General features: G+C 66.7%; 49 protein-coding genes and 2 pseudogenes. 32 read left to right on the forward strand and 19 right to left on the reverse strand.

Features of this window, described 5'->3' with window-relative positions:
• Nucleotides 1-364, forward strand: a 364-nt coding sequence (locus ACRDU5_RS02940; protein WP_526612718.1) for a DUF732 domain-containing protein, incomplete at its 5' end; no start/stop codon positions are given.
• A gap of 11 nt (nucleotides 365-375) precedes the next feature.
• Here ACRDU5_RS02940 and ACRDU5_RS02945 read toward each other — a convergent pair.
• Entirely contained in the window at nucleotides 376-1,158 is a 783-nt protein-coding gene (locus ACRDU5_RS02945; RefSeq protein WP_526612719.1) for a hypothetical protein, read from the reverse strand.
• Between the two features lie 56 nt (nucleotides 1,159-1,214).
• Between ACRDU5_RS02945 and ACRDU5_RS02950 the strand changes: the two genes are divergently transcribed.
• The gene (locus ACRDU5_RS02950) at nucleotides 1,215-1,622 is read left to right on the forward strand and encodes a RidA family protein (RefSeq protein ID WP_526612765.1); all 408 of its coding nucleotides are present in this window, start codon (nucleotides 1,215-1,217) and stop codon (nucleotides 1,620-1,622) included.
• Here the strand turns inward: ACRDU5_RS02950 and ACRDU5_RS02955 are convergent.
• Nucleotides 1,571-1,936 (reverse strand): annotated as a pseudogene (locus tag ACRDU5_RS02955) (DUF952 domain-containing protein). The gene ACRDU5_RS02950 and the pseudogene ACRDU5_RS02955 overlap by 52 nt on opposite strands.
• 131 nt (nucleotides 1,937-2,067) lie before the next feature.
• Between ACRDU5_RS02955 and ACRDU5_RS02960 the strand changes: the two are divergent.
• Together ACRDU5_RS02960 and ACRDU5_RS02965 are read left to right on the forward strand one after the other, a co-directional pair.
• On the forward strand, nucleotides 2,068-2,259 hold the full coding sequence (locus ACRDU5_RS02960) for a DUF7455 domain-containing protein (protein WP_526612720.1): 192 nt from the start codon (nucleotides 2,068-2,070) through the stop codon (nucleotides 2,257-2,259).
• A 55-nt stretch (nucleotides 2,260-2,314) separates the two neighbouring features.
• Complete coding sequence (locus ACRDU5_RS02965; protein WP_526612721.1) at nucleotides 2,315-3,307, forward strand: YhjD/YihY/BrkB family envelope integrity protein; 993 nt, start codon at nucleotides 2,315-2,317, stop codon at nucleotides 3,305-3,307.
• On the opposite strand, the gene ACRDU5_RS02970 is transcribed toward ACRDU5_RS02965, so the two are convergent.
• Nucleotides 3,297-3,533: a DUF3039 domain-containing protein gene (locus ACRDU5_RS02970; protein WP_526612722.1), complete on the reverse strand. Its 237-nt coding sequence runs from the start codon at nucleotides 3,531-3,533 to the stop codon at nucleotides 3,297-3,299. The genes ACRDU5_RS02965 and ACRDU5_RS02970 overlap by 11 nt on opposite strands.
• A 59-nt stretch (nucleotides 3,534-3,592) precedes the next feature.
• Between ACRDU5_RS02970 and ACRDU5_RS02975 the strand changes: the two genes are divergently transcribed.
• The 3 genes from ACRDU5_RS02975 (at nucleotide 3,593) to ACRDU5_RS02985 (ending at nucleotide 5,928) form a co-directional block, all read left to right on the forward strand.
• Nucleotides 3,593-4,009, forward strand: coding sequence for a DUF3099 domain-containing protein (locus ACRDU5_RS02975; RefSeq protein ID WP_526612723.1), 417 nt, complete (start codon nucleotides 3,593-3,595; stop codon nucleotides 4,007-4,009).
• Nucleotides 4,010-4,156: 147 nt separating this feature from the next.
• A complete protein-coding gene (locus ACRDU5_RS02980; protein ID WP_526612724.1) occupies nucleotides 4,157-5,116 on the forward strand; it encodes a sigma-70 family RNA polymerase sigma factor in 960 nt (319 codons plus the stop codon).
• Nucleotides 5,117-5,235: 119 nt separating this feature from the next.
• On the forward strand, nucleotides 5,236-5,928 hold the full coding sequence (locus ACRDU5_RS02985) for an iron-dependent transcriptional repressor DtxR (protein ID WP_526612725.1): 693 nt from the start codon (nucleotides 5,236-5,238) through the stop codon (nucleotides 5,926-5,928).
• Here ACRDU5_RS02985 and ACRDU5_RS02990 read toward each other — a convergent pair.
• On the reverse strand, nucleotides 5,909-6,934 hold the full coding sequence (locus ACRDU5_RS02990) for a DUF4192 family protein (protein ID WP_526612726.1): 1,026 nt from the start codon (nucleotides 6,932-6,934) through the stop codon (nucleotides 5,909-5,911). The two genes, ACRDU5_RS02985 and ACRDU5_RS02990, sit on opposite strands and share 20 nt — an antisense overlap.
• A 92-nt stretch (nucleotides 6,935-7,026) precedes the next feature.
• Nucleotides 7,027-7,764: a hypothetical protein gene (locus ACRDU5_RS02995; RefSeq protein ID WP_526612727.1), complete on the reverse strand. Its 738-nt coding sequence runs from the start codon at nucleotides 7,762-7,764 to the stop codon at nucleotides 7,027-7,029.
• Between the two features lie 144 nt (nucleotides 7,765-7,908).
• Here ACRDU5_RS02995 and sthA point away from each other — a divergent pair, with 144 nt between their 5' ends.
• The 3 genes from sthA (at nucleotide 7,909) to ACRDU5_RS03010 (ending at nucleotide 11,130) form a co-directional block, all read left to right on the forward strand.
• The gene (sthA, locus tag ACRDU5_RS03000; RefSeq protein WP_526612766.1) at nucleotides 7,909-9,315 is read left to right on the forward strand and encodes a Si-specific NAD(P)(+) transhydrogenase; all 1,407 of its coding nucleotides are present in this window, start codon (nucleotides 7,909-7,911) and stop codon (nucleotides 9,313-9,315) included.
• A 110-nt stretch (nucleotides 9,316-9,425) separates the two neighbouring features.
• Entirely contained in the window at nucleotides 9,426-10,400 is a 975-nt protein-coding gene (locus ACRDU5_RS03005; protein ID WP_526612728.1) for a proteasome assembly chaperone family protein, read from the forward strand.
• A gap of 43 nt (nucleotides 10,401-10,443) precedes the next feature.
• The gene (locus ACRDU5_RS03010) at nucleotides 10,444-11,130 is read left to right on the forward strand and encodes a PhzF family protein (RefSeq protein WP_526612729.1); all 687 of its coding nucleotides are present in this window, start codon (nucleotides 10,444-10,446) and stop codon (nucleotides 11,128-11,130) included.
• A gap of 11 nt (nucleotides 11,131-11,141) precedes the next feature.
• Here ACRDU5_RS03010 and nrdR read toward each other — a convergent pair whose 3' ends face one another.
• Together nrdR and ACRDU5_RS03020 are read right to left on the reverse strand one after the other, a co-directional pair.
• Complete coding sequence (gene nrdR / locus ACRDU5_RS03015) at nucleotides 11,142-11,606, reverse strand: transcriptional regulator NrdR (protein WP_526612730.1); 465 nt, start codon at nucleotides 11,604-11,606, stop codon at nucleotides 11,142-11,144.
• Nucleotides 11,607-11,768: 162 nt separating this feature from the next.
• Entirely contained in the window at nucleotides 11,769-12,227 is a 459-nt protein-coding gene (locus ACRDU5_RS03020) for a LysM peptidoglycan-binding domain-containing protein (RefSeq protein WP_526612731.1), read from the reverse strand.
• 209 nt (nucleotides 12,228-12,436) lie between these two features.
• Here ACRDU5_RS03020 and lexA point away from each other — a divergent pair, with 209 nt between their 5' ends.
• On the forward strand, nucleotides 12,437-13,153 hold the full coding sequence (gene lexA, locus ACRDU5_RS03025; protein ID WP_526612732.1) for a transcriptional repressor LexA: 717 nt from the start codon (nucleotides 12,437-12,439) through the stop codon (nucleotides 13,151-13,153).
• 6 nt (nucleotides 13,154-13,159) lie between these two features.
• On the opposite strand, the gene ACRDU5_RS03030 is transcribed toward lexA, so the two are convergent.
• Together ACRDU5_RS03030 and ACRDU5_RS03035 are read right to left on the reverse strand one after the other, a co-directional pair.
• Nucleotides 13,160-15,118, reverse strand: coding sequence for an LGFP repeat-containing protein (locus tag ACRDU5_RS03030; protein WP_526612733.1), 1,959 nt, complete (start codon nucleotides 15,116-15,118; stop codon nucleotides 13,160-13,162).
• Between the two features lie 145 nt (nucleotides 15,119-15,263).
• Nucleotides 15,264-15,350 (reverse strand): annotated as a pseudogene (locus tag ACRDU5_RS03035) (hypothetical protein); the annotation flags it as partial.
• 32 nt (nucleotides 15,351-15,382) lie between these two features.
• Between ACRDU5_RS03035 and ACRDU5_RS03040 the strand changes: the two are divergent.
• From ACRDU5_RS03040 to mbp1, 3 genes are all read left to right on the forward strand, one after another.
• Entirely contained in the window at nucleotides 15,383-16,042 is a 660-nt protein-coding gene (locus ACRDU5_RS03040) for an alpha/beta fold hydrolase (RefSeq protein ID WP_526612734.1), read from the forward strand.
• Entirely contained in the window at nucleotides 16,039-16,551 is a 513-nt protein-coding gene (locus tag ACRDU5_RS03045; protein ID WP_526612735.1) for a hypothetical protein, read from the forward strand. The genes ACRDU5_RS03040 and ACRDU5_RS03045 overlap by 4 nt, the downstream gene beginning before the upstream one ends.
• 92 nt (nucleotides 16,552-16,643) lie before the next feature.
• Nucleotides 16,644-16,886 (forward strand): microaggregate-binding protein 1, encoded by a 243-nt coding sequence (gene mbp1 / locus ACRDU5_RS03050; RefSeq protein WP_526612736.1) that lies wholly within the window; start codon nucleotides 16,644-16,646, stop codon nucleotides 16,884-16,886.
• 45 nt (nucleotides 16,887-16,931) lie between these two features.
• Here mbp1 and hflX read toward each other — a convergent pair whose 3' ends face one another.
• Genes hflX through ACRDU5_RS03075 form a run of 5 tightly spaced genes read right to left on the reverse strand, consistent with a single transcriptional unit; the run spans nucleotide 16,932 to nucleotide 21,768 of the window.
• Nucleotides 16,932-18,347 (reverse strand): GTPase HflX, encoded by a 1,416-nt coding sequence (gene hflX, locus ACRDU5_RS03055; protein ID WP_526612737.1) that lies wholly within the window; start codon nucleotides 18,345-18,347, stop codon nucleotides 16,932-16,934.
• A gap of 46 nt (nucleotides 18,348-18,393) precedes the next feature.
• Nucleotides 18,394-19,266, reverse strand: coding sequence for a diaminopimelate epimerase (gene dapF / locus ACRDU5_RS03060; protein ID WP_526612738.1), 873 nt, complete (start codon nucleotides 19,264-19,266; stop codon nucleotides 18,394-18,396).
• Between the two features lie 4 nt (nucleotides 19,267-19,270).
• Complete coding sequence (gene miaA / locus ACRDU5_RS03065) at nucleotides 19,271-20,188, reverse strand: tRNA (adenosine(37)-N6)-dimethylallyltransferase MiaA (protein ID WP_526612739.1); 918 nt, start codon at nucleotides 20,186-20,188, stop codon at nucleotides 19,271-19,273.
• Nucleotides 20,185-20,874, reverse strand: coding sequence for a class III extradiol ring-cleavage dioxygenase family protein (locus ACRDU5_RS03070; RefSeq protein ID WP_526612740.1), 690 nt, complete (start codon nucleotides 20,872-20,874; stop codon nucleotides 20,185-20,187). The genes miaA and ACRDU5_RS03070 overlap by 4 nt, the downstream gene beginning before the upstream one ends.
• Nucleotides 20,875-20,883: 9 nt before the next feature.
• Nucleotides 20,884-21,768 carry a DMT family transporter gene (locus ACRDU5_RS03075; RefSeq protein ID WP_526612741.1) on the reverse strand — a complete coding sequence of 295 codons (885 nt, stop codon included), beginning with the start codon at nucleotides 21,766-21,768 and terminating at the stop codon, nucleotides 20,884-20,886.
• 164 nt (nucleotides 21,769-21,932) lie between these two features.
• Here ACRDU5_RS03075 and ACRDU5_RS03080 point away from each other — a divergent pair, with 164 nt between their 5' ends.
• Nucleotides 21,933-23,264, forward strand: coding sequence for a DUF349 domain-containing protein (locus ACRDU5_RS03080; RefSeq protein ID WP_526612742.1), 1,332 nt, complete (start codon nucleotides 21,933-21,935; stop codon nucleotides 23,262-23,264).
• Here the strand turns inward: ACRDU5_RS03080 and ACRDU5_RS03085 are convergent.
• The gene (locus ACRDU5_RS03085; RefSeq protein ID WP_526612743.1) at nucleotides 23,261-23,890 is read right to left on the reverse strand and encodes an Rv2732c family membrane protein; all 630 of its coding nucleotides are present in this window, start codon (nucleotides 23,888-23,890) and stop codon (nucleotides 23,261-23,263) included. The genes ACRDU5_RS03080 and ACRDU5_RS03085 overlap by 4 nt on opposite strands.
• Nucleotides 23,878-25,374 carry a tRNA (N6-isopentenyl adenosine(37)-C2)-methylthiotransferase MiaB gene (miaB, locus tag ACRDU5_RS03090; RefSeq protein WP_526612744.1) on the reverse strand — a complete coding sequence of 499 codons (1,497 nt, stop codon included), beginning with the start codon at nucleotides 25,372-25,374 and terminating at the stop codon, nucleotides 23,878-23,880. The genes ACRDU5_RS03085 and miaB overlap by 13 nt, the downstream gene beginning before the upstream one ends.
• A 148-nt stretch (nucleotides 25,375-25,522) precedes the next feature.
• On the opposite strand from miaB, the gene ACRDU5_RS03095 reads away from it, so the two are divergent.
• From ACRDU5_RS03095 to ACRDU5_RS03110, 4 genes are read left to right on the forward strand one after another with little or no spacing between them, the layout of a single operon-like run.
• Nucleotides 25,523-26,251 carry an amino acid ABC transporter ATP-binding protein gene (locus ACRDU5_RS03095; RefSeq protein ID WP_526612767.1) on the forward strand — a complete coding sequence of 243 codons (729 nt, stop codon included), beginning with the start codon at nucleotides 25,523-25,525 and terminating at the stop codon, nucleotides 26,249-26,251.
• A 15-nt stretch (nucleotides 26,252-26,266) separates the two neighbouring features.
• A complete protein-coding gene (locus ACRDU5_RS03100) occupies nucleotides 26,267-27,082 on the forward strand; it encodes a glutamate ABC transporter substrate-binding protein (protein ID WP_526612745.1) in 816 nt (271 codons plus the stop codon).
• Between the two features lie 24 nt (nucleotides 27,083-27,106).
• Nucleotides 27,107-27,787, forward strand: a complete 681-nt coding sequence (locus ACRDU5_RS03105) for an amino acid ABC transporter permease (protein ID WP_526612746.1) — start codon at nucleotides 27,107-27,109, stop codon at nucleotides 27,785-27,787.
• Nucleotides 27,784-28,665, forward strand: coding sequence for an amino acid ABC transporter permease (locus tag ACRDU5_RS03110; RefSeq protein ID WP_526612747.1), 882 nt, complete (start codon nucleotides 27,784-27,786; stop codon nucleotides 28,663-28,665). Before ACRDU5_RS03105 ends, ACRDU5_RS03110 begins: the two co-directional genes overlap by 4 nt.
• Before the next feature lie 43 nt (nucleotides 28,666-28,708).
• On the opposite strand, the gene ACRDU5_RS03115 is transcribed toward ACRDU5_RS03110, so the two are convergent.
• From ACRDU5_RS03115 to recA, 3 genes are read right to left on the reverse strand one after another with little or no spacing between them, the layout of a single operon-like run.
• Entirely contained in the window at nucleotides 28,709-29,545 is an 837-nt protein-coding gene (locus ACRDU5_RS03115; protein ID WP_526612748.1) for a TIGR03560 family F420-dependent LLM class oxidoreductase, read from the reverse strand.
• Nucleotides 29,546-29,570: 25 nt separating this feature from the next.
• Nucleotides 29,571-30,104, reverse strand: a complete 534-nt coding sequence (recX, locus tag ACRDU5_RS03120; RefSeq protein WP_526612749.1) for a recombination regulator RecX — start codon at nucleotides 30,102-30,104, stop codon at nucleotides 29,571-29,573.
• Nucleotides 30,070-32,433 (reverse strand): intein-containing recombinase RecA, encoded by a 2,364-nt coding sequence (recA, locus tag ACRDU5_RS03125; protein ID WP_526612750.1) that lies wholly within the window; start codon nucleotides 32,431-32,433, stop codon nucleotides 30,070-30,072. Before recA ends, recX begins: the two co-directional genes overlap by 35 nt.
• 219 nt (nucleotides 32,434-32,652) lie before the next feature.
• On the opposite strand from recA, the gene ACRDU5_RS03130 reads away from it, so the two are divergent.
• The 13 genes from ACRDU5_RS03130 to ACRDU5_RS03190 form a co-directional block, all read left to right on the forward strand.
• A complete protein-coding gene (locus ACRDU5_RS03130; protein WP_526612751.1) occupies nucleotides 32,653-32,982 on the forward strand; it encodes a hydrogenase maturation nickel metallochaperone HypA/HybF in 330 nt (109 codons plus the stop codon).
• A gap of 2 nt (nucleotides 32,983-32,984) precedes the next feature.
• Nucleotides 32,985-33,809, forward strand: a complete 825-nt coding sequence (hypB, locus tag ACRDU5_RS03135; RefSeq protein ID WP_526612752.1) for a hydrogenase nickel incorporation protein HypB — start codon at nucleotides 32,985-32,987, stop codon at nucleotides 33,807-33,809.
• A gap of 86 nt (nucleotides 33,810-33,895) precedes the next feature.
• Entirely contained in the window at nucleotides 33,896-34,951 is a 1,056-nt protein-coding gene (locus tag ACRDU5_RS03140; protein ID WP_526612753.1) for an NADH-quinone oxidoreductase subunit B family protein, read from the forward strand.
• Between the two features lie 93 nt (nucleotides 34,952-35,044).
• Nucleotides 35,045-36,841 carry a nickel-dependent hydrogenase large subunit gene (locus ACRDU5_RS03145; RefSeq protein WP_526612754.1) on the forward strand — a complete coding sequence of 599 codons (1,797 nt, stop codon included), beginning with the start codon at nucleotides 35,045-35,047 and terminating at the stop codon, nucleotides 36,839-36,841.
• A 3-nt stretch (nucleotides 36,842-36,844) separates the two neighbouring features.
• A complete protein-coding gene (locus ACRDU5_RS03150) occupies nucleotides 36,845-37,768 on the forward strand; it encodes a NifU family protein (protein WP_526612755.1) in 924 nt (307 codons plus the stop codon).
• Entirely contained in the window at nucleotides 37,765-38,400 is a 636-nt protein-coding gene (locus tag ACRDU5_RS03155) for a DUF5947 family protein (protein WP_526612756.1), read from the forward strand. Before ACRDU5_RS03150 ends, ACRDU5_RS03155 begins: the two co-directional genes overlap by 4 nt.
• The gene (locus ACRDU5_RS03160) at nucleotides 38,397-39,041 is read left to right on the forward strand and encodes a DUF6084 family protein (RefSeq protein ID WP_526612757.1); all 645 of its coding nucleotides are present in this window, start codon (nucleotides 38,397-38,399) and stop codon (nucleotides 39,039-39,041) included. The genes ACRDU5_RS03155 and ACRDU5_RS03160 overlap by 4 nt, the downstream gene beginning before the upstream one ends.
• A complete protein-coding gene (locus tag ACRDU5_RS03165; protein ID WP_526612758.1) occupies nucleotides 39,038-40,366 on the forward strand; it encodes a hypothetical protein in 1,329 nt (442 codons plus the stop codon). Before ACRDU5_RS03160 ends, ACRDU5_RS03165 begins: the two co-directional genes overlap by 4 nt.
• A gap of 2 nt (nucleotides 40,367-40,368) precedes the next feature.
• Nucleotides 40,369-40,488, forward strand: coding sequence for a DUF6893 family small protein (locus ACRDU5_RS03170; protein WP_526612759.1), 120 nt, complete (start codon nucleotides 40,369-40,371; stop codon nucleotides 40,486-40,488).
• Nucleotides 40,454-40,987: a hydrogenase maturation protease gene (locus ACRDU5_RS03175; RefSeq protein WP_526612760.1), complete on the forward strand. Its 534-nt coding sequence runs from the start codon at nucleotides 40,454-40,456 to the stop codon at nucleotides 40,985-40,987. The genes ACRDU5_RS03170 and ACRDU5_RS03175 overlap by 35 nt, the downstream gene beginning before the upstream one ends.
• A gap of 3 nt (nucleotides 40,988-40,990) precedes the next feature.
• Nucleotides 40,991-41,245: a HypC/HybG/HupF family hydrogenase formation chaperone gene (locus ACRDU5_RS03180; protein ID WP_526612761.1), complete on the forward strand. Its 255-nt coding sequence runs from the start codon at nucleotides 40,991-40,993 to the stop codon at nucleotides 41,243-41,245.
• Entirely contained in the window at nucleotides 41,242-43,548 is a 2,307-nt protein-coding gene (gene hypF, locus ACRDU5_RS03185; RefSeq protein WP_526612763.1) for a carbamoyltransferase HypF, read from the forward strand. Before ACRDU5_RS03180 ends, hypF begins: the two co-directional genes overlap by 4 nt.
• A 4-nt stretch (nucleotides 43,549-43,552) precedes the next feature.
• Nucleotides 43,553-44,040: DUF6390 family protein (locus tag ACRDU5_RS03190; protein ID WP_526612764.1), on the forward strand; the 488-nt coding region annotated here is incomplete at its 3' end.

The raw sequence follows: 44,040 nt of genomic DNA on the forward strand, positions 1-44,040 counted from the left end.
CTGCGCGACTACCTGGACTGAGGACACATCAGCGACAATGGGAACAATCAGCGCGATTGGCATCGCCGTTCTCGCCGCCGTGCTGGCCTTCGCCGCGGTGGCCGTCCCGGCGACGGCTCAGGCGGACGATGCCGGTTTTCTCGACCGGGTGCAAGCCGCGGAGATGCCGCTGACCGACGACAAAGCGCTGACGCTGGGCCGGGCCGCGTGCATCGACCTCACCAATGACATCCCGCTCTCGGCGGTGCTGGCAGCACAGAATCCCGCCGTTGGCGACGGACCTCGTCTGAGCGCGGCCCAGAACTGGGAACTTCTGTCGGCGGCTGTGACCGAGCTCTGCCCGGAGTTACGGACGGGCCACTGACCGCGGGTGTCCTAGTGCCGTTTCTCGCGGACTTTGTACGTCGAGGGCCACGACTCTCGCGTCTCGTCTCCCATGAGCGGAATGCCCTTGCTCCCGATCCTGATCTGGTATGGCTCCTTGCCGGCGCCGACTTCGCGGTTGGCGTGTTCGGTTGCGAGGTACATGAGCTGGTCGATCTCCGCTTCGGCAAACGCGACGAATGATGTCTTACGGACGATTTCCTCCGGGTCGGGAGCCATCCGCTCGGGCAGGACCCGTGACGCCAGAGCCGCCAGGCCCAGCAGCGTGAACGGAATGACCCAGTAGCAGACGAACGACAGCGGCGTCCTCGTGTCCAGAATGGTCGCGTCGCCCTGCACAATCGGCGGAATCGCCGACGACACCGTCATGCCCGCGAAGGCGGCGACCCAGATCCAGGTCAACAGCGAGGTGATGCGGCCGAACACGTCGCTCTCGACGACTTCCTTTGGCTGGCCCACTTCGGCGAACTCGCGCACGAACGGCCTGCCGATCAGGACACCGGTGAGCGCCACCAGGAAGATCCCGGCGTTGCTGAGCGGCTGCATCCAACGCTCCATGAAGTCCTGGCTCAGCGTGAACGTCAGCACGGTCAGCACGAGAAACGTTCCGACAGCTCCGATTTCGAGTGTGCGCCCTGACGCCCCCCTGACGCGTCCGATCACGAACGAGCACACGGCGATGGCGAGCGCCACCAATACTGCCGTGGTGAAGGGGACGTTGCCCACCAGCACCCAATAGACGATCCACGGCGCAAAGCCCAACAGAATGCCCACGGTGGGTCAGTGTAGGTAGTCGAGTGCACCTCGGGGACCCTCGCCACTAGTTTGTACTGATGACCCAGCGCCGCAATGTGTCGTCGGGCTCGGAATTCGAGACCACGGTCGGCTATTCACGCGCGGTGCGCACCGGTCCCCTTGTCGTGGTCTCAGGGACCACCGCATCGGGTGACACCATTGCCGATCAAGCACGAGAAGCGTTGCGTCGCATCGAAACCGCACTCAACGAGGTCGAAGCTTCGATGTCCGACGTGGTGCGCACCCGGATGTACGTCACCGACATCTCACGCTGGCGCGAGGTCGCGGACGTGCATGCCGAGGTGTTCGGCGACATCCGCCCGGCCGCCACGATGGTGGAGGTGTCCTCGTTGATCTCGCCGGAGCCGATGGTGGAGATCGAGGTCGACGCCTATATCTGCGGGGCCAGCGGCGAGAACCGGCCGTCGGCGTCCGGCAGATAGGGCGTGACACTTATCACAGCGCCGACCGGCAGCGGTCCGTACAGGTGCGGGAACAGCATCGAGTCGGGGTCTGTCGGCACACCGGGCTCCCAGCGGACCGGCGCCGCCAGGCGCTCGGGAGCCAGGCGCAGCAGCACCAGGTCGTTGCGGCCGGCGTAGAGCCGGTTGGCCGGGAGATGCACCTACTCAGGCGTCGAAAGATGGACGAACCCGACGTCGTCCACCGATCCCGGCCGGTGCTCGCCGGAGGCCTGGGCCAGCCGCCACTCGTCGGCACCGCATAGGTGCACGAGGACGGATGGTGTCGGGTTCATTCCCCCAGCCTGCCGGGAGGCAGGTAACGCGGGCGTGCGTGAAAAACGACACACCCGTATACGGCATGGGAACAACGCCGAAAGCCAAGGCGTCTGAGAGAGTAGAGATACCCGAGCTGTACGGAGGTGCCATGAACGCCACGCTGACCAGTCCCGAGCTGACCAGCGCTGATCGCTGCGATCGATGCGGCGCCGCAGCGCGGGTGCGCGCCAAGTTGCCCTCCGGAGCCGAGCTGCTGTTCTGCCGGCACCACGCCAACAAGCATGAGGCCAAGTTGATTGAGTTGGCCGCCGTGCTGGAGGCCGCACCGCTGGACGCGTAAGCGGATCGTCCCCATCTGGGCAGGACGGCGTTTCGTCAGGAATGCTGGACTGGTCATGAACGACCAGCCTCCGGTGAAGCCGTCGCGTCATCACATCTGGCACATCGTGCGACGGACGCTGTCGAAAAGCTGGGACGATTCGATCTTCTCGGAGTCCGCGCAGGCCGCGTTCTGGTCGGCGTTGTCGCTGCCGCCGCTGCTGTTGGGGATGCTCGGCAGCCTGGCCTACATCGCGCCGCTGTTCGGGCCGGGCACGCTGCCGGCCATCGAGGAGCAGCTGATCAGCACCGCCAACAGCTTCTTCTCGCCGAACATCGTCATCGAAATCATCGAGCCCACCGTCCGCGACATCGTGCAGGGCGCCCGCGGCGAGGTGGTGTCGCTGGGCTTCATCATCTCGTTGTTTGCCGGATCGTCGGCCATCTCGGCGTTCGTCGATTCCATCGTCGAGGCCCACGACCAGACACCGCTGCGGCATCCGGTGCGCCAGCGGTTCTACGCGCTGGGTCTCTACGTAGTGATGCTGGTGTTGGCGATCGCGGCCGCGCCGTTCGTGGCAGTCGGGCCGCGCAAGATCGCCGAGTACACCCCGAAGAGCTGGGACAACGTGCTGCAGTACGGCTATTACCCGGTGTTGTTTCTCAGTCTGGTGGTCGCGGTGAACATCCTCTACCGGGTATCGCTGCCCAAGCCGCTGCCCAGCCACCGGCTCATCCTGGGCTCGATCCTGGCCAGCACGGTGTTCCTACTGGCCACGCTCGGGCTACGGGTATACCTGACGTGGATCACCAGGACCGGCTACACCTACGGCGCGCTGGCGACGCCGATCGCGTTCCTGCTGTTCGCATTCTTCCTGGGCTTCGCCATCATGCTGGGCGCCGAGTTGAACGCCGCAATCCAGGAGGAATGGCCGGCACCGGTGACCCACGCCCGCCGGATCCGCGGTTGGCTGGAAGAGAAGGCCGAATCCCTCAACACGACCGATGAGCCACTCGGGCGAAGAGCAGCAGACAGCGATGAGAGCGGCGCCGACTCCGTTACATCTTGAGCTTCTCGTAGATCCGCTTGCAATCCGGGCACACCGGTGAACCCGGCTTCGCCGCCTTCGTCACCGGAAACACCTCACCGCACAGCGCAACGACGTGCGTACCCATGACGGCGCTCTCGGCGATCCTGTCCTTCTTGACGTAGTGGAAGTACTTCGGGGTATCGCTGTCGGTCCCGTCGTCGACGCGTTCGTCGGTGTCGGTGCGCTCGATCGTCTGGGTTCGCATTCGTCCATTGTGCCCCGGCAGCGCATCGGTAAGAAACGGATCGGTTTGGCCGGGGTCGAATGTGGAACAGTGGGGGTATGAAACACGGCCAAGAGCTGGGTTTCGACGACGATGGTCGGCCGGTTCTGATCACCCGCGCCGCGCCCGCCTTTGAGGAGCAGCACCGCGCACGGGTGCGCAAGTACGTGATCCTGATGTCATGCCGCGTCCCGGCGCTGATCCTCGCCGCGGTGGCGTACGGCATCTGGGAGAACGGCCTCATCTCGCTGGCGATCATCGTGGTGTCCGTGCCGTTGCCGTGGATCGCGGTGCTCATCGCCAACGACCGGCCACCCCGCCGGGCCGACGAGCCCCGGCGCTACGCCGCGCGGCGAATACCGCTGTTCCCCACCGCCGAACGGCCCGCACTGGAGCGCCGGGCACAGCCCGCGCCGCAACCGGACGGCGTCGATTCGAAGGGCGATGTTCCTTCTTGAGGAGCTTCTAGCCCTATTCTCAGGACATTCTCAGATCGGTGGCAAATAACCGCAGATCAGCAGGTGTGAATCGGCTCGTTGGTGGGAACTCTTGGTCGCAATTGGGCGTTGAACCTCATGACAGTTCCAGCCGAGCAGGAGGCCGTAATGGCAGGTGCCACCACAAGCCGCGTTGACCACGATCTGGACGCTCAGAGTCCAGCCGCGGATCTCGTGCGCGTGTACCTGAACGGCATCGGCAAAACGGCCTTGCTCAATGCCGCCGACGAGGTCGAGCTCGCAAGGCGCATCGAGGCTGGGCTTTACGCGCAGCATCTGTTGGAAACCCGCAAGCGTCTCGGCGAGAACCGCAAACGCGATCTCGCCGTCATCGTCCGCGACGGCCGGGCGGCCCGCAGTCATCTGCTGGAGGCCAACCTGCGTCTGGTGGTGTCGCTGGCGAAGCGCTACACCGGTCGCGGCATGCCGCTGCTGGATCTGATCCAGGAGGGCAACCTAGGGCTGATCCGGGCAATGGAGAAGTTCGACTACAGCAAGGGCTTCAAGTTCTCCACCTATGCCACCTGGTGGATCCGGCAGGCGATCACCCGCGGCATGGCCGACCAGAGCCGCACCATCCGGCTGCCCGTGCATCTCGTCGAGCAGGTGAACAAGCTGGCCCGCATCAAGCGGGAGATGCACCAGAACCTCGGTCGTGAGGCCACCGACGAGGAGCTGGCGACCGAGTCGGGCATCCCGGTGGAGAAGATCACCGATTTGCTCGAGCACAGCCGCGACCCGGTGAGCCTGGACATGCCGGTGGGCAGCGACGAGGAAGCGCCGCTGGGCGACTTCATCGAGGACGCCGAGGCGATGTCCGCCGAGAACGCCGTCATCTCCGAGCTGCTGCACACCGACATCCGGCACGTGTTGGCCACCCTCGACGAGCGCGAGCAGCAGGTGATCCGGCTGCGGTTCGGCCTCGACGACGGCCAGCCCCGCACCCTCGACCAGATCGGCAAGCTGTTTGGGTTGTCCCGGGAGCGGGTGCGCCAGATAGAGCGCGAAGTCATGGCCAAGCTGCGCAATGGCGAGCGGGCCGACCGGCTGCGCTCCTACGCCAGCTAGAGACCCCTTCCAAAAAGCCCGCCGGCCTCCCCTCCGGCGGGCTTTTTGTTAGGTCGACAGAATGTTGCAACCCTATTCGCGCAGCTAGGCCGGTAGACTCTGGCGTGACGGAGGCTGCCATGAACGATCTTGTCGATACCACCGAGATGTACCTGCGCACCATCTACGACCTCGAAGAAGAGGGCGTGGTGCCGCTGCGGGCCCGCATCGCCGAGCGTCTGGAGCAGAGCGGACCCACCGTCAGCCAAACCGTGTCGCGGATGGAACGTGACGGCCTGCTGCATGTTGCCGGTGACCGGCACCTGGAGCTGACCGACAAGGGCCGCGCCCTGGCGATCGCCGTGATGCGCAAGCATCGGCTGGCCGAGCGGCTGCTCGTCGATGTGATCGGGCTGCCGTGGGAGGAAGTCCACGCCGAGGCCTGCCGCTGGGAGCATGTGATGAGCGAGGACGTCGAACGCCGCCTCGTGCAGGTGCTCGACAACCCGACCGTGTCCCCGTTCGGAAACCCCATCCCGGGCCTGTCCGAGCTGGGCGTCGGCGATTCGATCGGTTCCGAGGACCGCAACCTGGTTCGGCTCACCGAGCTGCCGGCCGGGTTCCCGGTCGCGGTGGTGGTGCGTCAGTTGACCGAGCACGTCCAGGGCGACTCCACCCTGATCGCGCGGCTCAAGGATGCCGGCGTGGTGCCCAACGCCCGGGTGACTGTCGAAGCCGGCCCCAACGGCGGCGTGATGATCGTGATCCCGGGACACGAGCAGGTGGAGCTGCCGCACGAGATGGCGCACGCCGTCAAGGTCGAGAAGGTCTAACGCACCGATTCGGTAGCCGCACACCGAGCCGTTTTGCGAGCCGGTAGCCGGTGCGGGCCAGTTCCCGAATCTGTTCGGGCCGCATCCCCGACTGCAGCGCGGTGTCGAGCATGCCCGCCATCCGGTGGGTGGGATCGCACCGCAGCGCCGCCTCCAGCGACACCCCGGCCAATGGACCGTCACCGCGCGCATAGGCCGAAAACGCCAGCAGCACAAGCGCCTCGACGCGCCACGGCGCGGGAAGTGTCCGAGACAGCAACGCCCACAGCGACTCCGCCTGCGCGGCGCTGTCGCCGACGGCCAGGGCGTAGAGCGTGTCGCGCACCTGCGGATCGGTCAACGCACACGCCAGCCGGGCCAGCCTGGGCTCGGGCAGCGCCTTCCCGGCGGCCACCCGGGTCGCCGCCGCCATCGCTTCCTCGATATCGCGCCGCGCGTCGACTTTGCGGGCATCGGCCTGCGCGCGGATGATTGCGGCCAGTGCCTCGCTCGCGGCTGGGTCGACGACCTCGATGACCTGCTGAAGCTCGGCGCGACGCGCGTACAACCGGCGACCTTCCAGCACGGCGGCCATCGCCAGCGGAGACGTGGACGGGTCGTCGATGACGCCGCCGCCTCCGTCCAGGCAATGCCAGCGACCGCCCGCAGCAACCCGGTCGACGACGTGGACGTCGAGCAGCTCGATCCGATGTTCGGCCAACCGATCCGTGAGGCTGTTGGCCAGTCTGCGGTATTCGTCGTTGCACAGCCGGCAGTCCGCGCCTTCTGCGTCGACCACCACCGCGATCGCGGCATCCGGTCTGGCGGCAGCGGCCACCTCGGCCACGTGGGCGACCGAATCGTACAGCTCGGGCGAAAGATCAACGCGCATAACGCAACCCATCTCGCCGCGATCGACGGTCACCAGGACGAGGGACTTTTCGGGCACGAAGCCCAAAACGGCGGGCAGTGCCGCGATCAGTGCGCCGGGCCGGTTCAGCTGGAAGTCGGATTGCGATGTCGTCATGCCACGACGGTCTCGAGCGGCGCCGTCAAGTAGGCCGGCGCAGAAGGGCGACACGACGCGGCTGGGGATGAACGTGCGACTGGGTATGACCGCTACCGCGGAACCAGGCGGCGCACTTTCAGCACCGCATCGGCGAAGAGGGTGTCCAGCGCCTGGGTCTCCGATGCGGTTTCGGAGGCGCCGTCCAGCAGCCAGCCGGCGCTGACCTGCACATCGGCGATCCGGGCGACCAACGTCAGCATTCGGGTTTCCGAAGACTCCGAGGACTCTGAAGCCGATGTCACGGTCTGATCGACGGCGTAGCTGTCGTCTGCGTCCACCGGCGGCGCGGGCGGCAGGCTCACCGTCACCGTCGACACATCATCGCCCAGCGAGCTGGTGAAGGACTCGCAGCCGGCCAACTGATCGACCCTGGCGCGCAGCGAGGGCGCCGGCCGGGTCACCGTGACGATGAGTCTGCCGGCGTTGAGGTGATCGATGCCCTGCACGGCGGCGCTGTGCGGCGCCACCACCGGCGGCGGCGCACATTCGGGCGGTGCGACAACGGATCCGGCCGCCACGCCGTCGATCTCGTGCAGCACGCGGTAGGCCTCGTTCGGATCCAGGACGGCGGCCGGATACTGCGCGGGGAATCGTCCAGGCTCGATGAGCAAGTCGGCCACCGCAATCGGCTCCGCCGGCCCGCCGTCCGGTGCCACCGCGTGCACCGTCCCGTTGATGGCGCGGGTGCAGCCGCAAAGGATTGCCGCCACCGTCAACAATGCGCAGCAGGCAGCGGGGTGCCTGAACCCGCGCGAACACCGCAGAACCGTGCTGACCATTGCGGTCATCGTCTCATCGCCGGCTCCAGGTGGCGTTCAGGCGCGCGCGGAAGGACGCCGATCGCAGAATTTCGGCAGATCAATTCGCGCGCTATTGATGTCGTCGGCATGCGAGATTGCGCCAATCGGCGTACACCTTCAAATATGGCTTCGGTGATGGAGTACGACCTCGTTGTCATCGGTTCGGGTCCCGGCGGGCAAAAAGCCGCCATCGCGGCGGCAAAGCTCGGCAAGACGGTCGCCGTTATCGAGCGCGGCCGGATGCTGGGCGGCGTGTGCGTGAATACCGGAACCATCCCGTCGAAGACGCTGCGCGAGGCTGTGGTCTATCTGACTGGCATGAGCCAGCGCGAGCTGTACGGCGCCAGCTACCGCGTCAAGGAGAAGATCACGCCGCAAGACCTACTTTCCCGCACCACGCACGTCATCACCAAGGAGCAGGACGTGGTGCGCAATCAGCTGATGCGCAACCGGGTCGACCTCTACACCGGGCACGGCCGTTTCACCGATCCGCACACCGTGTTGGTGGAGGACCAATCCCGCGGTGAGGAAACCACCGTCAGCGGTGAGTACATCGTGGTCGCCACCGGCACCAAGCCGGCCCGCCCGCCGGGTGTCGAGTTCGACGAGGAGCGGGTGCTGGACTCGGACGGGATCCTCGACCTGAAGTTGCTGCCGTCGTCGATGGTGGTGGTGGGCGCCGGTGTGATCGGCATCGAGTACGCCTCGATGTTCGCCGCGCTCGGCACCAAGGTCACCGTGGTGGAGAAGCGCGACACCATGTTGGAGTTCTGCGATCCCGAGGTGGTCGAGGCGCTGAAGTTCCACCTGCGCGACCTGGCGGTGACTTTCCGCTTCAGCGAGGAGGTGACGGCGGTCGACGTCGGCGCCGCGGGCACCGTGACCACGCTGGCCAGCGGGAAGCAGATTCCCGCCGACACGGTGATGTATTCGGCCGGTCGGCAAGGCCAGACCGAACACCTCGACGCGGGGAACGCCGGGCTCGAGGTCGACGGACGCGGGCGGATCTTCGTCGACGATCAGTTCCAGACCAAGGTCGACCACATCTACGCCGTCGGCGACGTGATCGGCTTTCCGGCGCTGGCCGCCACGTCGATGGATCAGGGCCGGCTGGCGGCATACCACGCCTTCGGCGAGCCGGCGAAGGGCATGACCGAGCTGCAGCCGATCGGCATCTACTCCATCCCCGAGGTGTCCTACGTCGGCGCCACCGAGGTGGATCTCACCCGCGATTCCATCCCCTACGAGGTCGGCGTGTCCCGGTATCGCGAGCTGGCCCGTGGCCAGATCGCCGGCGACTCGTACGGCATGCTCAAGCTGTTGGTGTCCACCGAAGACCTCAGGCTGTTGGGCGTCCACATCTTCGGCTCAAACGCCACCGAGCTGGTGCACATCGGCCAGGCGGTGATGGGCTGCGGCGGCACGGTCGAGTACCTCGTCGACGCCGTCTTCAACTACCCGACCTTCTCGGAGGCCTATAAGGTCGCCGCACTGGACGTGATGAACAAGTTGCGCGCGCTCAGCCAGTTCCGCTCGTAACCGCGGTCGCCATCAGCCCGATCGTCAGCAGAGCCAACTCCGCATGCCAGCCGATCATGCCCGGGTGGATGAGACACTGGTTATACGGCCGCGGCAAGGAGGTGAGGTCAATGGACGAAAACCAGGAGCATTACCAGCCTGAGCAGAGTGGGATGTACGAGCTGGAGTTCCCCGCGCCCCAACTGTCCTCGTCCGACGGCCGCGGACCGGTCATGATCCACGCCCTGGAGGGCTTCTCGGATGCCGGCCACGCGATCCGGCTGGCGGCCCAGCACCTCAAGAACACGCTGGACACCGAGCTGGTGGCGTCGTTCGCCATCGACGAACTGCTCGACTACCGGTCGCGCCGACCGCTGATGACGTTCAAGACCGACCACTTCACCCATTACGAGGACCCCGAGTTGACCCTGCACGCCCTGCACGACAGCGTCGGGACACCGTTCCTCCTGCTCGCGGGAATGGAGCCGGATCTGCGCTGGGAGCGCTTCATCACCGCGGTACGAATGTTGGCCGAGCGGCTCGGAGTCCGCCAGACGATCGGACTCGGCACCATTCCGATGGCGGTGCCGCACACCCGCCCGATTACGCTGACCGCCCACTCCAACAACAAGGAGCTGATCGCCGATCACCAGCCGTGGGTGGGCGAAGTGCAGGTGCCCGGCAGCGTGTCCAACCTGCTGGAGTACCGGATGGCCCAGCACGGTCACGATGTGGTCGGGTTCACCGTGCACGTGCCGCACTATCTCGCTCAGACCGACTACCCGTCGGCCACCGAGGCGCTGCTCACCCAGGTCGCGAAGACCGGCTCGCTGCAGCTGCCGCTGACGACCCTGGCCGATGCGGCCGCCGATGTGCACGCCAAGATCGACGAGCAGGTATCCGCCAGCACCGAAGTCGCTCAAGTGGTAGAGGCCCTGGAGCGCCGGTACGACGCCTTCATCGCCGCTCAGGAGAACCGATCACTGCTGGCGCGCGACGAGGATCTGCCCAGCGGTGACGAGCTCGGCGCCGAGTTCGAACGATTCCTCGCACAGCGGGACCAGAGAGGCAAAGAAGGCTTCCAGGACGGGGACGACGGCCGCTAGTGGGCCCTGACCTGTCCGGCTCGGCACGTCGTAGCATCGGCGCATGGCCATCGACGTGACGGTGTTGCGCGTTTTCACCGACAAGGACGGGAAGTTCGGTAATCCACTCGGGGTGGTCGACGCCAGCACGGTGAACCCCGGCGATCGACAGCGCATAGCGACCGAATTGGGTTATAGCGAAACGATATACATCGACGTGCCGGAGCGCGGAGCCAGCACCGCACACGCACGAATTTTCACCCCCGCCACCGAACTGCCTTTCGCGGGGCATCCGACGGTTGGTGCCTCGTGGTGGCTGCGGGAGATGGGCACGCCCGTCCGCACCCTGCAGGTGCCTGCCGGCATCGTCCAGGTCAGCTACGACGACGATCTGACCGCGGTCAGCGCCCGCGCCGACTGGGCGCCCGAGTTCGCCATCTACGATTTCGAGTCCACCGACGAGCTGCTGGCCGCGGACCCGGATGACTACCCCGACGACATTCAGAACTACCTGTGGACGTGGACCGACCGCGACAACGGCGTGCTGCGCGCCCGGATGTTCGCGGCCGGCCTCGGCGTGCCCGAGGACGAAGCCACCGGTGCGGCGGCCGTGCGCATCACCGACTACCTCAGCCGCGACCTGACCATCGTCCAGGGCAAGGGGTCAATCATCCATACCCAATGGAGTCCCGAGGGGTGGGTGCGCGTCGCGGGCCGGGTCGTCAGCGACGGCCCCGTCCAGATCGACTGATCCGGCGGCGATCAGCCCGAGGTCGGAACCTTGCGATGCGCCCGGAGTGCCTCGATCTCACGCTCGAAGTCCTCCGCCGAGGAGAACGACCGGTAGACCGACGCGAAGCGGAGGTATGCGACCTCGTCCAGTTCGCGAAGCGGCCCCAAAATGGCCAGCCCCACCTCGTGGCTTGGCACCTCGGCAGAGCCGGTTGCGCGCACCGTGTCTTCCACTTGCTGAGCCAGCAGGTTCAGGGCGTCGTCGTCGACCTGGCGACCCTGACAGGCCCGTCGCACTCCCCTGATCACCTTTTCGCGGCTGAACGGCTCTGTGACACCGCTGCGCTTGACCACCGCCAGCACCGCGGTCTCCACGGTGCTGAACCGACGGCCACATTCCGGACACGACCTGCGGCGCCGAATCGCCTGGCCCTCGTCGGTTTCCCGGGAATCAACCACCCGTGAATCGGGGTGACGGCAGAACGGACAGTGCATGACTGCTCCTTCGCCGCGCCGACAGACACCTACCTCGAACGCCTCTGAGCGTACCTTTGGGCTCTCCGGGGCGCCCAGAGTCCGGGTGACTGATGCTTGTCGGGTCTGCCTACCGACCACCACCGTTGTGCGGCAGTGCGTTTCACCGCGCACGATGCACCGTCAGCCGATCGGAGTAATCAATGTCTGCCCGGCGTCCAGCGCCGCGGACTCCAGCTGATTGAGTTCGCGGATGCGCTCGACGACCTTGCCGACGGGCGCGTCCGGAGCCACCCGCGCGGCCACCCGCTGCAGCGTCTCGCCCGACTGGACCTGGACCACCGCCAGCCGGTCCGGCACCGGCGCTGAAGTGCTGCTAGTGCCGACGACCCCACCGAACTGCGCCACCACGCCGAGCCACACCGTGATCAGCGCCGCAAGCACCGCCAGCCCAACGGTGGTCGCCGGGGTGATCGGGCGGCTGCGGTGCGACGCGCGGGACATCAGAACGCCGGTGCCGCGGTGGCGCATCGGCGCACCGCCCGGCCGGGCCGGACCGGGACGCCGTCGCGAGTGCGCCACCCGGTTTGGCCGCCGCACCACCGGTTTTGCCAGGACCTCTCGGGTGTCGAGGACTGTCATCTGCCTGCCTTCCGTTGCGCCGTTTTCGCTCCTGTGTTCGAACTCTAGTCGATCAGGTGTTCGATTGATAGAACATGTGATCGAACTGTTGCACAACGATAGAACGGGCCACCGACAAATTTCGCCGGCCCCTGGCCAGGCACGGGCGTCCGCGACACGCCTCGAACACATGTTTGATTATCGGCGCCGCTGCGACTACATTCAGCGGCATGAGCGAGGACCGCACCGACAACCCGACCGGCACCGCTGGCACCGACAAGCCCTCCGGCCGCCGGCGACCGGAGGGCGGGTTGACCGAGCGGCAGCGCACCGTTCTTCAGGTCATCAAGGCCTCGGTGACCAGTCGCGGCTATCCCCCGAGCATCCGGGAGATCGGTGACGCGGTGGGCCTGACCTCGACCTCGTCGGTGGCCCACCAATTGCGCACGCTGGAGCGCAAGGGCTACCTGCGGCGTGATCCGAACCGGCCGCGGGCCGTCGACGTGCGCGGCGCGGACGATACGGTGACGCCGCTGGTGAGCACGGACGTCGCCGGGTCCGACGTGCTACCGGAACCGACCTTCGTCCCGGTGCTGGGCCGAATCGCGGCCGGTGGCCCGATCCTGGCCGAAGAGGCCGTCGAAGATGTCTTCCCGCTGCCCCGCGAACTAGTCGGGGAAGGGTCGCTGTTCCTGCTGAAGGTGGTCGGCGACTCGATGGTGGACGCGGCGATCTGCGACGGCGACTGGGTGGTGGTGCGTCAACAGAACGTGGCCGACAACGGCGAAATCGTCGCCGCGATGATCGACGGCGAGGCGACGGTGAAGACGTTCAAGCGCACCCGCGGCCAGGTGTGGCTGATGCCGCATAATCCGGCGTTCGATCCCATCCCCGGCAACGACGCCGCCGTCCTGGGCAAGGTTGTCACGGTCATTCGGAAGATCTGACGCCGGCTAATCGGCCCTCAGAAAGCCGTTGGCGCGGGCGAATTCCTCGCTGGCGAAGTAGATCTCGGCGGGCACGTGGTCGTACAGCGCACTTTCGGGTGCCCAGTACAGACCCGACTTGGTATCCGCCTTGATCGGATACCCGGTGGGCGCCAGATACGGATCGCCCAGCGGCAGATGGATCGCCGTCTGGCCGGTGTCCGACCCATCGGTTTCGCTGGCCGGCTCATCGTGGACGTCGGCGGGCACATGAACGGCCGGAGCGGGTTCGTCGAGTTCCACCGCAGCGTGGCGACCGGAATGCGGATCCGCATCGGACGGCGCCTCAGCGGGCGCGTCGGACGGGATGCGCGTCGGCGCGGTGTCTACCGCGTCGGGGTCGGGTTCCAGCTCGGAGAACACGTCATCCTCACCGCCCGCCGGTGCGAAGGACGGCGGCGATGGGTCACGCTCCAGGTCGCCCAGCCCGAACGCCGGAACACCCGACGGCCGACCGAAGTGATCGGCGAGCGGCCCGGCGGCCCGGTCATCGAAGCTTTCCAGTCGCAGCGCCTCGGCCTCGGCGGCGGTGTCGTGGGCCGTGTCGAGGTCGAACGCGGCGTCCAGCGGGTCAACCTCGCCGCGGTTCCGATTTCGCAGCGTCGCCGTGGCCACCAGTGCCACTAGCACCAGCAACGGAACGATGGCCAGCAGCCACCACCAGGACGGCTTGAACCAGCTGTCGTCGGAATCTGCGGCAGATGAGCCCGCTTCTGGCGGCTCATATCCCGGCACCGACAGGCCGGAAAGCGCCGACGCCAGGTTGGGCGGCTGGGTGGTGAACTTGTTGGTTTCGGAGTCCCAGGACACGTCTCCGCCGGTGAACGTCTGCGTGATGACGGTGCCGTTTTCGGTCTGGTCGGCAGTGGGCGCTCCAAGCGGGCCCGCCGGCCCGTCCAGTTCAGACCAGGCGGCGTTCATGGCTCCGCGCACGATGACCGCGCCGTAGTCGGGTGTCCAGAAGATGACCGGCTTGTCCTCCGCGGCGAACGCGCTGATTCGGCTGGGCGTCGGTAGGCCGCCGTCGGATTCACTGCTGATCGGGAAGCCGAGGTCGCCCGACGGGCCGCCCACGGTTTCGTACTTCTTCAAGACCTGACCAGTCAGGACGTTGGCCCCGGTGGCAGGGCTGTAGAAGATCTTGCCGCCGGCGAAGTCCTGACCCGTGCCGTCCGCACCGATCGCGTATTGCTGCCCCTGCTTGGCGCCCAGCGGGCCCAGCGCCCCACCGGCCGCCCGTCTGGCCGCGTTGATCGCGGAGGTGGCGTCTTCGGGAACGGGCAGCCCTGCCAACTGCCCTGCCAGATCGGGCGGCACCGTCGTGAACGCCTTCGTCTCGGAGTTCCAGGACAGCTCGCCCCCGGTGAACTTCTGCGTGACGACGTCGGCCTTGTACGCCTCGTCCTCGGTCGGGACGCCGAGCGGTCCGGCCGAGCCGCCCAGCTTGTCCCAGGCGGCATTGATCGCGCCGCGAACGACATGGGCACCGGTTTCCGGTGTCCAGAAGATGACCGGCTTGTCCGCGGCGCTGAACGTGCTGTTTCGGCTCTCCGGGCTGACCCGGCCGGGACCCTCGTCGATGGTGGGAAAGCCCAGGTCACTGTCCGCCGGCCCACCCAGCGATTGGTACTTCTGCAGGATCGCGCCGCCCATGAAGTGGGCACCGGTGTCCGGGGTGAAGAAGATCTTCCCGCCGGCGAAGTTCTGGCCGAAGCCCGCACCGATGGGGTAGACGCCGCCGTCGCTGGCCCCCATCGGGCCGGTGGCGCCGCCGCTGGCCTCCCACGCCGCAGTGATCGCGCCGGCAGCATCGCTTTGCGGGTCAGCCGCCGCGGCGGGTGCCAGGAAGAGTGCCGCTGCCGCCACCACCAGACCGGCCGCCGCGCGCCCGATCGTCGCGTTCAGCAGCGCTCGCTGCCCAGTCATTCCACCCTCCCGGCGCCGGCAAATCCCCCCTGAAACTAGCGCGTCCGTCAGCAACGCGTCACGTAAGACACCATAACGAAAGCGTGTCCGGGCCCCGGTTAACCGTGGTGTGGCCGGTCAGACCGTTCCTGATTAGTGAGCAGGTGGCCTCCAGCCAGACACCACGGTCGACGATCTTGTCCTGCTCCCACTGATCGTGGAACGGCGCCACGTGCCGGTCGAGAAAGGCCCGGGGCCTGCCGCTTTCGTGCCATAGTCACGCTCATGGCGGGACCTCCATCGGGTTTCAAGGCCGTTGCCGCGCAGGAGGCGTACTGCCGCCTCTACGACGAGGCACTCGCGCTATCGGCAGTGCCCGTCGAGGAGTCAGACGTCGAGACGTCCTTCGGCACGACGCACGTGCTGACGGCCGGGGACCCGACGAAGCCGCCGCTCGTCGCACTGCATGCGCTGGCGGTGAGCTCCACAATGTGGATCCCAATGCTGCCGACACTCACGGCGTCGCACCACGTCCGGATGCTCGACGCGGTCGGCGACCTCAACAAGAGCAAGGCGACGCACTACGCGATGTCGCGGCCCGAGCGTGTCGAGCGGCTGGCGTTAGTGGGCCCCGCGGGCATTGTCATTGCCCAACACGCGAAGTGGCTCGCCACCATGATTTACCGGTTTCAGCTCCGGTCCATCACGCCAGCCTCGGCGGGAAATGCCTTCGACGCGTGGGTCATGCCTCAATCGCGGCCAAGGCTCCGGAGCGACTCATGGCGCCCAATCGCGCAGCAATTCATCACCGGCATGGCCGAACGGTTCCGGCAACAGCTGCCGCAGGCGCGGGTCAGGTTGGTCGACGACGCCAACCATCTCGTGCCCATCGACCAACCTGATGTGGTTGCGGAGGAACTCCGGGACTTCTTTGGTGGACCGTGACCGAGTCGCTGACGGTCGAAGAACGCGGTCAGACAATCACGTTCACGTTCGACGACGTGATGCGCTACCACGGGCCGCACTCCCCCGGCGGCGTGGCCGTCGCATTCAAGGCCATGCACCGCGCGTTCGGATTGCTTTCTCCCGAACGGCCTCCACCGCGGCGATCCATTGTGGTGCAGACGGCATTTCGCGGTCCCGGCGCCCGCGACGGGTTCGAGGCGGTGACCCGCGCGGTCTCCGACGAGCGCTACACCGTCGACCGCTCCCTCGTAAGATCTGATCGGGGCCGGCTGCTAGAGGACTTCGTGTTCGTCATCGGCATCGGCGCTCGAACCGTCACGCTGCTGCTGCGCGACGGCTACGTCACCGACGAGTTCATCGATCTCGCACGCACCGAACACCGCACCGACGAGCAGGAGCAGCGGCTCGATGATCTCAAAGCGCAACTCGCGCGACGGGTGATGAGCAGCCGGACAGACGAAGTCTTCGACGTCGTGCAACCGATGTGACTTGCCGCACGCAACATTGGCCGCGCGTTTGGCGAACCGCTGCTTCGGGAAATAGAAGGACAGCACCGTTTCTCACAGGGAGGAAACTGGCAATGTCGGAAAAGAAAAGCGGGCCCGCGGAAGCCATCAAAGGCGTCGTCGAGGGCGTGAAGGGCAAGGCCAAGGAGGTTATCGGTGCCGTCGCCGGCCGCGATGATCTGTTCCGTGAAGGCCAGGCCCAGCAGGACAAAGCCGAAGCCCAACGCAATGCCGCCCAGAAGGAGGCGGAGGCCGAAGGCGCCCGTGGTGCGGCCAAGGTCGCCGAAGAGCGCCAGCGCGCCGAACAGCAGGACTAGTCACCACAGAAAATGGGGCGCCGAGGGGTGCCCCATTTTTCATGCTTAGAACGTCGCGAACTCACGCAGGCTGGCCGCCAACGGGATCGGCACACGTGCCTTCATCCGGGTGCCGTCCGCGTTGTGCTCGGTGGCGTCCACCCGGCCATCGGTATGCACCCGCGCCACCAGGTCGCCCCGGTGGTACGGGATGGTCACATCGACCATGGTGTCGGCGGGCACCACCAGCTGGCCCATCCGCTGCCGCAACTGGTCCAGCCCGTCGCCGGTTCGTGCGGAGACGAAGACGGCGCCCGGCAACGCACGCCGAAGCTTGGCCAATGCCAGGTCGCCCGCCGCGTCAATCTTGTTGACCACCACCAGCTCTGGCGCTGGGCGACCGTCGCGGTCGGCAATCACGTCGTTGATCACCTCGCGGACCGCATTGATCTGCACCAGCGGGTTGACGTCAGAGCCGTCCACCACATGCACCAGCAGGTCGGCATCGACGACTTCTTCCAGCGTCGACCGGAAGGCCTCGACGAGCTGGGTGGGCAGATGGCGGACGAATCCGACGGTATCGGTCAGTACGAATGGCCTGCCGTCGTCGAATTCGCCTCGGCGCGTGGTGGGTTCGAGGGTGGCGAACAATGCGTTCTCGACCAGCGCACCGGCACCGGTGAGCGCGTTCAGCAGGCTGGACTTTCCCGCGTTGGTGTAGCCGACGATCGCGATGGACGGCACCTCACTACCCAGCCGGCGGCTGCGCTGGGTGTCGCGCGCCCGTTTCATGGCCTTGATCTCGCGGCGCAGCTTGGCCATTCGCTCGCGAATTCGGCGACGGTCGGTCTCGATCTTGGTCTCGCCGGGGCCGCGCAGGCCCACGCCGCCACCGCTGCCGCCGGCGCGTCCACCGGCCTGCCGGGACATCGATTCACCCCAGCCGCGCAGCCGCGGCAGCATGTACTCCATCTGCGCGTACGTCACCTGCGCCTTGCCTTCCCGGCTGGTGGCGTGCTGGGCGAAGATGTCGAGGATCAGCGCGGTGCGGTCGATGACCTTGACCTTGACGGCTTTCTCCAGTGCGGTCAGCTGCGCGGGGCTCAGTTCGCCGTCGCAGATCACGGTGTCGGCCCCGGTCGCCACCACGATGTCGCGCAGCTCCTGAGCTTTGCCGGAGCCGATGTAAGTGGAGGCGTCGGGTTTGTCGCGGCGCTGGATCAGGCCTTCGAGCACTTCGGAGCCGGCGGTCTCGGCGAGCGCAGCCAACTCGGCCAGGCTGGCCGCTGCGTCGGACGCACTGCCCTCGGTCCAGACACCAACCAGCACGACGCGCTCCAGTCGCAGCTGCCGGTATTCGACCTCGGAGATGTCGGCCAGTTCGGTCGACAGACCGGCCACGCGGCGCAGCGCCGTGCGGTCCTCAAGGGCCAGCTCACCCGCACTGGGTGTCTCGTTAACAGGAAATTCGGGATATGTCATAGGCAATCAGAAATGGTGCACGCTGAACTCGCTTCGTGCATCCGAATTAACGCTGTTGCGCCTGCCACCATTCCTCGGATATCTCGCCCTGTGCCACCAGTACCGACGGGCCGCGGAGGTAACTGCTGGCGTCGGTGACGGTGACGGTGACCTCCCCGCCCGGGATGCAGACTCGCAGGGTTCCGGTCGCGGCGCCCCGATGCGCCAGGGCGGCGACGGCGGCGGCCACCGTTCCGGTGCCGCACGAGCGGGTTTCGCCGACACCCCGTTCGTGTACCCGCATCGACAGCGAATCACCGGCGGGCGCGGTGAGCACTTCGACATTGACGCCCTCGGGGAATTGACCGGTGTCGAACTGCACCGGCGCGGCGACGTCGAGGGCCGCCAGATCGACCGCGGTCAGCGCGGGGTCGATGCAGGCCAGGTGCGGGTTGCCGACGTCGATGGCCAGGCCGGTGAAGCGGCGTCCGCCGACGGTTGCCGAGCCCGTGCCGAGCTGGTTGGTCTTGCCCATTTCGACAGTGACATCGGCGCTGGTGGCATCGACGTGGTTGACCACCACCGGGCGGGGGCCGGCCAGGGAACCGACCACGAACTCGTCGCGGCTCTCCAGTTCGCTTGCCCGCAGGTAGTGGGCGAACACCCGAACACCGTTGCCGCACATCTGCGCGATCGAGCCGTCGGCGTTGCGATAGTCCATGTACCAGTCGCGCGCGTCGACGCCTTCTGGCAGCCGGTCGAATACCCCGGCGTCGGCGGCCGCACCGGCCATCGTCACCCGCAGCACGCCGTCGGCGCCAAGACCCCGGCGGCGGTCGCACAGCGCGGCCACCGCGGCGGGCTCCAGCGTCAGCCGGGCGTCGGGGTCGGGCAACAGCACGAAATCGTTCTGGGTGCCGTGGCCCTTGACGAAGATCACCCGATCAGGATACGTGCCGCCATATCCGCAGCGTGTGTTCGACGTTGTCGTCAGCGGCGCCGTCCAGCCACGCGACGCGGTGATCGCGGCGGAACCATGACCGCTGCCTGCGCACGTAGCGCCGGGTACCGGTGAACGTCTGCTCGCGCGCCGCGGCCAGCTGACCGGCATCGCCGCCGTCATCGAGCGCGGCGATGACCTGTGCGTAACCCAGCGCCCGCGACGCGGTGATGCCGCTGCGCAGGCCGCGTTCCAGCAGGGCCCGTACCTCGTCGACCAGGCCGTCGGCGAACATCTTTTCGGTGCGCTGCGCCAGCCGCTCGTCCAGAAGCCTTGTGTCCCAGTTTAATCCGACGATCGCGGTGTCCCAGCGCGGTGTACCGATGGCCGGCGCCGAGGCCGCGAACGGCCTGCCGGTCAACTCCACCACCTCCAGCGCTCGCACGATGCGCCGACCGTCGGTGGGCAGGATCGATGAAGCGGCCGCGGCGTCGATCCGGGCCAGCTCCTGGTGCAGCCCGGCGGCGCCGATCTCGGCCAGCCGCAGCTCCCATCCGGCCCGCACGCCGGGATCGGTGGCCGGAAACGCCCATTCGTCGAGCAGCGATTGGACATACATCATCGATCCGCCCACCACGATCGGCACCGCACCGGCTGCCGAGATCCGTTCCACGTCGTCGGCGGCGGCCCGCTGATAACGCGCGACGGTCGCCGTCTCGGTCACCTCGAGCACGTCGAGCTGATGATGCGGCACGCCCCGTCGCTCGGCCGCGGTGAGTTTCGCGGTGCCGATGTCCATACCGCGGTACAGCTGCATGGCGTCGGCGTTGATCACTTCACCGCCGACCCGCTCGGCCACCGTCAGCGCCAGCGCGGACTTGCCGGTTCCGGTCGGGCCGATGATCGCCAGCGGGCGTGTCACGGCTGCCAGACGCCGGCGAAGTAGCCGACACCGTACGGCGCACCCCGGTAGAGCTCCTTGGCCGACCGGGGCGCCGGTTCGGTCAGCCCGGCCAATACCTGGTAGGCGACCCGGCCGACGATCGTCGCGGGCAGCCGGGTCAGGGCGGCGACGTCCCCGGCGGCCAGCGCCTCGTCGAGACCGTGCTGAACCGCAATGGATTCCGGGTCGTGGCCGCCGGGAGCGCGTTGGCTGAGGGTGTTGGCACCGTCCGCGACGATCAGCACGCCGATCGGGTCGACGGCCCCATCGATCTCCGCGCGCAGCCGACGGCCGCGGTCCAGCGCCGCGTCGGCACTGTGGTCGCCGGCGTACATCCGTACCTCGGCGTGGGCATCCGGCTTGGCCTGCCCGCGGACCCATCCGGTGATCAGCGCGCACAGCGGCAGCTTGGCGGGCGCCCGACCGTCCGGTCCTGGTGACAACCGCACCCGCACGTCCACGCCGTATCCGGCGAACGTGCCGCTGTGCTCCGGGCCGATGACCGCATCGGCGGGCCCGACACCGACGGCAATCCACCGCGACGGCAGCGCGGCGACGGCCGCCAACACCGCGTCGCGCAAATCGGTCACCTCCGCAGCGGCAGCCCCCGTCAGTTCGGACACCAGGACCGGTGCCGACGGGATCATCACGATGGCGCCCAGCACGCCACCACGCTAGTGGCCCTTCTGCCCGGCCGGTTCGTGGATGGCCGCCGCCGCCTCGTCGCGCGCCAGCGCACCCGTCGCGACCACCATCACGGCCACCGCCGCAATGAGCGTCAACCAGCCCGCGTCGTCCGGGCGCAGCGCCTCACCCAGCACGACGATGCCCAGCACCGATGCGACCACCGGCTCGGCGACGGTCATGGTGGGCAGCGACGCCGTCAACGATCCGGCGCGGAAGGACGACTGCTGAAACGCCGTGCCCGCGATCGCAACCACCGCCCAGACATACAACTCCGGCGTGCGCACCAGCTCCCACGGTCCGTCGTCGATCCGGTCCACCACACCCTTGGTCAGCACCGCGAACAACCCCCACAGTGCGCCGGACACCAACCCCAACAGCACCGCGCTGATCGGTCCGGACCAGATCTGGGCGCCGAACACGCAGAGCACCAGCGCCGGGCCCATCACGACCACCACCGCCGTCCACGTTTCCACCGACGCTCGCGAGTCACCGGCCGTCGGGTTACCGACGGTGACGATCAGCACCACCGCCGCGGCCAGCAGCGCCGCCCACAGCCATTCCCAGCGGGTCACCCGGCGATGGGTCAGTCGCGCATTGATGGGCAGCGCGAACAGCAGGGAGGTCACCAGCAGCGCCTGCACCAGCAGGACGGACCCCAGACCCAGCGCCGCGGCCTGCAGCGCGAACCCGGCCGCGGCGACCAGGCTGCCCTGCCACCATTGCCGGTCACGCAGCAACCGGGTGAACAGGCCGATGTGGCTGACCGGTTCGTCGGTGACCGCATGCGCGGAGCGCTGATGGATAACATCGCCGATTGCGATGAAGAAGGCGGCGCCGAGGGCCAGCAGCGCGGCGATATCCGCCTTGGCCATCGATGATCTCCCGTCGTCGTCGAGTTGAGCCTAGGCAAATGCACCGCAAAGCCCTACGTGCGCGAGGCGACCTGTTTGAATAGCGGACGAAGCGACAGCTATCGGGCGCCGCGTCGCGCGGCAGGTGCGCGGATACCACCGCGCGGAGGGTACGAGGAACCGAGATGACGACCAGCGAACCGGGTGGGACTCCCGCCCCCAGACCCACTCCCCGTCCCGGACCGCCGCGCCCTGGTCCCCGGCCGGGTCCGACACCGTCCGGTCTGCACAGTGCGCCGGTCCCGCCGTCCGGCGACCCGCATCGTTTCGGCCGGGTCGATCCCGACGGCACGGTTTGGCTGATCACCGGTTCCGGTGAACGGGTCATCGGTTCCTGGCAGGCCGGCGACACCGAGGCGGCGTTCGCCCATTTCGGTCGCCGGTTCGACGACCTGAGCACCGAGGTCGCGCTGATGGAGAGCCGACTGGCATCGGGCACCGGCGATGCGCGCAAGATCAAGTCGGCCGCGATCTCGCTGACCGAAAGCCTGCCGACGGCGGCCGTGCTCGGCGATATCGACGCACTGGCCGCCCGGCTGTCAACACTCGTCGAGCACGCCGACGCCGCGGCCCAGGCCGATCGGGCGAAGCGGGACGAGTATCGCGCCGCTCAGACGGCCCGCAAGGAGGTGTTGGCCGCAGAGGCCGAGGAACTGGCCGCCAACTCGGTGCAGTGGAAGGCGGCCGGTGATCGGCTGCGGGAGATCCTCGAGGAGTGGCGCACGATCAGCGGGCTGGACCGCAAGACCGATGACGCGTTGTGGAAGCGGTATTCGACGGCTCGGGAAACCTTCAACCGTCGCCGCGGGTCACATTTCGCCGAGCTCGACCGCGAACGCGCGGGCGCCCGCGAAGCCAAGGAGGCGCTGTGCAAGCGCGCCGAAGAGCTGGCCGACTCCACCGAGTGGGGCGCCACCGGAGCCGCGTTCCGCGACCTGCTGACCCAGTGGAAGGCGGCCGGCCGCGCGCCGAAGGACGTCGACGATGCGCTGTGGCAGCGGTTCAAGGCCGCGCAGGACGTCTTCTTCACCGCCCGCAATGCCGCCAATGCCGAGCGCGACGCGGAGTTCCGGACCAACACCGAGGCGAAGGAGAAGCTACTGGCCGAGGCCGAGAAGCTGGACACGTCCGACCTGGACTCCGCGCGCGCCGCGTTGCGCGTAATCGGCGAGAAGTGGGACAAGATCGGCAAGGTGCCCCGCGAGCGCAGCGCCGATCTGGAGCGGCGGCTGCGCGCGGTGGAGAAGAAGGTGCGCGACACGCCATCGCATGGTGTCGATCCGGATGCTCAGGCCCGTGCCGACCAATTCCGCGATCGCGCAGAGCAATTCGAGCGACAGGCCGAGAAGGCGGCCGCGGCGGGCCGTACCAAGGATGCCGAGGAGGCGCGGGCCAACGCCGAGCAATGGCGGCAGTGGGCGGACGCGGCGGCCGACGCGCTCGGCAAGAAGGGTTAAGTCTTCTCCGGCCCCTCGTCGGTGCTGTCGGTGTCGTCGTCGAGGCTGTCCAGCAGGCCCTGTTGTTGTCGCTCGGCGGCGTCCCGACGGCGTTCTGCTTCGGCGGCAAGCTGTAGGGCGGTGCGCGTCCACACCACCCTGGCCCAGTTGAAGGTCAGCACGATCACCGTGAGCCAGGCGAGGATCAGCCCGATACCAGGCCCGGGATGGGGCTCGGGCGCGGTCTGTCGTGACCACACCGCCAGCAGGCCCAGGACGGACGCCACGGTGGATCCGGCCAGCGCGATCCACGCCAGTGCCCAGCGCCGGGTGAGCAGCGCCAGCATCGAGAATCCGACGCTGAACACCAGTGCCAGCCAGGTGAACACCCGCGACGGCAACGACACTCCCTCGCCGATCGCGACGTCGTCACCGACCAGCACATCCCACCCTCTGGCGCCGCCGGTGTGCGGCAGCACGAACGTCAGCAGCAGCACGAATACAGCAATGGCGATGACCAACGCCCTTGCGCCAGGGTCGATTTCCCGCGCCACCCGGCGTTCGGCGGCCTCGATGTCGCCCTTGAACTCTTCGAAGTCTCCGTTGTCAGCCCGATTGCCGCCGTCGCCGGCGGTCACCGGGCACATCCGGTTGCGGTCGGCCGATCCGCCGGCTCACCGATGCCGGGCATGCCGAGGCCGACACCGTTTGGTCGCAATCCCGCGGCGTGCGCGTCGCCGGCCCGGGTGCGCCGATGATGCAGCAGCGTGCCGTCGGCGATCAGATGGTGCGGGGCGGCGTCGGTGACGGTGGTGGTGACGATGTCCCCGGGCCGGATGTCGGCCCCCATCGGGGTGAAGTGCACCAGCCGGCCGTCGCGGGCCCGGCCGGACATCCGCGCGGTGCGGGTGTCCTTGCGGCCTTCGCCGGTGGCCACCAGCAGCTCGACGGCGTTGCCCACCTGCGCGCTGTTTTCCTGCAGCGAGATCCGTTCCTGTAGTTCGATCAGCCGCTCATAGCGCTCCTGCACAACGGCTTTCGGCAGCTGGCCGTCCAGCCCTGCGGCCGGCGTGCCGGGCCGCTTGGAGTACTGGAAGGTGAACGCGGCGCTGAACCGGGCCGCGCCGACCACGTCGAGCGTGGCCTGGAAGTCATCCTCGGTCTCGCCCGGGAACCCGACGATCAAGTCGGTGGTGATCGCGGCGTGCGGGATCGTCGCGCGCACCTTGTGGAGGATGTTCAGATAGCGTTCGGAGCGATACGACCGGCGCATGGCCCGCAGCACCCGGTCCGACCCGGACTGCAGCGGCATGTGCAGTGCCGGGCACACATTCGGCGTCTGCGCCATCGCCTCGATGACGTCATCGGTGAACTCGGCCGGGTGGGGTGAGGTGAAACGCACCCGCTCCAGACCCTCGATCCGCCCGCATGCCTGCAGCAACTTCGCGAACGCGCTGCGATCGCGCGGCAGCTCCGGGTCGGCGAACGAGACACCGTAGGCGTTGACGTTCTGCCCGAGCAGCGTGATCTCCAGCACGCCCTGGTCGACCAGCGACTGCACTTCGGCGAGGACGTCGTCCGGGCTGCGGTCGACCTCTTTGCCCCGTAGCGACGGTACGATGCAGAAAGTGCAGTTGTTGTTGCAGCCGACAGAGATGGAAACCCAAGCCGCGTAGCAGGATTCGCGGGCAGCTGGCAGATTCGACGGGAATTCCTGCAGCGCTTCGGCGATTTCCACCTGTGCGGCCCGGTTGTGCCGGGCGCGGTCGAGCAGCGTCGGCAGCGATCCGATGTTGTGCGTGCCGAAAACGACGTCTACCCACGGGGCTCGGCGCCGCACCGCGTCGCGGTCCTTCTGGGCCAGGCAACCGCCGACGGCGATCTGCATGTTCGGATCGGCCTGCTTGCGCGGCGCCAGGTGGCTGAGGTTGCCGTAGAGCTTGTTGTCGGCGTTCTCGCGGACCGCGCAGGTGTTGAACACCACCACGTCGGCATCCGCGCCGGCGGCGGCCCGCCGGTACCCGGCCGCCTCCAGCAGGCCGGCCAACCGCTCTGAGTCGTGCACGTTCATTTGGCAGCCGTAGGTACGCACCTGATAGGTGCGCTCCTCACCGGTCACCGCGGATGTCACGGGCCTATGGTACGGGCGGCCGTACCCGGTGAATTGGGCGGATTCACGAGTTCGAGACACGCTGCGTGTTCCCTGGGTAAGGTCTGCACCCATGGGGACCAGCGGGTCGGACGTCGAGGTGGCGGATCCGGTCCAGCGAGCCGCTCCGATGATCTCGATGCAGGCGGTCAACAAGCACTTCGGCGACTTGCATGTGCTCAAGGACATCGACCTGGATGTGGAACGCGGACAGGTGATCGTCGTCCTTGGACCGTCCGGTTCGGGCAAGTCGACGTTGTGCCGGGCCATCAATCGCCTCGAGCCCATCGACTCCGGCACGATCGCGATCGACGGTGAGGTGCTGCCCGATGAAGGACGCAAACTGGCACAGCTGCGCTCCGACGTCGGCATGGTGTTTCAGTCGTTCAATCTGTTCGCGCACAAGACAATTCTGGAAAATGTCACGCTGGCGCCGATGAAGGTGCGCAAGATTTCCAAGAAAAAGGCCCGCGACAAGGCGATGGGTCTGCTGGAGCGGGTCGGTATCGCCGACCAGGCGGAAAAGTATCCGGCGCAGCTGTCCGGCGGCCAGCAGCAGCGGGTGGCGATCGCACGGTCGCTGGCGATGAACCCAAAGGTGATGTTATTCGACGAGCCGACCAGCGCGCTGGACCCCGAAATGATCAACGAGGTGCTGAACGTGATGACCGGCCTCGCTGCCGACGGGATGACCATGCTGGTGGTGACCCACGAGATGGGGTTCGCACGCGGCGCCGCCAACAGCGTCGTGTTCATGGACGGCGGGGCGATCGTCGAGTCGGCCGAGCCCTCGGAGTTCTTCACAAACCCGCAGACCGACCGTGCCAAGGACTTCCTCGGCAAGATCCTTCATCACTAGTCGAAAGGGACGACCATGCCATCTATCTCGAAGCGCGTCGCAGGAGCCGTCGCGCTTGCTATCGCGCTGCCACTGGCGGCGACCGCGTGCGGTGGTGACGGTGGCGGCGGCGACAAGATCGTGATCGGGACGAAGTTCGATCAACCCGGTCTGGGACTGAAGAACCCGGACGGGACATTGAGCGGATTCGACATCGACGTCGGCAAGTACGTCGCCAAGGAACTCGGATACAACGAGGACCAGATCGAGTGGAAGGAAGCTCCGTCGGGCCAGCGCGAGACGCTGATCCAGAACGATCAGGTCAAATACATCGTCGCCACCTACTCCATCACCGATTCCCGCAAGGAGAAGGTCGACTTCGCCGGGCCATACCTGATCACCGGGCAGAGCCTGCTGGTGCGTGCCGACAACAACGACATCACCGGCGCCGCGTCGCTGCAGAACAACAAGAAGCTGTGCTCGGTGACGGGCTCGACACCCGCGCAGCGCATCAAGGACGAATACCCCGGCGTGCAGTTGCAGCAGTACGACACCTATTCGGCGTGCGTGGAAGCGCTCAAGAACGGCGCGATCGACGCGGTGACCACCGACGAGGTCATCCTTGCCGGCTATGCCGCGCAGACTCCCGGCGCGTTCAAGCTCGTCGGCGACACGTTCTCCGAGGAGCGCTACGGCATCGGCCTGAAGAAGGGTGACACCGAGCTGTGCAACCAGATCAGCGACGCGGTCAAGAAGATGGAGGATGACGGCCAGTGGAAGGCCGCGTGGGACAAGAACCTCGGTCCCGCCGGTCTCGCTGCCCCCGCGCCGCCGGCCCTCGACCCCTGCTGAGCACGCTTCACATAGAGCCCCAACGTGGAGATCTTCACTGAGTATCGCGGTCAGATCTTCGAGGCGTTCTGGACCACGATCCAGCTGACGTTTTATTCGGCCGTCGGGGCGCTGATCGTCGGCACGGTGCTGGCCGCGATGCGGCTGGCGCCGGTGCCGATGCTCAACTGGATCGGAACGACCTATGTCAACGTGGTGCGCAATACCCCGTTGACGTTGATCATCCTGTTCTGCTCGTTCGGGTTGTCGCAGACGCTGGGAATCACGCTGGTCGACCCGGAGTCGCTGACGTCGATCGAGGACAGCAACTTCCGGTTGGCGGTGATCGGGTTGACGGTCTATACGGCGGCGTTCGTGTGTGAAACGGTGCGGTCCGGTGTCAACACGGTGCCTTTGGGTCAGGCGGAGGCGGCGCGGTCGCTGGGCTTGACGTTCAGCCAGAATCTCCGGATCATCCTGCTGCCGCAGGCTTTTCGCGCCGTCATCATTCCGCTGGGGTCAGTACTGATCGCGCTGACGAAGAACACCACCATCGCGTCGGCGATCGGTGTCGCGGAGGCCGCGCTGTTGATGAAGGAGATGATCGAGAACACCGCGGCGCTGATGGTAATTGGAACAATCTTCGCGGTCGGGTTCGTCATCCTGACGCTGCCGACGGGACTGTTCTTCGGCTGGCTGGGTAAACGGTTGGCGGTGGCGCGGTGAGTAACGCATCGGTCCTCTTCGACGCGCCTGGACCGCGGGCGCAGGTACGCAACCGGTTGATCACCGCGATCACCCTGGTACTCACCGTGCTGGTGATCTGGGTGGTCTACGCACGGCTGGAGGCCAAGGGCCAACTCGACGCCGCGAAGTGGAAGCCATTCCTGACGTCAAACCTGTGGACGACCTACATCCTGCCCGGCGTGCAGGGCACGCTGACCGCCGCGGCGGTGTCGATCGTGTTGGCGCTCGTACTCGGCTTCGTTCTCGGCGTCGGCCGCCTGTCCACGCACACCGCGATGCGGTGGGTGTGCTCGGTCGTCGTGGAGTTCTTCCGCGCCGTGCCGGTGCTGATCATGATGATCTTCGCGTACTTTCTCTACGCGCTCTACGACGTCTTTCCGTCGAAGCATCTGGCGTTGGCGGGTGTCATCACGGGGCTGACGCTATACAACGGCGCGGTGATCGCCGAAATCGTTCGCGCGGGTGTCAACGCGCTGCCCCGCGGGCAGGCGGAGGCCGCGTCCTCCCTGGGGTTGTCGTGGGGACAGACGATGCGGTCGATCCTGTTGCCGCAGGCGATCACGTCGATGTTGCCGGTGCTGATATCGCAGCTGGTGGTCGTCCTCAAGGACACCGCGATCGGCTACCAGATCACCTTCGTCGAGATGGTGCGCCAGGGCACCGTCGTCGGATCGTCGTACGGGAACTACATCCCCGCGTTGATCGTGATTGCGGTGCTGATGATCAGCGTCAACTTTGTATTGTCGGAGTTCGCTATTTGGCTCGAAGGCCGGATGCGGCGTTCACGTCGGGCGCCGACGCCGTTGGCAGCCGAAGCCATCGAGCAGGAGGGGGCGCCGGGCGCCAAGGTGCAGTAGGCGGCACCGAGCGGCCAGGCCCGCACCCGCTGGCCCGGCGGCGTTACCGGTCGTTGGCCAGCTCGGCGCAACGTCCCAGCTGTTGTGCGGTGGGTGGTTGATAGAACGACAACACAGCATGTTGGCAGCCCAGGGCTTGCAGCTGCGGGAGGCCAGCCAGCTGCTCGTCGATCTGCCCGCCCTGAGCGGGGTGCAGGAACAGTTGCACGGAGCGCCGGATCTCGGCCGGGTCCCGCCCGACCTCTCGGCATGCTTCGTCCAGACGGGCGCTGACCGCAGCCCAATCCTTCGCATCGCCGCCGGACATTGGCACGTTCCACTCGTCGGCATGGCGGGCGACGACGCGCAACATCTTGGGCTGTTCGCCGCCGACGACGATCGGCGGGTGCGGTTTCTGCAGCGGCTTCGGTTCGGCCAGCGCCTCGCGGACGGCGTAGAAGCGGCCGTCGAAGGTGACCGACTCGTCCGTCCACAGCCGGCGGATGATCGTCAATGCCTCGTCCAGCATCGCCACCCGCGTCCCCGGGCTGGGAAAGTCGAGGCCGTAGCCGAGGTGTTCGGCTTCGTGCCAGCCGGCACCGATCCCGAAATCGAGGCGCCCACCGCTGATGTGGTCGACCGTCACCGCCATCTTGGCGAGCATCGCCGGGTTGCGGTAAGTCACGCTGGTGACCATGCAGCCGACCCGCGCCGTCCGCACGCTGACCGCCATGGCGGCCAGCGACGTCCAGCCCTCGAAGGTCGCGGCCGCGTGGTCGGTCAGACCGTAGAAGTGGTCGTAGTTCGACACCGAGTGGAATCCAAGCTCGTCGGCGTTGCGCCAGAACTCCTGCAGCACCGGGAAGGCGAATGTCGGGGCGAGTTTGGCCGAGAGCAGCATGGCCGCAACCTACCCTGCGTCCTTGTCAGACCGAACGCCGTTCCCGCTCGTTGGCGAGCTCGACGGTCACCACGTCAAGTGCCATCGACTGGCTGTAGCCGCGTCGGGCCAGCATGCCGACCAGCCTGCGCATCACCCTCTGGTCGTCGCCTTCGCCGAGGCGTTCGCGCCGCAACTTGTCCCGGGCCAATTGCTCGGCCCGCTCCCGCTCCGCGCCGGCGTCAATGCCGGCCAGTGCGGCGGTGATCACCTCGTTGTCCACGCCTTTGGTGCGTAGCTCGGCGGCCAACGCGCGCTTGCCTTTTCCGGCGTTCACCCGTCGCGACCGCACCCACTGCTCGGCGAAGCCGGCGTCATCGATCAGGCCCACGGTGGTCAACCGATCGAGCACCCGGGCGCTGACGTCGTCGGGATAGCCCCGCTTGGTCAGCCGCCCGTCCAGTTCGGCCCGGGTGCGCGCCCGCGCGGTGAGCAGGCGCAGGCACAATGCCCGCGCCTGCTCCTCGCGGGAGAGCTCAGCGGATTTAGAAGTCGACGGGGGCGGGCAGGACTTCGTCATCGGCCAAGTCAGCGGTCACCACGGCACCAATGCCGAGCTTTTCCTTGATCTTCTTTTCGATCTCGTTGGCCACGTCGACGTTCTCCAGCAGGAAGGTCCGCGCGTTCTCCTTGCCCTGGCCCAGCTGCTCGCCGTCGTAGGTGAACCACGAACCGGACTTGCGGACGAAACCCTGTTCGATACCCATGTCGATGAGCGAACCCTCCTTGCTGATGCCCTTGCCATACAGGATGTCGAACTCGGCTTGTTTGAACGGTGGCGAGCAGTTGTGCACGACAACCCCTTCCGCGACCATGTTGTGCAGTTCCTCGACCTCGAGGTCGAATGTCCGAACGCGCCGCGCTGGCAGTACTTCTCGGATCACGGAGTAGCGGAGTTCTTCCGCCAGCACATCATGCAGGAACTTGTCATCCAAGGCATCCGCGAGCGCCTGGACGCGATCCCGACGGAGACGGCCTGTACCGAGGACTTGCTTCATTCCGCCACGAGGGTCTCCGGCACCTGCACCGATCATGGCGGCGGCCTCGTGCGCGGTCACGCCACGCTCGTCGAGGTAATTCAGCACGGCATTAACCATCTCCGCCGCCAGATATGTCGCCTGCGATCCGCGCCGCCGCCCCTGCATGGCTTCTGGAATCGCCTGGACAAGTGCGACACCGCGTGGCCCCCACATGGGAACTGCTTGTGCGAATGCGGTGACGTTGTCCATGCCCGAAATCCGGACCTCGAACACTTGACGCTTGCTCTGGACCCGGCGACCGTTGACGATACTCGGCCGCTTCCGGGTCGGATCGTAATCTCGAACGGTGCTCACGATGCCGAACCGCAGTAGCAGCCAATGGATCTGGTGTGCGAGCTGTTCAGAGGTCGTCGTGTAACCGATCCGAAGCGCCCCAGTCTGTTCCCGGCTCACCCAGCCGTCGCTCTCAAACAGGCCGAAGAGCAGATTGCCGACTACATCGGCTGCGATATCTGGCTCGAAGAACCAGTTCGGAATCGTCTTCTCCCACGCGAGCTTGCCGTGGATACCGGCCCGCCGACAAAGGTCCAGGACACCGTTGCGCTCGCCGGGTCGATGCGTGATCGCAAGTGAGATACGACCCTGCGGATGGGCGGCACAACCAAGCGTCGCAGCGATTCGCGTCACGTCATCCATGAGTGCCGGCTGAACATTGATGAAGTTGATCGGAGTCTTACCCCCTACGTAGCCATCCCCGATCAGATAGCCAAGCAGCCGTGCCTGCTCCGCCGAAATCGGCGCACCCTTACCGAATCCATCGAAGCGCCGCGGTTGCGCCACCCGGTCTCCCTTGCGGAGATTCCCGGCCTGACGCCAGCCGTATTCCGTCAGCACCTTGTGATCGGGTGTCGCCCACACGGTTGCGCCACCGGCAACCCGCAATCCGATCACATCCTGGATGCCCTGGTCGAACCAGGACACCACGCGCCGTGCCTGCAGCGTTCCGTCCTTGGCCGCGGCCACGACATGAATTTGCTTCCGCCCATCGACAACATCCTCAATGCGATGCGTTGTACCGGTGACCGGATCGAAGATCAGAGTGCCCTCTGCGAGGCACTTGTTTTTCACGACCTTGACCCGGGTGCGGTTGCCGACGGCGTCGGTGCCGTCCTTAAGGGTCTCAATTCGCCTGACATCCAGGCGAACTGAGGAGTAGAACTTCAAAGCCTTTCCACCCGTCGTCGTTTCAGGACTTCCGAAGAAAACCCCAATCTTTTCCCGCAACTGGTTGATGAAGATCGCGGTGGTGCCCGAATTACTCAGTGCGCCAGTTATTTTCCGCAACGCCTGGCTCATCAGCCGGGCCTGCAGGCCGACGTGGCTGTCCCCCATCTCGCCTTCGATCTCCGCCCGTGGCACCAGCGCCGCGACTGAGTCGATGACCAGGATGTCGAGCGCGCCGGACCGGATCAGCATGTCGGCGATCTCCAGCGCCTGCTCACCGGTATCGGGCTGGCTCACCAGCAGTGAGTCGGTGTCCACACCGAGCTTCTTGGCGTACTCCGGATCCAGCGCGTGCTCGGCGTCGATGAACGCCGCGATGCCACCTGCGGCCTGGGCGTTGGCGACCGCATGCAGCGCGACGGTGGTCTTACCCGAGGACTCCGGGCCGTAGATCTCGACCACCCGGCCCCGCGGCAGCCCGCCGAGGCCAAGCGCCACGTCCAGGGCGATCGACCCGGTCGGAATGACCGAGATCGGCTGACGCACCTCATCGCCGAGCCGCATCACCGAGCCCTTGCCGTGATTCTTCTCGATCTGCGCGAGGGCCAGCTCGAGGGCTTTCTCGCGATCAGGGGCCTGCGTCATGGGTGGTCTCCCGTCCTCGTGGTGTTCGGTGATCGGTTATCGATCAGTTGGCCGTGACGCTAGAGGCCGCCACCGACAAGTCGGCCTGACCAGCATCTAGCCGTCGAACACTGCCCACAGTAGACGAACATCTGTTCGACTCAAGCTGACACGCCGATCACTCGCGAGATGAGGGAATCGCGGCCTATGGTGGGGTTACCAGCCCCAGAGCGGACACACATGCACGAAATGGCGATAACGCAAAGTGTTGTCGACGCGGTGTGTGAGCATGCCGCGGGTCGCCGTGTGCACAGCGTCAAACTCGAGGTCGGAGCGCTGTGCGCCGTCGTGCCCGACTCCATGCAGTTCTGTTTCGAGCTGGCCGCCCAGGGCACGGCGGCCGACGGCGCCCTCCTCGATCTCAACGTGCAGCCCGGCGCGGCCCGCTGCCGCACCTGTCAACGGCAGTTCGAACTGGCCGACTTGATCCTGCTGTGCCCGTGCGGGAGCGCCGACGTCGAAGTGATGGCCGGCCGCGACCTGCGGATCCTCTCGATGGAAGTGAGCTAACCATGTGCGCAACATGCGGCTGCGGCGACGACGGTGCCGTCATCACCGTGGCCGGCCACGAGCACGGCCACAGCCATGACCACGAGCACGACCACCATCACGACAGCCACAGCCACACCCACACCCAGACCATCTCGCTGGAGCAGAAGGTCCTGGAGAAGAACGATCTGCTCGCCGAGCAGAACCGGCAATGGCTCGCCGCCCGCGGCATCCTCGCACTCAACATCACCAGCTCACCGGGCGCCGGCAAGACGACGCTTCTCGAGCGCACCATCCGCGAGCTGACACCCGGCCGGCCGGTAGCCGTCATCGAGGGCGATCAGGAGACGTTGCTGGACGCCGAGCGAATCCGAGCGGCCGGCGCGCGGGCGGTGCAGGTCAACACCGGAGCGGGTTGCCATCTCGACGCCGACATGGTGCACCGCGCACTGCACGCGCTCGACCCGGCTGCCGAGTCGTTGCTGTTCATCGAGAACGTCGGCAATCTGGTGTGCCCGGCGCTGTTCGACCTCGGCGAGCACAGCAAAGTCGTCGTCATCTCGGTAACCGAGGGTACGGACAAGCCGCTGAAGTACCCGCACATGTTTGCCGCGGCCGGACTCGTCATCGTCAACAAGATCGATCTGCTGCCGTACGTGGACTTTGATCTTGATTTATGCACAGGTTTTGCCCGGTCGGTCAACCCGGATGTGAAGGTTTTGCCAATGTCTGCGACGACCGGAGAAGGTGTGCGGGCATGGCACGACTGGATCGGCTCGCAGCGCGGCGGTTGGGCAAACGACGCGATGTCCCGACGATCCGTTGACAAGACATACTCCGGGGAGTAGACCCAGAATCAGTGCTCTAGCACTGGGCACAACGTCCGAGTGACGCCCTTGGGACCCCCAGCCCGGGTCCCGGAAAGCTGTGACATATGCCAACTGAGGCAGCAGTCAAAGCGGAAGAAGCCTTGATTCACGTTCTGTGGATCAACGCGGGCCTGAGCTGTGACGGTGACTCTGTGGCGCTGACTGCCGCCACCCAACCCAGCATCGAGGAAATCGCGCTCGGCGCGCTCCCCGGTCTGCCCAAGATCGCCGTGCACTGGCCCCTGATCGATTTCGAATGCGGACCAAACGGGGGTGCCGATGACTTCCTCGAATGGTTCTTCAAGGCCGAGCGGGGCGAGTTGGACCCGTTCGTACTGGTCGTCGAGGGGTCGATCCCGAATGAGCAGCTCAAGGACGAAGGCTACTGGTGCGGGTTCGGCAACAACCCGGATACCGGGCAGCCGATGACGACGAGCGAATGGCTCGACCGGCTCGCGCCCAAGGCCACCGCGATCGTCGCGGTCGGAACCTGCGCGACCTATGGCGGCATCCACGCAATGGCGGGCAACCCGACCGGAGCCATGGGTGTGCCCGACTATCTGGGGTGGGACTGGAAGAGCGGCGCAGGGATTCCGATCGTCTGCGTGCCCGGCTGCCCGATCCATCCGGACAATCTGGCCGAGACGCTGACCTATCTGCTCTACATGGCCACCGAGCAGGCGCCGATGATTCCGCTCGATGAAGCACTGCGTCCCAAGTGGCTGTTCGGGGCGACCGTGCACGAGGGTTGTGACCGGGCCGGCTATTACGAACAAGGTGACTTCGCGACCGAGTACGGATCGCCGAAATGCATTGTGAAACTGGGCTGTTGGGGTCCAGTCGTCAAATGCAACGTACCGAAACGCGGTTGGATCAACGGCATCGGCGGCTGCCCGAACGTCGGCGGCATCTGCATCGGCTGCACGATGCCGGGCTTCCCGGACAAGTTCATGCCGTTCATGGATGAGCCGCCGGGCGGCAAGGTGTCCACGACGGGTTCGAGGATCTACGGCGGGTTGATCCGCAGTTTGCGCGGGATCACTAACAACACCCTGGACAAAGAACCGAAGTGGCGGCACCCCGGCACCAAACTCACCACCGGAGCGACTCGCACCTGGTAGGTGCGGGTTCCCTTCGGCGCGCACGGCGGGCGATGTCCCGGATTGGCGAAAGCCCTGTGACGCGGTGGACCACACACAGAGAGAGAAAATTCGATGACAACGATCATCCCCGAGCCGTCCCAAGCTAAGCGCGACCCCGGCCAACTGGTGGAGATGGCCTGGGATCCCATCACCCGGATAGTGGGCAGCCTCGGCATCTACACCAAGATCGACTTCGACAACAAAGAAGTGGTGGAATGCCACAGCACGTCGTCGATCTTCCGCGGCTACTCGATATTCATGAAGGGCAAGGATCCCCGCGACGCGCACTTCATCACCAGCCGCATCTGCGGGATCTGCGGTGACAACCACTGCACGTGTTCGGTCTACACCCAGAACATGGCCTACGGCGTGCAGCCGCCGCACCTGGCCGAGTGGATCATCAACCTCGGCGAGGCCGCGGAATACATGTTCGACCACAACATCTTTCAGGAGAACCTGGTCGGGGTCGATTTCTGCGAGAAGATGGTGTCGGAGACCAACCCGGGTGTGCTGGCCAAGGCGGAGAACACTCAGGCTCCGCATGCCGATATGCATGGCTACCGGACCATTGCCGACATCATGCGTGCGCTGAATCCGTTCACGGGTGAGTTCTACCGGGAGGCGCTACAGGTCAGCCGGTGGACGCGGGAGATGTTCTGCCTGATGGAGGGCCGACATGTGCATCCGTCCACGTTGTACCCGGGCGGCGTCGGCACCACGGCGACCATTCAGTTGATGACCGACTACATGACCCGGCTGATGCGCTACGTCGAGTTCATGAAGTCGGTCGTGCCGATGCACGACGACCTGTTCGACTTCTTCTACGAGGCGCTGCCCGGCTACGACAAGGTCGGTTTGCGCCGCACGCTGCTGGGCTGCTGGGGCTCGTTCCAGGACCCCGAGGTCTGCAACTTCGAGTACAAGGATATGGAGAAGTGGGGCAACGCCATGTTCGTCACGCCCGGCGTGGTGATCGACGGCAAGCTGCACACCCATTCCCTGGTGGACATCAATCTCGGCCTGCGGATCCTGTTGGGCAGTTCGTATTACGACGACTGGACCGACCAGGAGATGTTTGTCAAGACCGATCCTCTGGGCAATCCGGTGGACCGGCGGCATCCGTGGAACCAGCACACCAACCCGCATCCGCAGAAGCGCGACTTGGAAGACAAGTACACCTGGGTGATGTCGCCGCGTTGGTTCGACGGCACGGACCACCTGGCGCTGGACACCGGCGGCGGGCCGCTGGCCCGGCTGTGGGCGACGGCGCTGGCCGGTCTGGTCGACATCGGCTACGTGAAGTCCACCGGCAACAGCGTTCAGATCAATCTGCCGAAGACCGCCCTGAAGGGTCCGGTGGAGCTCGAGTGGAAGATCCCGCAGCACGGCAGCAATACGATCGAACGCGACCGCGCCCGGACCTACTTCCAGGCCTATGCCGCCGCGTGCGCGCTGCACTTCGCGGAGAAGGCTTTGACCGAGATCCGCGCCGGCCGCACCAAGACGTGGGAGAAGTTCGAGGTGCCCGACGAGGGCATCGGCTGCGGCTTCACCGAGGCGGTGCGCGGCGTGCTGAGCCACCACATGGTGATCCGGGACGGCAAGATCGCCAACTACCACCCGTATCCGCCGACGCCATGGAACGCCAGCCCACGCGACAGCTACGGCACGCCAGGCCCCTACGAGGATGCGGTGCAAGGCCAACCGATCTTCGAGGAGAACGACCGGGAGCACTTCAAGGGCATCGACATCATGCGCACGGTGCGCAGTTTCGACCCGTGTCTGCCGTGCGGCGTGCACATGTACTTGGGTGAAGGGAAGACCCTGGAACGGCTGCACTCCCCGACCCAATCCGTGACCGGGGAATAGCCTATGGCCCATCGCCCGGAGGAATTAGAAGACGACGCGCAGTGGCGCACGGCGGGCGATCGGATACAGACCCTCCTCGACGCCAGCGCAGCGGGTGGCGCCGTCGCGCACGAGCGCGCGGAGCAGTTGGTCCGTGAGGTAACCGACCTCTACGGCGCCGGCCTCGAGCGGATGATGGCCCTGGCGGTCGCGGCCAACCCCGACCTCGCGGAGGCGTTCGCCGCCGATGACCTCGTCGCCAGCCTGCTGCTGGTGCACGGCATGCATCCGCACCACGTCGAGCGGCGGGTCGAAGATGCGCTGGAGAGCGTCCGGCCGTATCTCGGTTCCCACGGCGGCGACGTGCACCTGCTCGAGGTCGACGGCGAGGTCGTTCGCCTGCAGTTCGCGGGAAGCTGCAAGAGCTGCCCGTCGTCATCGGTCACCCTCGAGCTGGCGGTCGAGGACGCGGTGCGGGCCGCCGCGCCGGAGATATCCTCCATCGAAGTGGTGGCCGCGGAATCGGAGTCCACGCCGGCCGTCATCCCGGCGGATTCCCTGATGACCCGCGTCCGCACGCAACCGCAGGGTCACGTGTGGCACCCGGTGCCCGACGTCGCCGATCTGGCCCCGGGCGAGGTCGGCGGGTTCGCGGTGGCGGGCACCACGGTGCTGGCCTGCCGGGTGGGTGACCAGCTGTTTGCCTATCAGGACCGCTGCGGCAGCTGCGGTGAGTCGCTCGCCGGGGCGATGCTGCACCGCCGCTTGGGATCCAGCAGCAGCGATGCCGTCCTGCGGTGCCCGCGTTGCCACGCCCACTTCGATGTCGTGCACGCGGGCGCATGTGTCGACGGCAACGGCCAAACCGGTGCACATCTCGAGCCGATCCCGCTGTTGGAACGCGACGGCGTGCTTTCGCTGGCGGTCGCCGAGGCGGTGGCGTCATGAGTACGGATGCGTTCGACGTGCTGGCCCGCATCCGCGCAAATCGCGGCCCGGCGGTTCAGGCCGGCGAACGCTGCGAGATGTGCGCCGAGTCCATCGCCGACGAGCACCAGCACGTCGTGAATGTCGAAGGCCGACAGCTGATGTGCGTCTGCCGCGGCTGCTACCTCTTGTTCACCGACACCCATGCCGAGCTGCGTATCCGGGCGGTGCCCGACCGCTACCTGTCCTTCCCGGAGTTCGCGCTCGGCCGCCGGGAATGGCAGCTCCTGCAGATTCCGGTCGGGTTGGCGTTCTTCTTCCGCAACTCGTCGCTGGACCGCACGGTGGCGTTCTATCCGGGTCCGGCGGGCGCGACGGAATCCGAACTGGATCTGTCCGCCTGGAACGGCATTCGGGCGTCCGACCCGCGGGTGGACATGCTCGCCGACGACACCGAAGCACTGATCGTGCGGGTACCCGAAGACGAACAACAACCGCCCGAGTGCTATCTGGTTCCGATCGACGCCTGCTACGAGTTTGTCGGGCGGCTCCGACTGCTCTGGCATGGCTTCGACGGCGGTCAGGAGGTGCGTGAGTTCATTGACGAATTCTTCGAGCATGTCGCCACCCGCGGCAAGGTGGTGCAGCCGTGACCGAGGTGACGTTTGCGGTGCTCGACGTTTCGCCGGAACAATACGCGGTGACGCCGGTGCTGACCGCGCGGGTCGGCATCGCGGCGGACGGGGACGACCCGGTGCACGCCATCGCGCTGCGGTGCCAGGTCCGTATCGAACCCCTGCGCCGCGGTTACAGCGACGAGGAAGCCGCCGGACTGCTCGATCTGTTCGGACCCCGCGAACGCTGGAGCACCACCCAACACAATTTCCTCTGGCTGCACAGCACCGCGATGGTGCAGGGGTTCACCGGCACGACCCAGGTCGATCTGCCGCTGGAGTGCACGTATGACTTCGAGGTGACGGCGGCCAAGTATTTCCATGCGCTCCGCGACGGGACGATCCCATTGCAATTCCTCTTCAGTGGAACAGTTTTCACCAAGGGCCAGGGAAATTTCTCGGTGCAGCAGGTGCCGTGGGATCGCGAAGACCACTACGACTTGCCGGTTTCGGCTTGGCGCGATCTCATCCAGCTGCATTATCCGAACACCGGCTGGGTGCGATTGAACCGCGACACTCTCGACGCGCTGGCGGCGTTCAAGTCGGCGCGGGGTCTACTCGGGTACGACGACGCCATCACCTCGCTGTTGGCCGGGCACACCGCGCAGGAGATCCGATGAGCGGCAACTGGGACCGGGTCCGCACCATCGCCGACGCGGTGCTCTACGAGGGCTACCTGCTCTACCCGTACCGGGCGAACTCACGCAAGAATCAATCCCGCTGGCAGTTCGGCGTTCTTGGTCCGGCCAGTGCGGCTGAGCGGGGAATCGGCGAGGGCGACACGCTCTCCGCCCAAATGCTTCTCGACCCGGGCCCCGAGGTTTCGCTGACCATCGTGGTGCGGTTCCTGCAGCTGCAGCGCCGGACCGCCGAACGCGATCAGGGCGGCGACTTCACTCCGGTCGAGGAGCTGGTGGCGGGAACCCAATCCTGGCTCAGCTGGGACGAGGCCGTGGAGTGTGAACAGTCATTCGGACCGTTTAGCGAATCCGAACTCGCTGCGCCCCAGACACTTCCGATCACGGTCGCCGCGGGCACCGACATCGAAACCGTCGACGGTGGCCGGCTGGTGCGCAGCCGGCGCGAACTGCACGGCGAGCTGACTCTGGCCGCCGAAGCCGACCACGGGTTGCTGCGAATCAGCCTCACGGCGCGCAACACCGGTGCCCCCGCGATCGACAAGAACGACGCCATCGCCACGTCGCTGATCGGAACCCACCTGATCGCCAGCGTCGGCGACGGCCAATTCATATCGCTGCTCGAACCACCGGAGTCGCTCGTCGACGCCGTCACCGGCTGCCGCCAGCACCGCTGCTTCCCGGTGCTGGCCGGACCGCCCGGCGACCATGCCCTGGTGTTGGTATCGCCGATCATCCTGTATGACCATCCCGAGATCGCCGAGCAGAGCGAGGGCGCCCTCTTCGACTCCACCGAGATCGACGAGATCCTCACGTTGCGGGTGATGACAATGACCGCCGAGGAGAAGGCACAGGCGCGCGCCACCGACCCGCGGGCCGCCCAGATCATCGACCGATGCGACTCGATGTCGCCCGAAGCCATGTTGAGTCTCCACGGGGTGCTGCGCAACCCGCACGCCGCGTCGAATGATCCGACGCTGATTCCCGAGGTTCCCGACGGTGTGGAATGGTGGGATCCGTTGGCCGACAATGCTGTACGCCCAGATATCGACGCAGTCCTGGTGAACGGTACTCGGGTGGCCCGCGGCAGCCGGGTCCGGCTGCGGCCGTCACGGCGAGCCGATGCGCAGGATCTGTTCTTCGCAGACAGGATTGCGCGCGTGACCTCGGTGCACGAGGACGTCGATGGGGACCAGCACGTCGGCGTGGTGCTCGAGGATGACCCCGCCGCCGACCTGCACGATTGGTACGGCCGCTACCTGTATTTCGCACCAGATGAAGTCGAACCACTCGTTGAAAGGAGTTAGAGATGGAAGCAGTGGGTTGGGTGGCCATAGGGATCGCGGCGATTGTCGTCCTCGGCGGAGCGGTTGTCGGGTTGCGGTCCATCCCGGATGCCCGGCGTTATCTCAAGATCCGGCGCATGTAGTGCTTGGCGAGGTGCGATCACGTTCCAGATCCTGATTGCCGGCATCGGCAACATCTTCCTCGGCGACGACGGTTTCGGACCCGAGGTGATGCGCCACGTCCCCGAACACGTCGCCGGCCCGCGAGTTCGGGTGGTGGACTACGGAATCCGAGGCGTGCACCTGGCCTACGACCTGTTGGACGGGTGCGAGGCGCTGGTGCTCGTCGACGCGCTGCCCAACCGCGGGTCGCCGGGTACCCTGCACGTCTTCGAGGCCGACCACGAAACCCTCTCGGCGGGTGTCGGTCTGGACGCCCACGCGATGGACCCCGCCGCGGTATTCGCCAGCCTGGCGGCGCTCGGCGGCACACCGCCGTACACCATCGTGATCGGTTGCGAGGTCGAGAACGTCGACGAGGGCATCGGCCTGTCCGAGGCGGTCGCGGCCGCCGTCCCCGACTCCGTCCGGGCGATCGACGACGTGCTGGCGCGGCTGCTGACAAGACCGGCGGTGGGCTGAGCCATGTGTCTCGGAATCCCCGGTCAGGTCGTCGGAATGCTGGAGGGCTACGGCGGCCAGCTCGCGCTGGTCGACGTGCAGGGCGAGCAGCGCAAGGTGAATGTCGGCATGTTGCCCGACGAGACATTCGCTCCGGGCGACTGGGTGATCATCCACATGGGCTTCGTCGTCGAGAAGACCGACAAGGCCGGCGCGGACGAAGCAATGGCCGGCCTGGAACTCATGGGCCGCGGCCGCGACCCAGAGGCATCGCCATGACCGCGCGCCGCCGGTTGCGCGTCTGCGTGCGGGGCGTCGTGCAGGGTGTCGGCTTCCGGCCGTTCGTCTACACGACGGCGGCCGCGCTCGGCCTGTCCGGCTCCGTTCGCAACGACAGCTCCGGTGCGATCGTCGAAGTCGAGGGTGACGCCGCGGATCTCGACGACTTTCTGGCTCGGCTGCGCGACCGGCCCCCGCCGTTGGCCATCGTCGAATCGATTGAAACACAAACGATCCCGGTCGTCGGCGGCACCGGCTTCACGATCGCCGACACGTCTCGTTCGGACGGCGGCCGCACGCTGGCCTCCCCCGATGTCGCGATGTGTGCCGACTGCGCGGCGGAACAGCGCGACCCGGCCGACCGGCGTTACCGGCATGCCTTCGTCAACTGCACCAACTGCGGCCCGCGCTTCACCATCATCGCCTCGCTGCCGTACGACCGCGCCTCGACCACCATGGCCGGCTTCCCGATGTGCGCCGACTGCGAGCGCGAATACCACGATCCCGGCGACCGGCGCTTCCACGCCCAGCCGGTCTGCTGCCCGAACTGCGGTCCGACGCTTCGCTACCGGACAGCCGACGGTAGCGTCGCCGAGGACGCGCTGCGCCAGGCCCGACAGCTGCTGCGCGACGGCGGAGTGCTGGCGGTCAAGGGCATCGGGGGATACCACCTGGCCTGCGACGCCGCCGACGAACAAGCGGTCGCCGAACTTCGCAGCCGAAAACGCCGCGGGGACAAGCCGTTCGCCGTGATGGTGCCCAACCTGGCGACAGCCCACCGCATCGCCGTCGTCGACGAGCAGTCGGCCCGCGTGCTATCTGGTCCGCAGCGCCCGATCGTCCTCGTACCGCGGCTGGCCGGCGCGCACGTCGCCGACTCGGTCGCGCCGCACAACCCCGATCTCGGCGTCATGGTCGCCTACACGCCACTGCACGCCCTGTTGTTCGGGCTGCCCGGCGACGAGCCAGGACCGCCCGCACTGGTGATGACCTCCGGCAACCTCGGTGGGGAGCCGATCTGCTACACCGACGACGATGCGCTGGACCGGCTTTCGCACCTCGCCGACGGCTGGCTGATGCACGACCGGGCCATTCTGGTGCCGTGCGACGACTCCGTCGTGCGGGTTGTCGACGGCGGCGGTGCCGCCAATCGAGACGGGGTGGAGTTACCGATCCGGCGATCCCGCGGCTACGCGCCGCTGCCGGTGGCACTGCCGGTGTCGGTGCCGCCGACGCTGGCCGTCGGCGCCGACCTGAAGAACACCCTGGCCGTCGCCGAACGCAAATACGCGTGGTTGAGCCAGCACATCGGCGACATGGACGACCTGGCGACGTTGGCCGCATTCGGATCCGCGGAGCGGCACCTGGAGGCGTTGACCGGCGTCGCCCCGGAAATCCTTGTCGCGGACTCACATCCGGGCTATCGCTCCACCGCATGGGCGGAGCGCAATGCTGGCCGGCGGCCCGTTCGATTGGTGCAGCACCATCACGCCCACATTGCGGCGGTGATGGCCGAGCACGGATTGGACGGTTCCCAGCGGGTCCTGGGCTTCGCCTTCGACGGCACCGGTTACGGGCCGGACAAGGCGATTTGGGGCGGCGAGGTGCTGCTGGCCGACTACAAGGGTTACCAGCGGCTGGCCCATTTGAAATACGTGCCGTTGGCCGGCGGTGACATCAGCGTGCTGCGGCCCTACCGGATGGCACTTTCGCACTTGTGGGCCGCCGGCCTGCCGTGGGACGCCGACCTGCCGCCGGTGCGGGCGTGCCCGACCGAGGAACGTCGCGCACTACAACATCAGCTCGACACCGGGCTGGGCTGTGCCCCGACGTCCAGCATGGGCCGGCTCTTCGATGCGGTGTCCGCCCTGGTCGACATCCGGCAGGTGGTGGCATACGAAGCCCAGGCGGCCATCGAGCTGGAGGGCCTCTCGCGCGACGCCGACTGCGGCGCTACGGGCTATTCGTTCGGTGTCGATACCGGCCGGTTCCCGGCGGTCATCGACCCCGGACCCGTGCTCGCCGCGATCGTCGACGACCAGCGCGCCGCCACGCCGGCGGGCGTGATCGGCGCGAGGTTCCACCGCGCGGTCGCCGAACTGATCGTCGAGCTTGCCGCGATGGAGGAGCCGGCGAACCAAACGGTCGCATTGTCCGGCGGGGTGTTCCAGAACGCGCTGCTGCTGCGGCTGGTGCTGGACAGGCTGCGGGCCAAGGGTTTTCAGGTGATCACCCATCGTCACGTGCCGCCGAACGACGGTGGCGTCGCGCTGGGTCAGCTGTTGGTCGGGACATCGGGGTAGCACGATGACCGCATTGCACGAACAGAAACTCCCGGCGGGACACGCGTTGTTCGCGCGCTACGCATTCCCGCCCAACGAGCTCGGCTACTGCGGTCCCGCCGACGCCGACGTGCTGCTCCGCGGTGACAACCCGGAGGAAGTCGCCCATCATGCCAGGGCGTTCGACGGCGCCTGGCCGTATCTGCGGGCCATCGCCGACGCGGCCGACGAACCGGATGCGCTTGACGAGAAAGTCGTCGGCAGCTACTGGGTCGGCGGAGAGCTACTGGATCGGGTGGGTCCCGCGGCCCTACTGGAGCAGCTGCGCGGTGCATTCAAAGGCCAGGCCGCCGGAATGCTCTTCGACCTGGCCCGGCCGCACGGCGCACTGGCCCACCACAGCTTTCACGTGTTCGTGGTCTACCCCTGGGTGCGATTCCTCGACCGCGATGCCGCGACCGCGCTACGGGTACTGCAGGACTGCCGGATACGTTGGGGGACGGTCGAATCCGT

This window comes from Mycobacterium sp., assembly GCF_050701515.1.
Lineage (GTDB): Bacteria > Actinomycetota > Actinomycetes > Mycobacteriales > Mycobacteriaceae > Mycobacterium.

Coding starts and splice junctions, on each gene's coding strand:
- ACRDU5_RS02960 (WP_526612720.1), top strand. CDS start 2,068: ATGAACGCCACGCTGACCAGTCCCGAGCTGACCAGCGCTGATCGCTGC.
- ACRDU5_RS02965 (WP_526612721.1), top strand. CDS start 2,315: ATGAACGACCAGCCTCCGGTGAAGCCGTCGCGTCATCACATCTGGCAC.
- ACRDU5_RS02970 (WP_526612722.1), bottom strand. CDS start 3,533: ATGCGAACCCAGACGATCGAGCGCACCGACACCGACGAACGCGTCGAC.
- ACRDU5_RS02975 (WP_526612723.1), top strand. CDS start 3,593: ATGTGGAACAGTGGGGGTATGAAACACGGCCAAGAGCTGGGTTTCGAC.
- ACRDU5_RS02980 (WP_526612724.1), top strand. CDS start 4,157: ATGGCAGGTGCCACCACAAGCCGCGTTGACCACGATCTGGACGCTCAG.
- ACRDU5_RS02985 (WP_526612725.1), top strand. CDS start 5,236: ATGAACGATCTTGTCGATACCACCGAGATGTACCTGCGCACCATCTAC.
- ACRDU5_RS02990 (WP_526612726.1), bottom strand. CDS start 6,934: ATGACGACATCGCAATCCGACTTCCAGCTGAACCGGCCCGGCGCACTG.
- ACRDU5_RS02995 (WP_526612727.1), bottom strand. CDS start 7,764: ATGACCGCAATGGTCAGCACGGTTCTGCGGTGTTCGCGCGGGTTCAGG.
- ACRDU5_RS03005 (WP_526612728.1), top strand. CDS start 9,426: ATGGACGAAAACCAGGAGCATTACCAGCCTGAGCAGAGTGGGATGTAC.
- ACRDU5_RS03010 (WP_526612729.1), top strand. CDS start 10,444: ATGGCCATCGACGTGACGGTGTTGCGCGTTTTCACCGACAAGGACGGG.
- nrdR (WP_526612730.1), bottom strand. CDS start 11,606: ATGCACTGTCCGTTCTGCCGTCACCCCGATTCACGGGTGGTTGATTCC.
- ACRDU5_RS03020 (WP_526612731.1), bottom strand. CDS start 12,227: ATGACAGTCCTCGACACCCGAGAGGTCCTGGCAAAACCGGTGGTGCGG.
- lexA (WP_526612732.1), top strand. CDS start 12,437: ATGAGCGAGGACCGCACCGACAACCCGACCGGCACCGCTGGCACCGAC.
- ACRDU5_RS03030 (WP_526612733.1), bottom strand. CDS start 15,118: ATGACTGGGCAGCGAGCGCTGCTGAACGCGACGATCGGGCGCGCGGCG.
- ACRDU5_RS03040 (WP_526612734.1), top strand. CDS start 15,383: ATGGCGGGACCTCCATCGGGTTTCAAGGCCGTTGCCGCGCAGGAGGCG.
- mbp1 (WP_526612736.1), top strand. CDS start 16,644: ATGTCGGAAAAGAAAAGCGGGCCCGCGGAAGCCATCAAAGGCGTCGTC.
- hflX (WP_526612737.1), bottom strand. CDS start 18,347: ATGACATATCCCGAATTTCCTGTTAACGAGACACCCAGTGCGGGTGAG.
- ACRDU5_RS03075 (WP_526612741.1), bottom strand. CDS start 21,768: ATGGCCAAGGCGGATATCGCCGCGCTGCTGGCCCTCGGCGCCGCCTTC.
- ACRDU5_RS03080 (WP_526612742.1), top strand. CDS start 21,933: ATGACGACCAGCGAACCGGGTGGGACTCCCGCCCCCAGACCCACTCCC.
- ACRDU5_RS03085 (WP_526612743.1), bottom strand. CDS start 23,890: ATGTGCCCGGTGACCGCCGGCGACGGCGGCAATCGGGCTGACAACGGA.
- ACRDU5_RS03095 (WP_526612767.1), top strand. CDS start 25,523: ATGATCTCGATGCAGGCGGTCAACAAGCACTTCGGCGACTTGCATGTG.
- ACRDU5_RS03100 (WP_526612745.1), top strand. CDS start 26,267: ATGCCATCTATCTCGAAGCGCGTCGCAGGAGCCGTCGCGCTTGCTATC.
- ACRDU5_RS03115 (WP_526612748.1), bottom strand. CDS start 29,545: ATGCTGCTCTCGGCCAAACTCGCCCCGACATTCGCCTTCCCGGTGCTG.
- recX (WP_526612749.1), bottom strand. CDS start 30,104: ATGACGAAGTCCTGCCCGCCCCCGTCGACTTCTAAATCCGCTGAGCTC.
- recA (WP_526612750.1), bottom strand. CDS start 32,433: ATGACGCAGGCCCCTGATCGCGAGAAAGCCCTCGAGCTGGCCCTCGCG.
- ACRDU5_RS03130 (WP_526612751.1), top strand. CDS start 32,653: ATGCACGAAATGGCGATAACGCAAAGTGTTGTCGACGCGGTGTGTGAG.
- hypB (WP_526612752.1), top strand. CDS start 32,985: ATGTGCGCAACATGCGGCTGCGGCGACGACGGTGCCGTCATCACCGTG.
- ACRDU5_RS03140 (WP_526612753.1), top strand. CDS start 33,896: ATGCCAACTGAGGCAGCAGTCAAAGCGGAAGAAGCCTTGATTCACGTT.
- ACRDU5_RS03145 (WP_526612754.1), top strand. CDS start 35,045: ATGACAACGATCATCCCCGAGCCGTCCCAAGCTAAGCGCGACCCCGGC.
- ACRDU5_RS03150 (WP_526612755.1), top strand. CDS start 36,845: ATGGCCCATCGCCCGGAGGAATTAGAAGACGACGCGCAGTGGCGCACG.
- ACRDU5_RS03155 (WP_526612756.1), top strand. CDS start 37,765: ATGAGTACGGATGCGTTCGACGTGCTGGCCCGCATCCGCGCAAATCGC.
- ACRDU5_RS03165 (WP_526612758.1), top strand. CDS start 39,038: ATGAGCGGCAACTGGGACCGGGTCCGCACCATCGCCGACGCGGTGCTC.
- ACRDU5_RS03170 (WP_526612759.1), top strand. CDS start 40,369: ATGGAAGCAGTGGGTTGGGTGGCCATAGGGATCGCGGCGATTGTCGTC.
- ACRDU5_RS03175 (WP_526612760.1), top strand. CDS start 40,454: ATGCCCGGCGTTATCTCAAGATCCGGCGCATGTAGTGCTTGGCGAGGT.
- ACRDU5_RS03180 (WP_526612761.1), top strand. CDS start 40,991: ATGTGTCTCGGAATCCCCGGTCAGGTCGTCGGAATGCTGGAGGGCTAC.
- hypF (WP_526612763.1), top strand. CDS start 41,242: ATGACCGCGCGCCGCCGGTTGCGCGTCTGCGTGCGGGGCGTCGTGCAG.